52 protein-coding genes and 2 pseudogenes (1 of these 54 cut by a window edge) are annotated in these 56328 nt (G+C 65.5%); 16 read left to right on the forward strand and 38 right to left on the reverse strand.

Translation table 11 applies throughout. The annotated features are described in order from the left end of the window. Positions 1-34 precede the first annotated feature (34 nt). Positions 35-859, reverse strand: a complete 825-nt coding sequence (locus CBM2594_RS12815; protein ID WP_116357148.1) for an META and DUF4377 domain-containing protein — start codon at positions 857-859, stop codon at positions 35-37. Between the two features lie 352 nt (positions 860-1211). On the opposite strand from CBM2594_RS12815, the gene CBM2594_RS12820 reads away from it, so the two are divergent. Then, positions 1212-2501, forward strand: a complete 1290-nt coding sequence (locus CBM2594_RS12820) for an O-antigen ligase family protein (protein ID WP_116357149.1) — start codon at positions 1212-1214, stop codon at positions 2499-2501. Between the two features lie 50 nt (positions 2502-2551). Then, positions 2552-3589 carry a glycosyltransferase family 4 protein gene (locus tag CBM2594_RS12825; RefSeq protein ID WP_373457590.1) on the forward strand — a complete coding sequence of 346 codons (1038 nt, stop codon included), beginning with the start codon at positions 2552-2554 and terminating at the stop codon, positions 3587-3589. A 5-nt stretch (positions 3590-3594) separates the two neighbouring features. Here CBM2594_RS12825 and waaA read toward each other — a convergent pair whose 3' ends face one another. Genes waaA through CBM2594_RS12840 form a run of 3 tightly spaced genes read right to left on the reverse strand, consistent with a single transcriptional unit; the run spans position 3595 to position 7356 of the window. Further along, a complete protein-coding gene (waaA, locus tag CBM2594_RS12830; RefSeq protein WP_116357151.1) occupies positions 3595-4884 on the reverse strand; it encodes a lipid IV(A) 3-deoxy-D-manno-octulosonic acid transferase in 1290 nt (429 codons plus the stop codon). Continuing rightward, positions 4884-5990, reverse strand: coding sequence for a lipopolysaccharide heptosyltransferase I (gene waaC, locus CBM2594_RS12835; RefSeq protein ID WP_116357152.1), 1107 nt, complete (start codon positions 5988-5990; stop codon positions 4884-4886). The genes waaA and waaC overlap by 1 nt, the downstream gene beginning before the upstream one ends. Continuing rightward, positions 5971-7356: a phosphomannomutase/phosphoglucomutase gene (locus tag CBM2594_RS12840; protein WP_116357153.1), complete on the reverse strand. Its 1386-nt coding sequence runs from the start codon at positions 7354-7356 to the stop codon at positions 5971-5973. The genes waaC and CBM2594_RS12840 overlap by 20 nt, the downstream gene beginning before the upstream one ends. A gap of 244 nt (positions 7357-7600) precedes the next feature. Between CBM2594_RS12840 and CBM2594_RS12845 the strand changes: the two genes are divergently transcribed. The 4 genes from CBM2594_RS12845 to CBM2594_RS12860 are packed head-to-tail and all read left to right on the forward strand — an operon-like array spanning position 7601 to position 12448. Beyond that, positions 7601-8743 (forward strand): glycosyltransferase family 4 protein, encoded by a 1143-nt coding sequence (locus CBM2594_RS12845; protein WP_116357154.1) that lies wholly within the window; start codon positions 7601-7603, stop codon positions 8741-8743. Then, positions 8740-10059: a sugar transferase gene (locus CBM2594_RS12850; RefSeq protein ID WP_116357155.1), complete on the forward strand. Its 1320-nt coding sequence runs from the start codon at positions 8740-8742 to the stop codon at positions 10057-10059. The genes CBM2594_RS12845 and CBM2594_RS12850 overlap by 4 nt, the downstream gene beginning before the upstream one ends. Continuing rightward, positions 10059-11192 carry a glycosyltransferase gene (locus CBM2594_RS12855; protein WP_116357156.1) on the forward strand — a complete coding sequence of 378 codons (1134 nt, stop codon included), beginning with the start codon at positions 10059-10061 and terminating at the stop codon, positions 11190-11192. Before CBM2594_RS12850 ends, CBM2594_RS12855 begins: the two co-directional genes overlap by 1 nt. Then, positions 11192-12448: a lipopolysaccharide biosynthesis protein gene (locus tag CBM2594_RS12860; RefSeq protein ID WP_116357157.1), complete on the forward strand. Its 1257-nt coding sequence runs from the start codon at positions 11192-11194 to the stop codon at positions 12446-12448. The genes CBM2594_RS12855 and CBM2594_RS12860 overlap by 1 nt, the downstream gene beginning before the upstream one ends. Positions 12449-12475: 27 nt before the next feature. Here the strand turns inward: CBM2594_RS12860 and CBM2594_RS12865 are convergent, their stop codons facing one another. The 13 genes from CBM2594_RS12865 to rfbB are packed head-to-tail and all read right to left on the reverse strand — an operon-like array spanning position 12476 to position 25968. After that, a complete protein-coding gene (locus CBM2594_RS12865; protein ID WP_116357158.1) occupies positions 12476-13579 on the reverse strand; it encodes an MraY family glycosyltransferase in 1104 nt (367 codons plus the stop codon). A 19-nt stretch (positions 13580-13598) separates the two neighbouring features. Then, on the reverse strand, positions 13599-14381 hold the full coding sequence (locus tag CBM2594_RS12870; RefSeq protein WP_232346611.1) for a glycosyltransferase: 783 nt from the start codon (positions 14379-14381) through the stop codon (positions 13599-13601). Beyond that, entirely contained in the window at positions 14365-15357 is a 993-nt protein-coding gene (locus CBM2594_RS12875; RefSeq protein ID WP_198048125.1) for a rhamnosyltransferase, read from the reverse strand. Before CBM2594_RS12875 ends, CBM2594_RS12870 begins: the two co-directional genes overlap by 17 nt. Beyond that, a complete protein-coding gene (locus CBM2594_RS12880; RefSeq protein ID WP_116357160.1) occupies positions 15354-16646 on the reverse strand; it encodes a glycosyltransferase in 1293 nt (430 codons plus the stop codon). The genes CBM2594_RS12875 and CBM2594_RS12880 overlap by 4 nt, the downstream gene beginning before the upstream one ends. Then, positions 16640-19279, reverse strand: coding sequence for a glycosyltransferase family 4 protein (locus CBM2594_RS12885; RefSeq protein WP_116357161.1), 2640 nt, complete (start codon positions 19277-19279; stop codon positions 16640-16642). The genes CBM2594_RS12880 and CBM2594_RS12885 overlap by 7 nt, the downstream gene beginning before the upstream one ends. 34 nt (positions 19280-19313) lie before the next feature. After that, positions 19314-20048: an ABC transporter ATP-binding protein gene (locus tag CBM2594_RS12890; RefSeq protein WP_198048126.1), complete on the reverse strand. Its 735-nt coding sequence runs from the start codon at positions 20046-20048 to the stop codon at positions 19314-19316. A gap of 8 nt (positions 20049-20056) precedes the next feature. After that, positions 20057-20866 (reverse strand): ABC transporter permease, encoded by an 810-nt coding sequence (locus CBM2594_RS12895; RefSeq protein ID WP_116357163.1) that lies wholly within the window; start codon positions 20864-20866, stop codon positions 20057-20059. After that, positions 20853-21362: a GNAT family N-acetyltransferase gene (locus tag CBM2594_RS12900; protein ID WP_174077022.1), complete on the reverse strand. Its 510-nt coding sequence runs from the start codon at positions 21360-21362 to the stop codon at positions 20853-20855. Before CBM2594_RS12900 ends, CBM2594_RS12895 begins: the two co-directional genes overlap by 14 nt. Then, a complete protein-coding gene (locus CBM2594_RS12905) occupies positions 21359-22486 on the reverse strand; it encodes a DegT/DnrJ/EryC1/StrS family aminotransferase (RefSeq protein WP_115704352.1) in 1128 nt (375 codons plus the stop codon). The genes CBM2594_RS12900 and CBM2594_RS12905 overlap by 4 nt, the downstream gene beginning before the upstream one ends. Before the next feature lie 33 nt (positions 22487-22519). After that, positions 22520-23071: a dTDP-4-dehydrorhamnose 3,5-epimerase gene (gene rfbC, locus CBM2594_RS12910; RefSeq protein ID WP_116357165.1), complete on the reverse strand. Its 552-nt coding sequence runs from the start codon at positions 23069-23071 to the stop codon at positions 22520-22522. After that, positions 23068-23949, reverse strand: coding sequence for a glucose-1-phosphate thymidylyltransferase RfbA (gene rfbA / locus CBM2594_RS12915; RefSeq protein ID WP_116357166.1), 882 nt, complete (start codon positions 23947-23949; stop codon positions 23068-23070). The genes rfbC and rfbA overlap by 4 nt, the downstream gene beginning before the upstream one ends. Positions 23950-23951: 2 nt before the next feature. Then, positions 23952-24914, reverse strand: a complete 963-nt coding sequence (gene rfbD / locus CBM2594_RS12920) for a dTDP-4-dehydrorhamnose reductase (protein ID WP_116357167.1) — start codon at positions 24912-24914, stop codon at positions 23952-23954. Next, positions 24904-25968 carry a dTDP-glucose 4,6-dehydratase gene (rfbB, locus tag CBM2594_RS12925; RefSeq protein WP_116357168.1) on the reverse strand — a complete coding sequence of 355 codons (1065 nt, stop codon included), beginning with the start codon at positions 25966-25968 and terminating at the stop codon, positions 24904-24906. Before rfbB ends, rfbD begins: the two co-directional genes overlap by 11 nt. 231 nt (positions 25969-26199) lie before the next feature. On the opposite strand from rfbB, the gene CBM2594_RS12930 reads away from it, so the two are divergent. Beyond that, the gene (locus CBM2594_RS12930) at positions 26200-27048 is read left to right on the forward strand and encodes a symmetrical bis(5'-nucleosyl)-tetraphosphatase (protein ID WP_116357169.1); all 849 of its coding nucleotides are present in this window, start codon (positions 26200-26202) and stop codon (positions 27046-27048) included. A 35-nt stretch (positions 27049-27083) separates the two neighbouring features. On the opposite strand, the gene CBM2594_RS12935 is transcribed toward CBM2594_RS12930, so the two are convergent. The 10 genes from CBM2594_RS12935 to hemC form a co-directional block, all read right to left on the reverse strand. Further along, positions 27084-27917 (reverse strand): lysophospholipid acyltransferase family protein, encoded by an 834-nt coding sequence (locus tag CBM2594_RS12935; RefSeq protein WP_116357170.1) that lies wholly within the window; start codon positions 27915-27917, stop codon positions 27084-27086. Further along, positions 27914-29197 (reverse strand): dihydroorotase, encoded by a 1284-nt coding sequence (locus CBM2594_RS12940; protein ID WP_116357171.1) that lies wholly within the window; start codon positions 29195-29197, stop codon positions 27914-27916. The genes CBM2594_RS12935 and CBM2594_RS12940 overlap by 4 nt, the downstream gene beginning before the upstream one ends. Before the next feature lie 71 nt (positions 29198-29268). Further along, positions 29269-30240 carry an aspartate carbamoyltransferase catalytic subunit gene (locus CBM2594_RS12945; protein WP_092306784.1) on the reverse strand — a complete coding sequence of 324 codons (972 nt, stop codon included), beginning with the start codon at positions 30238-30240 and terminating at the stop codon, positions 29269-29271. A 101-nt stretch (positions 30241-30341) separates the two neighbouring features. After that, complete coding sequence (pyrR, locus tag CBM2594_RS12950) at positions 30342-30878, reverse strand: bifunctional pyr operon transcriptional regulator/uracil phosphoribosyltransferase PyrR (RefSeq protein ID WP_116357172.1); 537 nt, start codon at positions 30876-30878, stop codon at positions 30342-30344. Next, the gene (gene ruvX / locus CBM2594_RS12955) at positions 30875-31300 is read right to left on the reverse strand and encodes a Holliday junction resolvase RuvX (protein WP_010813827.1); all 426 of its coding nucleotides are present in this window, start codon (positions 31298-31300) and stop codon (positions 30875-30877) included. Before ruvX ends, pyrR begins: the two co-directional genes overlap by 4 nt. After that, entirely contained in the window at positions 31293-31865 is a 573-nt protein-coding gene (locus tag CBM2594_RS12960; RefSeq protein WP_010813828.1) for a YqgE/AlgH family protein, read from the reverse strand. The genes ruvX and CBM2594_RS12960 overlap by 8 nt, the downstream gene beginning before the upstream one ends. A gap of 104 nt (positions 31866-31969) precedes the next feature. Further along, positions 31970-32677: a pseudouridine synthase gene (locus CBM2594_RS12965; protein ID WP_116357173.1), complete on the reverse strand. Its 708-nt coding sequence runs from the start codon at positions 32675-32677 to the stop codon at positions 31970-31972. A gap of 246 nt (positions 32678-32923) precedes the next feature. Continuing rightward, positions 32924-34114, reverse strand: a complete 1191-nt coding sequence (locus tag CBM2594_RS12970) for a heme biosynthesis protein HemY (RefSeq protein WP_116357174.1) — start codon at positions 34112-34114, stop codon at positions 32924-32926. A 4-nt stretch (positions 34115-34118) separates the two neighbouring features. Further along, positions 34119-36296 carry a fused uroporphyrinogen-III synthase HemD/membrane protein HemX gene (hemDX, locus tag CBM2594_RS12975; protein ID WP_116357175.1) on the reverse strand — a complete coding sequence of 726 codons (2178 nt, stop codon included), beginning with the start codon at positions 36294-36296 and terminating at the stop codon, positions 34119-34121. 9 nt (positions 36297-36305) lie between these two features. Then, a complete protein-coding gene (gene hemC / locus CBM2594_RS12980) occupies positions 36306-37319 on the reverse strand; it encodes a hydroxymethylbilane synthase (RefSeq protein WP_116357176.1) in 1014 nt (337 codons plus the stop codon). 74 nt (positions 37320-37393) lie between these two features. On the opposite strand from hemC, the gene ppc reads away from it, so the two are divergent. Continuing rightward, positions 37394-40429 (forward strand): phosphoenolpyruvate carboxylase, encoded by a 3036-nt coding sequence (gene ppc, locus CBM2594_RS12985; RefSeq protein WP_116357177.1) that lies wholly within the window; start codon positions 37394-37396, stop codon positions 40427-40429. Between the two features lie 260 nt (positions 40430-40689). On the opposite strand, the gene CBM2594_RS12990 is transcribed toward ppc, so the two are convergent. Then, the gene (locus CBM2594_RS12990; RefSeq protein ID WP_116357178.1) at positions 40690-41301 is read right to left on the reverse strand and encodes a ferritin-like domain-containing protein; all 612 of its coding nucleotides are present in this window, start codon (positions 41299-41301) and stop codon (positions 40690-40692) included. Positions 41302-41445: 144 nt separating this feature from the next. Between CBM2594_RS12990 and CBM2594_RS12995 the strand changes: the two genes are divergently transcribed. From CBM2594_RS12995 to CBM2594_RS13015, 5 genes are all read left to right on the forward strand, one after another. Beyond that, positions 41446-42045 (forward strand): sigma-70 family RNA polymerase sigma factor, encoded by a 600-nt coding sequence (locus tag CBM2594_RS12995; RefSeq protein ID WP_116357179.1) that lies wholly within the window; start codon positions 41446-41448, stop codon positions 42043-42045. Beyond that, on the forward strand, positions 42042-42797 hold the full coding sequence (locus CBM2594_RS13000) for an anti-sigma factor (protein ID WP_116357180.1): 756 nt from the start codon (positions 42042-42044) through the stop codon (positions 42795-42797). The genes CBM2594_RS12995 and CBM2594_RS13000 overlap by 4 nt, the downstream gene beginning before the upstream one ends. Positions 42798-42929: 132 nt before the next feature. Further along, positions 42930-44348, forward strand: coding sequence for an argininosuccinate lyase (argH, locus tag CBM2594_RS13005; protein ID WP_116357181.1), 1419 nt, complete (start codon positions 42930-42932; stop codon positions 44346-44348). 294 nt (positions 44349-44642) lie between these two features. After that, positions 44643-45242 (forward strand): TRAP transporter small permease subunit, encoded by a 600-nt coding sequence (locus CBM2594_RS13010; RefSeq protein ID WP_116357182.1) that lies wholly within the window; start codon positions 44643-44645, stop codon positions 45240-45242. Between the two features lie 12 nt (positions 45243-45254). Beyond that, positions 45255-46970 (forward strand): TRAP transporter large permease, encoded by a 1716-nt coding sequence (locus CBM2594_RS13015; RefSeq protein ID WP_116357183.1) that lies wholly within the window; start codon positions 45255-45257, stop codon positions 46968-46970. Between the two features lie 50 nt (positions 46971-47020). Here the strand turns inward: CBM2594_RS13015 and CBM2594_RS13020 are convergent, their stop codons facing one another. Then, on the reverse strand, positions 47021-47935 hold the full coding sequence (locus tag CBM2594_RS13020) for a LysR substrate-binding domain-containing protein (protein ID WP_116357184.1): 915 nt from the start codon (positions 47933-47935) through the stop codon (positions 47021-47023). Positions 47936-48061: 126 nt separating this feature from the next. Between CBM2594_RS13020 and CBM2594_RS13025 the strand changes: the two genes are divergently transcribed. The 3 genes and pseudogenes from CBM2594_RS13025 to CBM2594_RS13035 all read left to right on the forward strand — a co-directional run. Next, on the forward strand, positions 48062-48757 hold the full coding sequence (locus tag CBM2594_RS13025; RefSeq protein ID WP_116357185.1) for a glutathione S-transferase family protein: 696 nt from the start codon (positions 48062-48064) through the stop codon (positions 48755-48757). A 240-nt stretch (positions 48758-48997) separates the two neighbouring features. Then, positions 48998-49234 (forward strand): FitA-like ribbon-helix-helix domain-containing protein, encoded by a 237-nt coding sequence (locus CBM2594_RS13030; protein WP_116357186.1) that lies wholly within the window; start codon positions 48998-49000, stop codon positions 49232-49234. Next, positions 49221-49526, forward strand: a pseudogene (locus CBM2594_RS13035) (PIN domain-containing protein); the annotation flags it as partial. The gene CBM2594_RS13030 and the pseudogene CBM2594_RS13035, both read left to right, overlap by 14 nt. On the opposite strand, the pseudogene CBM2594_RS27105 reads toward CBM2594_RS13035, so the two are convergent. From CBM2594_RS27105 to CBM2594_RS13075, 9 genes and pseudogenes are all read right to left on the reverse strand, one after another. Further along, positions 49449-49721 (reverse strand): annotated as a pseudogene (locus CBM2594_RS27105) (hypothetical protein); the annotation flags it as partial. The pseudogenes CBM2594_RS13035 and CBM2594_RS27105 sit on opposite strands and share 78 nt — an antisense overlap. Further along, positions 49700-51970, reverse strand: a complete 2271-nt coding sequence (locus CBM2594_RS13040) for an arginine/lysine/ornithine decarboxylase (protein WP_116357188.1) — start codon at positions 51968-51970, stop codon at positions 49700-49702. The gene CBM2594_RS13040 and the pseudogene CBM2594_RS27105, both read right to left, overlap by 22 nt. A 147-nt stretch (positions 51971-52117) precedes the next feature. Continuing rightward, positions 52118-52684 (reverse strand): dCTP deaminase, encoded by a 567-nt coding sequence (gene dcd, locus CBM2594_RS13045; protein ID WP_018008077.1) that lies wholly within the window; start codon positions 52682-52684, stop codon positions 52118-52120. A gap of 92 nt (positions 52685-52776) precedes the next feature. Then, positions 52777-53607 (reverse strand): formate dehydrogenase accessory sulfurtransferase FdhD, encoded by an 831-nt coding sequence (locus CBM2594_RS13050; protein ID WP_116357189.1) that lies wholly within the window; start codon positions 53605-53607, stop codon positions 52777-52779. A 55-nt stretch (positions 53608-53662) separates the two neighbouring features. Next, positions 53663-54028, reverse strand: a complete 366-nt coding sequence (locus CBM2594_RS13055; RefSeq protein WP_116357190.1) for a hypothetical protein — start codon at positions 54026-54028, stop codon at positions 53663-53665. Between the two features lie 33 nt (positions 54029-54061). Continuing rightward, positions 54062-55282 carry a formate dehydrogenase subunit gamma gene (locus CBM2594_RS13060; protein WP_116357191.1) on the reverse strand — a complete coding sequence of 407 codons (1221 nt, stop codon included), beginning with the start codon at positions 55280-55282 and terminating at the stop codon, positions 54062-54064. Positions 55283-55331: 49 nt separating this feature from the next. Next, entirely contained in the window at positions 55332-55568 is a 237-nt protein-coding gene (locus CBM2594_RS13065) for a hypothetical protein (protein ID WP_116357192.1), read from the reverse strand. Continuing rightward, a complete protein-coding gene (fdh3B, locus tag CBM2594_RS13070) occupies positions 55565-56251 on the reverse strand; it encodes a formate dehydrogenase FDH3 subunit beta (RefSeq protein ID WP_116357193.1) in 687 nt (228 codons plus the stop codon). The genes CBM2594_RS13065 and fdh3B overlap by 4 nt, the downstream gene beginning before the upstream one ends. A 15-nt stretch (positions 56252-56266) precedes the next feature. Beyond that, positions 56267-56328: the 3' portion of a molybdopterin-dependent oxidoreductase gene (locus CBM2594_RS13075; protein ID WP_116357194.1), read on the reverse strand. The gene runs 2965 nt beyond the window's last position; 62 of the gene's 3027 nt are visible here — the last part of the coding sequence; its start codon lies beyond the right edge, outside the window; its stop codon occupies positions 56267-56269.

Genomic DNA, 56328 nt, shown 5'->3' on the forward strand with positions numbered 1-56328 from the left:
TCCCATAAATGGGAGAGGGGCGCAAAACCCACAACTACTTCGCCCGCGTACGCGACTCCACGTTCAGCAACTGCCAGCGGATCGCCGACGCATCCGCCGGCGGGTTCGGCACCTGGTACTCCCGCACGCGCAGCTTGTACGAGACTCCCGGCTCGAAATCCAGCCCCTCGATCGGCCCATACCAGAGCTGCCACGGCGCGTCCGGCGACTCGCGCCAGCGGTAGCAGGTCATCTTGCCGACGCCCGTGCACTCTACGCGCTGCGAGTCGATATAGACGGTCTTCTCCACGCCCGCGGCCTCCACGCGCGCGCCGCGCTTGCCCACGCCCTCGCGCTCGACGAACTGCAGCAGGTCGCCGTCCGCGGTCTTCCAGATGATCTGCCGGCCGGTGCTGCCCGCCGACGGCTGCGTGCCGACGGTGGCAAACGGCGTCTGCATCGCCTTCAGCAGTGCCGACTCCAGCGCCATGCGCGGCGGCGGGCAAGCCATGCGCGTGCCGGCGATGCGGTCGAAGCGGATGCCGGTTTCGGTCTTGCCATAGCTGCCGGTAAAGCGATTGCAGCCGCTGGTGCCGCTGACCGTGCCCTGCGCCGCATCGATGCCCTCGTTGAACTCGAAAATGATCGGCTGGCCATTGTCGCCGTGCGGGATCTCGCGCAGCGATCCATCCGGCTGCTGCCAGCGCACCAGTTCCCAGCGGCTCGGGCCGGACGGCTGGGTCTGGTTCAGGTTGGTGCCGGCAGAGGGCAGATCGGGCGCGGTTGCGGTAGTGCAGGCGCCAAGCAAGGCGGCGACGAGCAAGGCGGCCGCGCCGCGCGCAGCTGGCGCGAAAGGAATCAGGCGGTGACGGCTGTGCATGAGAACTCCTGTTGGGGGCGGCCCGAGGCGCCCGTATCGATGTCATCGACGGATGTGACAAGCAGCATGCCGGGAAGTGCACCCGGCCATAGACCTTCAGTTTAGCAAGCCACTCCGGCAGGCACCCTGAAGCGCCCTGCCCCGCACATACATCCTGTAACGGGTCCACACGTTCACCCGGCTAGGATGCGGAACTCCTGGAAATGCCACCGTTGCCATCCGATATAATCGCTTCGCCCCGAGCCGCAATGCCGGCGCCGGGCACCGCTCCTCAGGAGACGGCGACAATAATAAGACGGACGGAACGGCACGCATCTCCCATGCACCAACCTTCCTCCGGAAACCTTTCTCCATGCTCTTGATGACGAGATTGCAAGGGCCCCTACCGTTGGGGATCGACAAAGCTCTGTACCTGAGCGCCTGTGTTGTCCTGGCTGCGTTTCCCGCGCTGATGTTCGTCAAGCCGTCGCTCAGCAACACCTGCTACGGGCTGTTGCTGGGCTGGGGCGCCATCGCCCTGGCTGCCGGCGGCCGCGCCGGCCTCGCCGAATATGGCGCGATCCTGCGCCGCTACTGGTTCTTCATGCTGGCCATGGCGGCGCTGCCGCTGGCAGTGCTGACCCAGCAACTGCTGAGCGGGGCCGAAGACCCGCATGTGCCCTATCTTTACCTGCGTTTCGCGCTGTTCATCGTTCTGGTCCCTGGCCTGCTGCGCCTGGGCCGGCGCGGCATGCAGAACATCCAATGGGGCTTCGTGGCCTGTGCGCTGATATCCGCCTTGTGGCTGCATGAAGTCGCCGCGGCGGGACGTCCCAGCCATGTCGGATTTTCCAACGTCATTCCCTTCGGCAACCTCGCCCTGCTGACCGGCATGCTCGCGGTGATCTCGATCGGCTGGAACCGCCCGGGCGATCACTGGCTGGCCGGCCTGAAACTGCTGGCCGGCTTCGCGGGCCTTTACGCTTCATATATGAGCGGCACCCGCGGCGGCTGGCTGGCGATTCCGGTGCTGGCGCTGATCGCGCTGGCGGCCTCGCGCAGGTTGACGCGGCTGCACAAGGCCGGAGTGCTGGTGGGACTGGCCGGGCTGATGGCGCTGGGGTGGTTCAGCAGTGCGATCGTGCAGCAGAGGACCGCTGCGGTTGTATCGGAACTGTCTCAGTTTGTTCAGCATGTAACGTCGGATACCTCGATCGGAGTCCGCCTTCAGCTCTGGCGCGCGTCGCTGGAACTGATCCAGGCCCACCCCTGGACCGGCGTCGGGCCGGAACACTTCGAAACGACGCTGCAAACCCTTGCCGCCCAGCACGTGATCACGCCGCTGGCCGCGACCATGCCGCATTCTCACAATGAACTGCTGCATGCCGCGGCGACGCTCGGCATTCCTGGAGTGCTGGCAATCCTTGCGCTGTACCTCGTGCCCGCCGTCTTCTTCTTGCGCCATCTGCGCGGAACCGACCGGGGCACCCGTGTCGCCAGCGCCATGGGCCTGGCGCTGTGCTGCGGCTTCATGGTGTTCGGGCTGACCGAGGTCATGTTCGCCACGACGCTGGTCAATGCCTTCTATAGCCTGGTCATGGCGCTTTGCTTCGCCTACGTTATCGCGCGCCAAAGCAAGCTGCCGGCGCCCGCGACGCCTTGAACACGGGCCCGCGGCGCCGGATCTGCTTCCTGACCGGCACCCTGAATGCGATGGCCGGCGCGGAACGGATGACCGCCACCCTCGCCAACGCGCTGGCGGCGCTCGGACACCACGTCACCGTCCTGAGCCTGTGGGACGCATCGAGCCAGTTTCCGTTGCACCCCGAGGTGCGCCATGAAGCGGTGTTCGCGCAACGCCCGTCTTTCAAGCGCGCCTATTTCGCCACGATGGCCGGCATCCGCCGCCACTGCATCGCGCATCGCATCGATGTGCTGGTGCAGGTCGACCCCATGCTGGAGCTGTTCGTGCTGCCTGCCACGCTCGGCCTGGGTCTGCACCATATCGCGTGGGAGCACTGTCATTTCGACGAGGACCTGGGCAAGCCGGCACGCAAGCTGGCGCGCAGGCTGGCGGCGCGCTTCTGCCGCCAGGTGGTGGTACTGACCGAGCGCGACCGCAGCCGCTGGCTTGAAGCCCTGCGGCCGCGCAGCGAGGTCGTCTGCCTGCCAAACCCGCTGCCGTTCCCCCTGCCGGATGCGCCGGCACCGCGCGCGCAAAGGACTGTGCTGGCGATGGGACGGCTGGTTCCCGCCAAGGGCTTCGATGTGCTGCTGCGCGCCTGGAAAACCGTGGCGGGGCAGGCGCCGCAATGGCAACTGGTGATCCATGGCGAAGGCGACGAGCGCCCCGCCCTGTCGGCATTGATCCGGGAACTGCAGCTGGAAGACAGCGTCAGCCTGCCTGGCATCTGCCACGACCCCGTGCAAACCTATGGCAACGCCTCGGTGTTCTGCCTGAGCTCGCGCTATGAAGGCTTCGGGCTGGTGCTGATCGAAGCGATGGCGTTCGGGCTGCCGATCGTATCGACCGATTGCGAGACCGGCCCGCGCGAATTGCTGGAGCCGGGCCAGGACGCGCTGGTGGTCGCCACCGGCGACGCCAATGCGTTGGCCCGGGCGCTGCTCGACGTGATCCGACAACCGGAACTGGCGGCAAGGCTGGGCGCCAGCGGCCGCCAGAAGGCCAGCCACTTCGCCGTGGAACGCATTGCGCAGCAGTGGGATGCGCTGGTCAGGGCGCCGGGATAACTAAGTCAGCCTTCCAGCGCCGGAGCCACCGCCGCGAGCGTGCGCACCGTGGCGCCGCGATGCAGCCCCGAGAAGGTCTGCGCATGCGCGCGCATCTCCGCCAGACGTGCCGGGTCGGCCAGCAAGCCTGCCGCAGTGCGCATCAGCGCATCGGCATTGTCGACACGCAGGCATGCACCCGCGGCGATGGCATCCTCCGTCGCCTGCGCAAAGTTGAAGGTATGCGGCCCGATCAGCACGGGGGTGCCGACAGCGCAGGCTTCGATCAGGTTCTGCCCGCCCAGCGGCAGCAAGCTGCCGCCGATAAACGCCAGGTCCGACGCGGCGAAATACATTGCCATCTCGCCCATCGAATCGCCGAGCACGACATCGGCCGTCAGCGGCGAGCGCACGGCATCAAGATCCAGGCCGCTGCGGCGTTCGACTGAAAAACCGGTACGTGCCACCATCGCGGCCACCTCATCGAAACGCTGGGGATGGCGCGGAACCAGCAGCAGCGCTGGCCGCGGCACGCCGGGCGCCAGGGATTCCCAGCGCGAGAAAGCGTCGAGCAGCATCGCCTCTTCGCCCTCGCGGGTACTGGCCGCCGCCAGCACCGCGCGCGCGACTAACGCCTTGCGCAGCTGCGCGCCCAGTGCCACGCCGGCCGGCGCGGGCTGCATGTCGAACTTGAGATTGCCGGTGATCTGCACCGCCGGCACGCCCAATGCGCGAAAGCGCTCGGCATCGCCGGCCGTCTGTGCCAGCACGCCGGCAAAGTCGCGGTACATCGCCGCCGCGGCACGGCCGAAGCGTGCCGTGCGCCGGTAGCTGCGCGGCGACAGGCGGGCGTTGACCAGGTACAGCGGCACGCCTGCCTTGCGCGCGCCATGCACAAGGTTCGGCCAGACCTCGGTCTCCATCAGCATGCCCACCTGCGGCCTGAAATACCGCATGAAGCGCCGCACCAGCCAAGGCAGGTCATACGGCAGGTAGCACTGGACGACGCGCGCCTCCTTGCCGAACAACTGCGCGCCGGTCTGGCGGCCGGTTGGCGTCATATGCGTCAGCAGCAGGCGGTGATGCGGATGCGCGGCCAGCAGCGCCTCGATCAGCGGCTGGGCGGCACGGGTCTCGCCCACCGACACGGCGTGGACCCATAACCATGGCCCCGGCTGCGGCAGGCCGCCATAGGCGCCGAGGCGTTCGCCGACATGCTGCACGTAGCCCGGCTCCTTGCGCGCGCGCCACGCCAGGCGCAGCAGCGCCACCGGCAGCACCACCACCCACAACAAGCTGTACAGGACGCGCAGCATCAGGCCGCCACTCCACGCACGCGGCAAGCCGCCTCGTAGACTTCATCGACCGAGGGCACCACGCCGTCGTCGCCGACATTGGCAATGCGCTCCGACCAGTAGCCTTCGGTCTTCCAGCGCCAGGTGGCGGTATAGATTTCAACGGTGGGCCGGCACAGCGCCGCGGCGATATGGACCAGGCCGGTATCCACGCCGATCACGACTTCGGCGCGGTTGATCAGCCCAAAGCCCTGCATCACCGAGAAACGCGGCAACACTTGTGCCCGCGGCACGCCGGCAGCAATGGCTTCGGCAGCCTGGCGCTCCTTGTCATTGCCCCACGGCAGCAACATCACCAGGCCTTCCTCATCGAGGCGCTTGCCCAGCGCGTGCCAGTTCTGCACCGCCCACTTCTTGCGCGCGCCCGCGGTCGCATGGAAACACACGGCATAGCGCGCAGGCAATGCAGCCCACAGCGGATCGTCGATTGCCAGCGTCTGCGCGGCGTCTCCAAAAAACCGCGGCGGCTCCGCCGGCGCGGTTCCGGTCAGCGCCGCGCCCAGCAAGCGCGAGCGGCGCACCGAATGGGTCTGGCGCGGCACGGCCACCGGGTCGGTATAGAGCAGCCGCGCCGCGGGCTCATAGCCCGAGCCCTGCGTGGCGTTGCCAAGCCCGATGATGGGCGCGCCCGGCGCACGCGCGGCAACGCGCGCGACCACCGCGGTCTTGAGCAAGCCCTGGCTTTCGATCACGGCGTCATAGCGCTGCTGGCGCAGGGCGTCACGCACCGCGCCGATCTCGCGCCAGGTACCGCCTTGCAGCAGGCGCTTGCGCCAGCGCCGCAGCGCGAATGGGATGACCCGGCGCACCTCGGGCAGCAGGCGGACCAGGTCAACGTAACCTTCTTCCACGACCCAGTCGATCTCGGCACCCGGCCACTGCGCGCGCAGGTCGTGCACCAGCGGCATGTTGTGCACCACATCGCCGAGCGACGATACCTTGACCAGCAGAATGCGCGGCCGCTCCGGCAGCGCAAAAGGCACCGCGGCCGGCATGGGCTGTGCCACACCGGCCGCGTCAGACGATGCCGCAGGCACCGTCGCGCGCTCAGAACGGGAGCTGAGCATCCGGCTTCTCGGCGAGGATCACGCGCTTGAACTCCGCCTGGATGCGCGCCAGCGCGGCGTCGTTGTCCGCTTCGAAGCGCATCACCACCACCGGCGTGGTGTTGGACGGACGTGCCAGACCGAAGCCGTCGGCATATTCCACGCGCACGCCGTCGATGGTGATCACTTCGCGCGCGCCGTCGAACCTGGCGTTGGCGCGGATCTTGTCGAGCAGCGTGAAGGGCTCGCCCTCGGCGCACTTGAGCTGCAGTTCAGGGGTGTTGTTGGCGTTCGGCAGCGCGTTCAGCACCGCGCTGGGATCCGCATGGCGCGACAGGATTTCCAGCAGGCGCGCGCCGGTGTACAGGCCGTCGTCGAAGCCGTACCAGCGGTCTTTGAAAAACACATGGCCGCTCATTTCGCCGGCGATCGGCGCGCCGGTTTCCTTCAGCTTGGCCTTCACCAGCGAATGGCCGGTCTTCCACATCAGCGGCTCGCCGCCGTGCTGGCGGATCCAGGGAGCCAGCTTGCCGGTGCATTTGACGTCGTAGATCACCTGCGCACCCGGGTTGCGCGACAGGATTTCTTCGGCGAACAACATCAGCTGCCGGTCCGGGAAGATCACCTGCCCGTCCTTGGTCACCACGCCCAGGCGGTCGCCGTCGCCGTCGAAGGCCAGGCCCAGTTCGCAGTCGGTCTCGCGCAGGGTCTGCATCAGGTCCTGCAGGTTTTCGATATGCGCGGGATCGGGATGGTGGTTGGGGAAGTTGCCGTCGACCTCGCAGAACAGCTCGACCACTTCACAGCCCAGGCCGCGGAACAGGTCGCCGACGAAGGCGCCGGCCACGCCGTTGCCGGCATCGAGCGCGATCTTCATCGGGCGGGACAGCTTGACGTCGCCAAGGATCCGATCGAGATACTTCTCGCGCACATCGACTTCCTTGTACGCGCCGGCGCCGCTGGTAAACGTGCCGGCCTCGATGCGCTTGCGCAAGTCCTGGATCTGCTCGCCATAGATTGCACGGCCCGCCAGCACCATCTTGAAGCCGTTGTAGTCGGGCGGGTTATGGCTGCCGGTGACCATGATGCCCGAGGTGGGCCGGACACCGTCGATCTCGATATTGGTGGCGAAATAAACCATCGGGGTGGCCACCATGCCAAGGTCGAGCACGTCCAGCCCGGTGGCGCGCAGGCCCTCGACCAGGCCACCGATCAGGTCCGGACCGGAAAGCCGGCCGTCACGGCCGACGGCAATGGCAGTCTCGCCAAGCTCCACCGCGGCGGAGCCGAACGACAAGCCGATCTGGCGCGCGACGTCGCGGGTGAGCGTTTTGCCCACGATGCCGCGAATGTCATAGGCTTTGAAGATGGAAGGATCGATTTGCATGTAGGGTCCTGAGTTGCTTGTCGTCCGCGCCGCACCTTGCCAGACTGGTCGATGGGGCGCCCCAAAGGCAGCTATTTTGCCGGATTGCGGCAGGCTCGGGCGGTATAATCGCCGCATTATCACGGATGGACACAATTTTCGGAGTCTGTCCTACATCCGGCGGTGGCCTGCCCCGCGCTCAGGGGTATTTTGTGCTGCCGCGGGGCCCGCGGCGGACCCGATCCGTCACGCAACGTACAGAGCCTTGAATCCATCCGCGCAACCGTCGCCCCGACCTCGCATTGCCTACCTGATCACGAATGCGGAGATCGGCGGCGCGCAGTCGCATGTCGCCGACCTGCTGCGCTCGACGGCCGGCAAGGCCGACACCGTCCTGCTGGCGGGCGGCGAAGGCCCGCTCTTCGAGATCGCGCAGCGCGCCGGCGCGCAGGCGATCCGGTTGACGCGGCTGGACAATGCCTTGTCGCCCTGGCGCGCCATCCGTGCGCTGCGTGAACTGCTCGGCGCACTGAAACAGGCCGCACCGGACCTGATCCATGCGCACAGCGCCAAGGCGGGGGCCTTGGGCCGCATCGCCGGATTCGCGCTCGGCATCCCCGTGATCTACACCGTCCATGGCTTTGCGTTCAAGCCCGAAGCCCCACCGCGCCAGCGCATGGCCGCTCGCGTGGCGGAATGGCTGCTGGCACCACTGGCGGCGCGCGTGATCTGCGTCGCGCAAGCGGAACGACAGCTGGCCCGCTCGCTTCCGCTTCCCGCCGAACGCATCTTGGTCATTCCAAACGGCATCCCCGATACACCCCATCGCGCCGACCCGCAAGCCCCCCTGCGGAGGATTGTGATGGTGGCGCGCTTTGCCGCGCCCAAGCGCCAGGACGCGGCGATTCGCGCGTTCGCGCGGGCAGGGCTGGAATCATGCGTGCTGACCCTGGTGGGAGATGGCCCGCAACGCCACGCCATGCAGCAGCTGGCGCAACAACTGGCGCCGGGTCGCGTGGAGTTTCCCGGCAACGTCACGGAAGTGCCGGCGCTGCTGGCTTCGGCCCAGGCCTTTGTGCTGGCGTCGGACCACGAAGGCTTCCCGCTGTCCGTGCTCGAGGCGATGCGAGCCGGACTGCCGGTCGTCGCCTCGGACCTGCCTGGCATTCGCGAGCAACTCGACGGCGACCGCGTCGGGCTGCTGGTCAATCACGATGACGAGATCGCATTCTCCGAAGCGCTGCGCCGCCTTGCCGACGACAGCGCCCTGCGCGCGACGCTTGGCCGCGGTGCGCGCCAGCGCTGGGAACAATGCTATGGACTCGAGCGCATGACCGAAGCCACCTGGTCCGTCTACCGCGACGCCCTCGCCCGAACGCCACGCGCCGCGCGGGTGCCGACGTCATGACCATCAAGACCGACAGCATGCGGCACCGCGCCCTGCGCATGCGCACCGGTGGCTCCGAGACCGTGCGCCGCGTCAGCAGGATGGTGGCCTGGGCAGTGCTTGGCCTGGCGCTGTTCGCGCTGAGCGCGGTCGGCGCAGAAATGGCGCACCGCGCCGGTATCGTGACCTACGTGTTCACCCGCACGTTGCTTTGGTCGGTCATCCCGTACCTGGTCGCGTTCATGCTGCTGCATCGCTCGCTGCACCTGCCGGCGATGGAGGGCAACAGCCTGGCCGGGCTTGCCGCGACGCTGCCGTTCTGCGGCCTGCTCTTCGTGTTTGCCGCCTTCCATATCGAATATTCCCGCGGCGCCCTGCTGCTGTCCTACCTGATCACGCTGGCGTGGCTCTGGACCGGCTATCGACGTTTCGTGCAGAACTACGTGCCGCTGTTCGGCTATACCGATCCGGGCACGCTGGCCCAGCTCGAGGCCATCCTCGCCATGCCGGGCGCAGCGGCACCGGCCCGCATCCGCTTCGAACCGGTCGGATCGCTCGAGGACGCCAGGCACTTCGACGGCCTGATGGTCGAGCGCAGCGCCACCGGCGACCCCGAACGCACGCGGCTGCTCGCGCATTACAAGATGAGCCATGTCCGCATGTATTCGGTGGAGCGCGTCGGCGAAATGCTGACCGGCCGCGTCGGGCTGGCGCATATCGACGAGAACTTCCTGGACGACTACGCCTCGCACTACCTCTACGGCTACCTGAAGCGCGCCATCGATATCGTGGCCGTCGCCTGCCTGGCGCCGCTTGCCGTGCCGCTGGGACTGGCGGTGGCGCTGGCTATCCGGCTGGAAACCCCCGGTGGCGCCGTCTTCCGGCAGGAACGCGTGGGCCTGTTCGGCAAGCCCTTCGTCATGCTCAAGTTCCGCAGCATGGGCGTCGACGCCGGCGCGCCGGCCCTGTTCGCCGCACAGCGCGATCCGCGCGTGACCCGTGTCGGACGCATTATCCGCAAGTACCGCCTGGACGAGATCCCGCAGCTGTGGAACGTGCTGCTCGGGCACATGAGCCTGATCGGCCCGCGGCCGGAGCAGGCGCCGATGGTCGACCGGTTTTCCGAGACCATTCCCTATTACCCGTACCGCCACCTGGTGCGGCCGGGCCTGTCCGGCTGGGCGCAGGTCCAGCAGGGTTATGCCGGCAGCCATGAAGAGACCGTGACCAAGCTCAGCTATGACCTGTATTACGTCAAGCACTGTGCGCTGGCACTGGATCTGCTGATCGGGGTGAAGACGCTGAGGACGCTCGCGACCGGCTACGGAGCCCGCTGATGGGCAGCGTCGACGAGACAGCCGCGCCGGCGCCATTGCGCATCCTTGTCATCACCACAGGCCTCAAGCTGGGCGGCGCCGAGCAGCAAATCGCGGCGCTGGCGCGCGCCTTCCTGGCACTGGGCAACGAGGTCGCCATCCTCAGCCTGACTCAGGGGCAGGAGATCGACTTGCCTGCCGCCATCCACGTCACCGAACTGGACATGCGCAAGACTCCGGTATCGATGTTGGCGGCGCTGCGCAAGGCCCGCCTGCTCGTGCAGCAATCGCGCCCGGACGTCATCCACGCCCATATGGTCCACGCCAACCTTTTCGCCCGGGTGCTGGCCCGGACCGGACGCATGCCGCCAGTCATCTGCTCGGCGCACAGCGCACGCGAAGGCGGCCGCCTGCGCGCCCTCGCCTACCGCGTCACGGACCGCTGGTGCGCCCTGACGACCCACGTCAGCGACGCCGGCCGTATGGCGATGGTAGCCAGCGGCGCCGTGCCAGACGGGCGCGTGATCGTGATGCCGAACGGCATCGATACCAGCCGCTTTCGCCCGGACCAGGCTTCGCGCGAACAGACGCGGCGCAACCTCGAGCTGGGGCCCGACGACCGGCTGGTCCTCAATGTCGGCAGGCTGGTACCGGAGAAAGACCAGGCCATGCTGATCGAGGCCTTCGCCGAGGTCAGCCACGACTTGCCCAAGGCGCGACTCATGATTGCCGGAGATGGCCCGCTGCGCGATGCGCTGGCGCATCAGGTCGCCCGGCACGGGCTGGATCATGCCGTACTGTTGGCCGGCGCCCGCAACGACATCCCGGAGCTGCTGCGCGCCGCCGATGTCTTCGTGCTGTCGTCGCGCATCGAAGGCATGCCGCTGGCGGTAGGCGAAGCGCTCGCCAGCGGTCTACCGGTCGTGGCGACCGCCGCGGCAGGGGTATCCGAACTGGCGGGAGACACCGCCACGCTGACGCCCACGGGCAATCCGCAGGCCTTGGCGAGCGCCTTGCGCAACGCCATCGCGTGCCTGCCCGGCACCGAAACCGAACGCGACCGTCGCCGCCAGCGGATCGTCGGCCATTTCGACGTGAACGGTGTGGCGCGGCAATGGCTGGCGCAATACCGCAGCCTGAGGAAACAGTCCTGATGCGCCGCAGAGTCGCAAGCAACCTGCTGTGGATGCTGGCCGACCGTGGCCTGCAGGTGGTCGTGGGGATCGGCGTCGTCGCCATGCTGGCACGGGCGCTGGGGACGGAGGGGTTCGCGCATTTCCAGTATGCGCAGTCGCTGGTGTTTATTGCGGCGTCGATACCGTTGATTTGTTCGGCGGAGGTGGTGGTGCCAAGGTTGGTGGCGATGGGGACGCCAGAAGCCAGGCATATTCTGGTCGCACACGTCTTCGCCATTCGGCTGAGCGCCGGCATCGCTGGCTATGTGTTGATGTGCCTTTGGCTGGCCGTCACGCAGCAGCCCGCCGATACCTGGATTCCCGCAGCAATCCTCGGGACGGCGGTCATGATGCGAGAGCCGTTCGGCGTGGCCATCGCATGGATGCAGGCACGCACCCACAATCGTCCCAATGTCGTGTTCAACCTGATTGCCCTTGCCGCCAAGGCCGGCCTGATCGCAACCCTGTATTTCGCCGGCATCGAGCTTGTCTCGGCGTACGCAGGCGCGTTCGCGATCGAGCCATTGATCGCTGCGGTGCTGCTGACGTGGTACTACCTCTCTCGGGCGCCGAAAACGATCCCAACGCATGACCCAACCATGACTCGTGAGTTAGTGTACGACGGCGCGTTGTTCTGGATCAGCTTCATGTTGATGGTTGCCGCCCGCCGGGCCGATCAGTTGATCCTGAAACCGGCTGTACCGCTGGCCGAACTGGGTACTTACGCGGCCACCATGCAAATACTCGACAACTTCACAACCCTCGCCACCATCCTGGCTGCGGGCGTCGCGCCGCTCTACGTATTTGCGCAGCGGTCCGGCATTGCGGCGCGCCGCAATGTGCTTCGCGTTGCCGCAGGCATGACCGTCATGGGTGCGGCCGGCGCCATCATGCTGGCACTTTGCGCGGAGCCAATCGTGAACCTGCTTTACGGCAAGGCCTTCGGCGAAACCGCGGATCTGTTGCAGCTGGCTGCCCTGGCGTCAATCCTGGTGTTTGCCGACGTGGGACTGAGTCTGTTGCCCATATATCTGCGCAAGCCGCGCTGGGTGGCCATCAAGTGGGGACTGGTACTTGCCACCACGGTCGTGGTCGACCTGGTTGCAATTCCTCATCTTGGCGCGCGCGGCGCCGTGGCCGGTTATGCGGCAGCCAATGCCGTCGCCGTTGTGTTTGGCCTGGTCCTGGTCTTTCGCTTCCGCGCCACCGCTATCAACGCGGCAATTTCCGCCTGACCAGAACCAAGTACCTGGAGCTGGCCCTTACTCGCCGTTATTGCCAGAGTTGAGACTGCGTTTGCCGCGCAGCACGATGCGGCGGCCAACGCGCAGGCAACGCCATGCGTTTCGCATCAGCAACAAATGAAGCCCAGTGACACCAAGGAACGAAAGAAACAGCAGTTGCTCCGAGACCCCATGCTTCCAGCCGTAAACACCGGCGAAGCCCAGCAAGGCGTTGCTGATCAGGATGACCCAGACAATGGCATCCGGGCTCAGGCCAAGGCGAAGCAGTACGTGATGCAAATGGGTCCGGTCAGCGGACAGCGGATTGCGGCGCTTTAATGCGCGCCGAATGACAACCACCAGCAAGTCGATCAGCACAAAGCCCAGCACCCAGAGCATCACGACCGGCGGCACATGAAGCCCGTTGTTGTAGGTCGGCTGCGACAACTCCACCGCAAACCAGACGATGCCATATCCAAGCATCAGACTGCCTGCGTCGCCGAGAAACACGCGCAACTTGCCCCGGAAAGGGTTGCGCATATTGAAGATCAAGAAGCCGAGGATAGCCCCGCAGAAAATCACGCATACACGCTGCGCAGCCAGATTTCCAAGCTCTCCGGCCAGGTACGCATACCAGCCAAAGACAATGAGCGAAAGTCCGCCGGCCAGGCCATCGAGCCCGTCACTCATGTTCATGGCATTGATGACGGCGACCACAGCGAAAAGCGTGAGCGGGATGGCCCAGTTCGCCAGCTCGATCTCGCGCCGGCCGAAGATATCGCCCAGCGACGTCAGATAGACGCCGCCCCATGATGTCATCAGGATCGCCGCAAAGATTTGTGCGCCCAGTTTGGCCACCGGTGACATGCCTTGCATGTCGTCGATCAGGCCAACAAAGGCGAGCAAGGTCAGGCCACCCAGCAGGGCGACGTAATACCCCTGGTTGCGCATGAACAGCAGGCAACCCGCCCAGACCGCCAGCGTGACGGCAATGCCGCCGACCAGGGGCACGGCTCCGTGGTGCCGCTTGCGGTTGTCGGGGCGATCCAGCAGCCCGCCGACCATAGCCACTGGCCGCAGCAGCAAAACGCTCAGCGCAGAAACCAGGAAGGCAAAAGCTGGAACCCAGAAGAAATCGAACATGGAATCGTTCTAATAATGTTCAATTGCCGGCGGCGACATGGCGCAAGCGGAACCGCCAGTAGGCGGAGGACGTAAACAGCCTCATCATGCTCGCCAGATGCCAGCGGAGATAGCGCAGCCGGCGGTGGCTATCACGGCGGGCATCATGCATCACGATGACATCATTGGCCAGATGGACGCTCCCTCCATTCAGCCATGTGCGCAGGCAAACGTCCACATCTTCGCAATAGAGGTGGTACCGGTCGTCAAAGCCTCCCAGCCGCTGGAATACACCGGCGTCAAAGAGAAGAAACATGCCGGCAGCCCAGTCAACCGGAACAGTGCCGTCGCCGGTGTAATCTGGAGGCATCCGCCTATTGGCCAATCGGGTCAGCGCCCGTCGCAGCAAAACCAGTGGTCGCGGCACTTTTCGCGCACTGTCCTCGACGCTGCCGTCGTTGGCTACCACACGCGGCGCGACAACCCCTGGCCGCGCCCGGGCTTGCGCCAATAGCGCAGGAAAGGGATTCTCGATCAACCGGACATCGGGATTGACCACGCAGAAATATGGCGTGTCGCAAAAAGCGAAGGCTGCGTTGTGGTTTGCCCCGAAACCCTTCGGCTCGGCATTTTGGATATACCGGATGTCGAGATCACCGAACCTCCCGTCGGAAGTGCGGCCTTCGGGCAAGTTCTCGGTAACCACCACTTTGAGGGGCAGCTCATGGGCGATCGCCGACAATTGCTGGATCAGCGGACGCATCAGTTCTGCCTGGCCGTGGCTGACCAGGGAAACCGTCAACAGCTTAGCGGTTGCTTCCACGGCCCGGCCTCGCTTCCACCAACACACCCCCGCGGCCCTTTATGCCGTCGATGATGCCTCGGGTCATCAATCGGATCCGCTGCAGGCGTGGCGACATGCCGAGCCCGAAGAACACCGCAAACTGCGACAAACGGAACACATGGGTAATACGCCATGCAAAGCTCATCGGGGTCGTCAGCAGCATGCGCACGGTATTTCGGAACATGTAGTAGTCGCGCGCCGGAGAATGCACAGGCACCTCGCGCCAGCGGCCCAGCCATACACGCACGACGTGATCCCCCAGCGCATGCTCCAGCCGCGCTCCCGGAATCGCAAAGAGCCGCATGCCCCGGGCCTTGACGCGCAGGCACCATTCCGTATCGACGTGGTCGATAAAGTAGCCCTCGTCCATCATGCCGTAGCGCTCCAGCACCGAGATGGCAATCATGGTGCCGGAAGCAATCAGGAAATCGGCCTCGATATACGGCTCTGAGGTCTGGCTGGCAAGCCGCTGCACGCGACCGCGCACCATGCGCACCACCTTGGATGTCGTGCCGGTGCGGCGGTCATGGGCCACCGCACCCACGGCGCCGACCTCGACACCGGCGTCGCGCAGTTGCCGGTCGGCTTGCCGCAGCGCGGCAACCATGTTGTCGGCCGGCACACTGTCGTGGTCCAGCAAGAGCACGTATTCGGCTCCGGCGGCTCTTGCGGCTTCGATACCGCGGTTTTGGGCTGCAGCGATGCCGAGGTTGGTACCCAGCGGCACGTAGCGAACACGTCCAGCCCCGGCATCTTCTGAGCAGCACATGGCGGCGACATCGACTCGCACGGATCCGTTGTCGACGACCACAACTGTTTCGACCTGCCGCAAGGTGGCCTGCAGCAGCCGCCGGAAAACAGGCTCGTCCGGGTTGAAAGTAACGACGACGGCAGCGGTGCTGCAAGCTTCAACAGGCGCGACGCCGGGTGGCATGATAAATTGCGCTTCGCTCATGCCGCCCCCTTCATCCGACCTTGAATAGTGCGGACCATTCGGGCTAGCAAGGACCTGGCACGAACATAGCGCAGGTGTACCCTCAGCTTCTGCCGCGCCAGCCAGCCAGCTCCGCGAATCCAGCATGTATCGGCGCTTATTGCCGCACGACTCAGGCGCGGCATCCGTACTGAGCGCTGGAATTCTTCCAACAAGGCCCGCCACTGCATGGCGACCACATCCTGTGCATAGTGCTTTCGGACGTCCTCGTATGCCGCCGCCGCCATCGCCGCACGCTGCTGCGGGTTGTCCACCAACCCGACGATTGCCCGGTACCAGGCCTCGGCATCCTGCCGCACGATCAGGCCAGTAACACCGTTCTTCACTGAGTCCCGGTAAGGCGGGCTGTCCGCATAGACGCCCGCGATGCCCAGTGCGCCATATTCACGGTACTTGTTATTGGTCTTGTATCGGTTCGACTCCGTATCCGCCATGGGAGCCAGCCCGATATCCAGGGCGCTGGCATGCTTGAACCGGATGAAGTCTTCATAACTTCCCATATGGGGGTGATAGACGACGCGGTCCTTGCCGTGAAGCAGCGGAGGACAGTAACCAAAGAAATGCATTGTCACCTGAGGCCTTTCAGCAAGCACTCGCTCCAGCGCCGGAAGAACAGCGATGAAGTCTTTTTCACGTGTAGCGCTCCCCGCAAATCCGATGCGCACCTCATGTTCATGCGCAGGCGGCGGCTCCAGCCTTGACAAGAGGCTGAAGTCGAAAGGCGCAGGCAAGACGATGACCGACGCGGCAAAATGATCTCGCAAGTATTTCCCGAGGTGGGGTGAGTTGACGATAACCGTATGGGCATTGCGAACTACAAGTTCGAGGGTCTCCCGCACTTCCTTAGCCTGGTAATAGGCAATCAGCGGCCCTTCGCCCTGCAGCTCCCAGAAGTTGTCATCGATGTAGTAAAGATATGGGATCTTGCGACGCAGCATCCATTTCACCATCGGCGCGGCGGAGGGATCGCCGACGCGAATAAGCAATGGAATAGCATTACTCTGCATCCGACCAGGCAGGAAGTTCGATACGAGCAACTTGCAAACCCCCTCCGCATTACCGGCCGCTTCGCCAATCAGTCGGCCGATGATATGAGTTGTCGGAATCTCGCCCTCGATAACAAGGCGGGCCTGTAGCATTGGCGCAGCTTCGGCAGCACCCTGGTCAGCGCCGAGGCTACCGTCATCACTCATACAGATCTTGCCCGGCATTGGCGTAAAGGGGCGCGCCGACATACGCCGATTCAGCATTCATCAGATAACTCAAGGCCGATAGCCGGCACTATACGGCGGCGGATGCCGCTAAGACGGGCCGCTCCAGCCAGTGAAATACGGCTAGTTGCACCACGCGTAAATATGCGTATCTCGACATTGTCGGTGCCCTCGACCTCGATGCGTTTCCCAAAACTGAGTCGGAGGAACGATCTGTTTTTGACGTGATTGAGCGGAATAACGGATTGGGCTGCAATCTCATTATTGACAACGATTTCCGCACCGATCACGCCGTCGCCATCCGCGAAATCCATCATGGGAATGGTCGACACACCTGCCACCATACCTGCCAAGCCACTAAACGCAGCAGCCACGAAATCCTTGCCATCCAGATCCAGGCTCGAGCGAAGGCTGAGCGGCGTTGGAACACTCCAAACCGTTTTCTGGCTCATGGAGCGGATATCAGCACGCGCCCGCCGCTCATTGACAAGCTGGTAGATCAATCCCTTCTTGTTTATGCAATGGTCCTCGAAGGAGAAGCTGCGCGCAATGTCGTCATAGGCAGCGCACACGATGCGCTTCGCAAGATCTTCGTTGTAGAGGACCGTCCGGATGGCGCGATACCAGCCCTCCTCATCGTTGGGAGCCAGGCAGCCAGTCACCTCATGTTTGACATAGTTGCGATAGGTTTCAACATCCGAGTAAACGCCCGGAAATCCCGCCGCGGCGTATTCACGATATTTATTATTTGTCTTACTACGATTGAACTCCGTATCGGCTAGCGGTGCCAGTGCCACGGCCCACTGCCTCGAACGGAAAAACGAGATGAACTGATCGTAGTCCGGATTAAAAGGATGCGACACAACGCGCTCATTTCGCTCGAATTCAGCCGGCACGAAGCCGAAGAACTCGAGCGAAACATTGGGATCTTCTGCCAAGATCCTCTGCAGTGCCGGGATCACAAACTCGAAATCCACATCCTTCTTCAGGCTACCCATGAAGCCAATTACCGAGGTTGCCTTGTACCTCGGCTTTTCCGCCGGTAGCAGCTGATAGGGCCGGAAGACCTCTACCCGATCGCAGTGCTCCACGGCGGCATCGCGCATCGCCGCCGAGTACACTGCCGTGCGGTCGGCCAGAGAGATCAGATCTGCGAGATCCTGGTTCTCAAACTGGCCATGGCTCGGTTCGCCGTTGTGGAACTGAAGCGCGAAATAATTGTCATCGGTCTCAAATGCCACGGGGATACCAAGAGCTTTGGCACCGCGAACAATCTCGATGACCGGCGCGGTATAGATGCGCAACACGTACACCAGCTCAACTTCTTCGAGCTTGATCTTATGAAGCTCGGAAAGGTCATATACAGTGTATTCAAAGCCCTTGTCTTCACGCCTGAACTGGTCGAATGGCTTTTCCACCAGCAACGCAAAAGACGTCTGCGAACGGTCAGGGACAATTACCGCAACCCTTACCCGCTCGCGACGGGACGGAACACGGAAGAAGACTTCCCTCATCCATCGATCGTCCGGTTGCTGGCTTTGCGTGGCGGCCCGTTCCAAAACCTTCTCGAACTCATCCACATATACTCGGCTAGAAAAGCGTGCTTCAATGTTGGCCCTGGCGCGCTTCCCCATATCTTCAACCTTGGGGCGGTCCGACATCAACTCGCAGAGTTTCGCCGCCATTTCGCTAGCACTCGCTACGAGATATCCATCTTCTCCATCGCGGATGATCTCCCGCGCACCGATGGTCGGCGTTGCTACCACCGGCAGGCCGCAAGCCTGTGCCTCAAGCAACGAGACCGGAAAAGTCTCGGTCGTCGAGGTATTTACATAGATGTCTGACGAGCCAAGACAATCCAGCGGATCATCCACCTGCTTACGCAAATCAAAATACTTGGCAAGATCGTTCCGCATGATCTTCTCATGCAGAGCATCGTAATACTGCGGTTCGCTCGGTCCGACCAAAGCGAACTGAAAGCCTGCACAACCCCGACGTAGCATGTCCATGGCCACATCTGGCAGCATCATTTGATTCTTGTTGTCGTTAAAATGCCCCAACTGCAAAATGCGGAATATTCCGTCCGCACTACGACGGGCAACTGAAGGCGAGAACCGCTTGATATCGACGCCATTATGCACCACTGATACGCTGCCCCCCAAACCCAACTCACTCAGCGATTCACGTAATGACTGCGCTGGAACGACAATGTGGCCGCCACCGCTCGCCAGCAAGCGATAGATCGATTCCTTGAACTCGCCGGACATCGTGGTATAGATGTTGTCGACGAACAAGGCGTGAATATGACCAATGTGAGGACGACCGGTAATTCGCGACGCAAAATAGCCATCCAGAAACACGCTGGTGTTGCTCACAATCACGTCAGGGTTGGTGCGCCTGATCAACCGCACCAGAAAATCGATACTCTCGCGCGAGCGGTCCAGACAGTAACCAATATTGTCGTCTGAAAAACCTGGATTAAACCACCATTTCAAATAACTGGAACGTGTGACCTGAACACCACCAAAATTAAGCTGGGGGGCAATTTTTGCCTCGGGAGGCAGCACCGCGACCACGTGATGTCCCTTCTCCGCGAGACCGAGACAAAGGGCTCGAAACGTTTGATCGATACCCGCCAAGCCGGCTGTCGGGCTGATTGCCAAAACACGCATCTTAATTTCCGCTTATATGAACCTCAGTTGAAGACTACTGCCCGCCGCGCCGTGTGTATTCAGCAAGTACTTCAGCAGTAGGCCCATCCATTGCTACCTCTCCTTTGCGCAACCAGATAACGCGTTCACAGAAGTCCTCAACCAGTGGCAGGCTATGACTTGAAAAAACCAGAATCTTACCTTGCTCCATGAATTCGTACATTCGGCGCTTTGCCTTGTCAGCAAATACCAAGTCCCCCGCCCCCATGACTTCATCCAGCAATAATATCTCGGGATTAATGGCAGTAGATACGGAGAATGCCAACCGGATGAACATGCCTGCCGAGTATGTTTTTACAGGATAATCCAGGAAATGACCCAGCTCCGAAAATTCAGCAATGCTGTGAATGCGCGCCTCCACTTCGTCGGGAGCGAGTCCCAGCAGCATCGCGCGAATTCGGATGTTATCCCAGCCAGTTTGGGTCATCTCAAAACCCGTCGCCAATTCAAACATCGGCGAAACATGCCCAACTATCTCTGTTTCACCTGAGGTTGGCGGGTAAATGCCAGCCATCACCTTGAGGATAGTACTTTTACCGGCGCCATTCAGACCAACCAACCCCACACGTTCCCCGTGCGCGATTTCAAGGTTAATTCCCTTCAATGCATCCACGAATTCAATCCGTTCCTTGGCCTTGGGACGGAAAGCATTCAGCAGCGCACCCTTCAGGCTATCCTGCCGCATGGATACATCAAAGCGAACGCGTACATCGCGCAAACTGATCTTCAACTCGGGGATCATAGAACGTAGACGATGCGATGAGACATGCGCTTCATCACTGCAAACGCGACGACGCCAATCAGAATGGCATAGCCAATGGCAACCATCCACACCTCATCGGGCGGAGAAGCGTTATTGAGCAGCGGATACCTGACGATTTCGATCAGGTAGTAAAGCGGATTGTATTGATAGATAAAACCGAGCCCACGGTCCTTCAACATAGTGACGGTGTACATCACCGGCGTCACGTAGAAGCCGATCTGAATCAACCCACTCAACAGGTGCGGCAAATCGCGGTACCTGGCACCGAGGTGCGAAACGATAACCAGATGGAGGAAATTGATGACAATAAACAGCAAAAAGCCTGGGAAGAACCACAACGCACCGGCTTCGAATCTCCGACCATAGGCAAGAGCAACAGCTAGAAACACCAGCATACCCACACCGAATACTACGATGTAGGGCACCATAGCCCGATACAGGTAAGTAACTTTCGGGAAGGAAAATTGCTTAATATAACCCTCGGCATTGACAAAGGCGGAGCCCCCTTCTGTCAACGCGGAAGTCATGAAACCCCAAATGGCGAGGCCCAGCGTCAGGAACGGCAGGAACTCTTCCATCGGCTGATGAAAAAGCCTTCCGAAAATAATCCCGACCGCCGCCATAGTGGCCGAAAGATTAATAAGAATCCAAAGCGGGCCCAAAATCGAATTCCGAAACCGCCCCTTGACGTCCTGTACCCCCATATGGAGCCACACACGCCACAGTTTGGCTGCAGCAGCATATTCCGTCAGCGGATGCTTGCGGCTGCTGTTATAGACTGTCATCTAGTACACGCTCCATTGCGACCCGCCCATCCCGGCGGCCTGTTTCCACGAAGCCCAGCTTCTCGTAAATGCGAGCAGCATGGAAATTCGATTCCAGTACCTCAAGGTAAGCCTTAGACAAACCAAGCTTGTCGCGTCCGAACACCAACAACGCCTCGATCGCACGGCGCATCTTCCCTTGCCCGGCGGCCTCAGGCGCCACGACGAAGCGCCCAATTTCGGCGCGCCCAGTCGACCCGTTCACGTCGTAGATCGCAACTTGGCCGACCAGCGCGCCGGTCTCCGGGTCCTGCACTACGAACACGAAGTCGTCTGGTTTCTCGGAGTACTTTCGAAACCAGCCCTGGTGGCTTTCGAGAGTCAGAACCTGGGAGAAGATGAACTGCTGCCTGACGCCCTCGCGGTTGCGCCATGCCAGCGTCAATGGAAGGTCTTCCGTCGCAAGGGGGCGCAGACGCACCCCCTTGGCTTCGAATGGCTCGAAGATCGGCTTCATGCAGCGTACTTGCGAACCAGTTCGCAGACGAATTCGACGTCGTTGCGGCTGATACCCATGTGCATGGGCAGCGACAGCACTTCGTTGCTGGCTGCATGTGCGCGCGGGCATTTGCCCTTGCCGCTGGCGTACATCCGGTATTCGGTATTGTCGCGGTAGTGGACGCCTGGATAGACCTCATGCTCGTGCAGCGCCAGCATGAGTTCGTCGCGGTTCTTTACACGAATCTGGAACAGGTGACGCGACGAATCACAGCCTTCGGTAATCGTCGTCAGGCGGATATTGTCATGGCCCGACAGCAGTTCCTCATACCAGTTTGCCAGTTGGCGGCGGTACGCGTTGTCGTTGTCCAGGTACTTCAGTTGCACCAGGCCGATCGCTGCCATGATCGAGTTGCCGTGGTACTTGTAGCCAACCTCTTCCACGTCGTACATCCACTTGTATGCCCCCTGCGTCGTGGTACGCGCGAACGTGTCCTTGTTGATGCCCAGCCACGTCATTTTGCGAACGCGTTCGTCATCTTCAGCTTCCTGGAAGCAGATCATGCCCGAGTCGGCGGTCGGCAGGTTTTTCACGGCCTGGAAGCTGAACACAGTCACATCGGCATCGTGGCCTACGTGGCGCCCGTGATAGCGAGTGCCGGACATGTGGGCCGCGTCGAGCACCAGCTTGATGCCCTTTTCCTTGCACAGTGCGACCACCTTGTCATACTGGCCGACATTGCCACCCAGGCCGACAAAGATTACAGCGCGGGTGCGATCGGTGATGCGCTCGGCAATGCTGTCCGGATCCAGGCACAGCGAGTCGTCGACATCGGCGAAGACCGGCGTCAGCCCGGAATACAAGATGGCATGGTTGGTAGAAACAAAAGTCAGCGGCGTGGTGATGACCTCATCGCCGTCCGCCCAGCCATACTTGGTCTTGAACAGTTCGAAGGCGAGGTGCAGGCCAACGGTATTCGAACCGAGGAAATGCGCGTACGGCAGCCCGGTGTAGGACTTCCAGGCTTCTTCCATGGCGTTGGTCTTGAAGCCGAGCCCGGTCCAGCCTTTCTCCAGGCATTCCTGGATCTCTTTCAGGCATTCTTGGACACGGAAATTGGGTACGAACAATTGGATTGCCATTTTTTTCTCCCAGGAATTCAGATATCTATTTGATCATTCAAACAATTCGGCAACTGCGAAAGCCGGCGCGTTTTCATCTTTCTTCGAAAGCACTGGGGCCCCGTCGATTGGCCACTCGATGGCGAGTGCCGGATCGTCCCAGCGCAGCGATCGCTCGAACTGCGGGGCATAGTAGTCGGTGGTCTTGTAGAGGAACTCCGCGCTTTCCGACAGCACCACAAAGCCGTGTGCGAAGCCTTCGGGCACCCACAGCTGGCGCTTGTTCTCAGCCGAGAGTTCGACACCCACCCACTTGCCGAAATTCGGCGAACTCCGGCGGATATCAACTGCCACGTCGTACACCGTACCGGCCACCACGCGCACCAGCTTCCCTTGGGGCTGCTGGATCTGGTAGTGCAAGCCACGGAGGACATTTTTCGCGGAGCGCGAATGGTTGTCCTGTACAAAATCCCGCTTCAGCCCCGTGGCCTCCTCGAACTGGCGCGCATTGAAGCTCTCAAAGAAAAAGCCCCTGTCGTCACCGAAAACCTTGGGCTCGAGGATAAGCACCTCGGGCAAAGCCGTCTTGACAATATTCATGCTCATGCAATCGACTCCTTCAATACCTGCTGCAGGTATTGGCCATAACCGTTCTTTGCCAATTCCGCCGCAATCTTCTGCATCGTCTCTGCCGAAATCCATTGGTTGCGGAAGGCAATCTCTTCCGGACACGCCACCATCAGCCCCTGCCGCTTCTGCAGTGTTGCAATGAATGTGGCGGCCTCCTGCAGCGAATCATGGGTACCGGTGTCCAGCCAGGCGTAGCCGCGCCCCATAATCTCGACTTCCAGCTGGGCGGCTTCGAGGTAGCGCTTGTTCACGTCCGTGATTTCCAGTTCACCACGCGCCGAAGGCTTGATATCCGCCGCGATATCGCAGACCTGATTGTCGTAGAAGTACAGGCCAGTCACCGCATAATTGGAGCGAGGCTGCGCCGGCTTTTCTTCCAGAGACAAGGCACGGAAATTCGCATCGAACTCGACAACGCCATAACGCTCCGGATCATGCACATGATAGGCAAAAACGGTAGCGCCCGCTTCGCGCGACGCGGCGCGCTGCAATTGCTTGGCCAGATCGTGGCCGTGAAAAATGTTATCGCCAAGAATCAGCGCTGAGGGATCCGATCCGACGAAAGACTTCCCGATAACAAAAGCCTGGGCCAACCCATCCGGGGACGGTTGCACCGCGTATTCGAGGTTCAGGCCCCACTGGCTGCCATCACCCAGCATTTCGGTAAAGCGCGGTGTATCTTGCGGCGTCGAAATCACCAGGATGTCTCGAATACCTGCGAGCATCAGCGTGCTCAGCGGGTAATAAATCATCGGCTTGTCGTAAACGGGAAGCAGCTGCTTAGACACCGATCGCGTGATGGGATACAGACGGGTGCCGGAGCCACCAGCCAGAATTATGCCTTTACGTTTCATGTCTACTCTTTAGAGGTCTTGCAGGCATCCGTCACCAGTGCGAATTCCGCAATATCGATGAATTCGCGTAGGGTACGCTCCACGTCGCGGTGCCACTCGGGGATCGCAATGCCAAACCCGTCCCTCAGCTTTGAGGTATCGAGACGCGAGTTTGCCGGCCTTAGTGCGGGGCTGCCGTATTCCTTTGCAGTGATCGCACGGATGTTGTCCGCGCTAAGCGACAGAGGCACACCATTGTCCGCCAGATACCGGACGACCAGTTTTGCATAGTCGCACCAGTTGGTCTCGCCTAGCGCAGCCAGGTGATAAACACCGGGAACGAAATCCTGCTCCGTTCGATTCAGGTACCGGCCCACGGCAACAGCCGTGATGTCAGCAACCAGCGAGGCCGGGGTCGGGGCACCCCACTGATCAGACACCACGCTCAGGGATTCGCGAATCGTAGCGGCACGGACGATGCTCTTCAGAAAATTGCCGCCATGCAAGCCGTATACCCAGCTCGTACGGAAGATCAGGTGGTTTGCTGTCGCAGCCTGGACCATGCGCTCGCCGCCCAGCTTCGACTTGCCATAAGCGGACAACGGATTCGGCACGTCGGTCTCGACATATGCACCGGCCTTCTCGCCGTCGAATACGTAATCAGTCGAATAGTGAACGACCAGCGCGCCGAGTTGCGCGGCTTCCTCAGCCAGGATTCCCGGGGCGACCACATTTACAGCATTGGCCAGGTCGGTCTCCCGTTCCGCAAGGTCGACAGCCGTATAGGCGGCGGCATTGACGATGATGTCCGGGCGCGCTGCCTTGACTGCGCCGCGCACGCTCTCGGCATCGGTCAGATCGCATTGGCGGCGGTCCACCGCCACCACGGTTCCGTGCAAGGCCAAGCTGCGCGTCAGCTCGAATCCTAGTTGACCATTGGCACCAATGAGCAGGATCCTCGGAAACATGCCGGACTCAAGCGGCATATTGCTTCGCCACCCAATTCCGATACTCCCCCGACATCACGTCCTGCACCCATGCCTGGTTATCCAGGTACCACTGGACCGTCTTGCGCAGCCCGCTTTCAAACGTCTCGGCCGGCTTCCAGCCCAGTTCGCGTTCCAGCTTGCGTGCATCGATCGCATAGCGGCGATCATGCCCGGGGCGATCCTTGACGAAGGTGACCTGGTCACGGTACGAGCCGGTGGTCTTGGGCGACAGTTCGTCGAGCAGGTCGCACAGCGTGTGGACGACGTCCAGGTTCGTCTTCTCGTTCCAGCCGCCAACGTTATAGGTTTCGCCCAGGCGGCCGCGTGCCAGCACCTCGCGGATGGCCGAGCAGTGGTCGCGCACGTACAGCCAGTCACGCACGTTTTTCCCGTCGCCATAAATAGGCAGCGGTTTGCCGGCGAGGGCGTTGGCGATCACCAGCGGAATCAGCTTTTCCGGGAAATGATACGGGCCGTAGTTGTTCGAGCAGTTCGTCGTCAGAACCGGCAAGCCGTAGGTATGGTGATACGCGCGCACCAGGTGGTCCGATGCGGCCTTGGATGCCGAATACGGGCTGTTGGGCGCGTAGGGGGTCGTTTCCGAGAACTGCGGATCGGTTTCGCTCAACGAGCCGAACACCTCGTCGGTCGACACATGGAGGAAGCGGAATTCGGACTTGGCCGGTTCCTGCAAGCCGCTCCAGTAGGCGCGCGCGGCCTCCAGCAGCGTAAACGTTCCGACGATATTGGTCTGGATGAACTCACCGGGCCCATGGATCGATCGGTCAACATGGCTCTCGGCGGCAAAGTGCACTACGGCGCGCGGCTTGTAGGTGGCAAAGAGCTGGTCCAGTGCGGCACGGTCGCAAATATCGGTTTGCGAAAACACGTGGCGGGGGTCGTCCTCGACAGACGCGAGGGTCTTTCGATTCCCCGCGTAGGTGAGCTTGTCGACGTTGACCACACCATCCGCCGACTTGTCGCTCAACCAGGCGAGAACGAAATTGGCACCGATGAATCCGGCGCCCCCTGTGACCAGAATATGGGACAAAACTTGCTCCTTGCCTCGATATGTTTCGATAACCCGGCAAAAGCCGAGCGCCCACCTTGTCCTCTTTTTGGACGGCGGGGCCGTAAGTGCCTGCAGAAGTGGCGGTATTCTATCCGACGGAATGCCCTAGCCTACGTGGCTGCGGCGCCTTTTTGTAGCCTCATGTAACCGCGCCACGGTATATCGGTCACAAAACTACAAATAGAAGCGAATTTGTTCTGACAGGACCAGATGCCCAACAATAACGTTACCCATTCATCACTTTACGCCATCGGTGACCTGCAGGGTTGCGCGCCCTCCCTGGACGCCCTGCTGGTTCACCTGCCGGCGCAGCCAGCGGTGCGCCTGGTCGGCGATCTCGTCAACCGGGGCCCCGGTTCCCTGCAGACCCTGCGCACTATCCGCGCCATGGGTGAGCGCGCGGAAACCGTCCTCGGCAACCACGACATTCACCTGCTCGCCGTAGCCTCCGGCGTCCGCAAGAAAGGCCGCCACGACACCCTCGACGACATCCTCACTGCCCCCGACCGTGACGACTTGCTTACCTGGCTCCGCCACCGCCCCTTGGCCCTGCTGGAAAACAACTTTCTCCTGGTCCACGCCGGCGTCCTCCCCCAATGGACCGCCGCACAGGTAATCGAGCTCTCCCACGAAATCGAAGAACAACTACAGGGCCCCAACTGGCAAGGCTTCCTCGCCGACATCTTCGGCAACACTCCCGACCGCTGGCACGACGGCCTACGCGGCATCGACCGTCACCGCGTGGTCGTCAATGCCCTCACCCGGCTGCGCTACTGCACGCCCAACGGGGTGATGGACTTCAAGACCAAGGATGGCCCGGGCAAGGCGCCGGAAGGGTTCATGCCCTGGTTCGACGTGCCGGGGCGGCGCACCGAGGACGTGACGGTGGTCTGCGGCCACTGGTCGACGCTGGGCCTGGTCATGCGGCCGAACCTGATGGCGCTGGATACGGGGTGCGTCTGGGGTGGCAAACTGACGGCGGCGCGACTGGCGCAGAACCCTGCCGAGCGCACTGTCATCCAGGTGGATTGCCCGCAATATTGCGATCCCCTGGCCTGAATCGCTATCCCGCGTTGGCGGGGACGACAGGACGGCTAACCGATGGCAGCGGACGCTGGCTGCGGCGCGCTGGCGGGCTCTTGGGGTTGGTTCAGCCGCTGGGCTACCGTGGCGGCGTGCTCCGCCGCGCCCTGGCTGAGATAAGCGACGACTTCTCTCGCCGAAGCCGCCAGATCGCGGCGGTCTCCCGAGGCCGGCATCAGCGCCGGCCCGATCACCAGCCGCGCCTTGATCGGCGGCGCACGCAAGACCGCTTCGAGCGACTGCAGCAGCGTGGTGTCGCCGATATAGGCGGCGGCCAGCGTGGGCTGGCCAGTGGCCGCGTCGAGGTAGTTCAAGCCCAGCGGCTGTACCGGCAGCCCGCCCGAAATCGGCGCCTGCAACAGGTTGGCATGGAACGGCAGCACCGAGGTTCCGTCGGTGGTCGTTCCTTCAGGAAACACCCCCACCAAATCCCCCTGCAGCATCACATCCGTAATGTCATGCAGCACCCGATGCGCATCCCGCTTGCGCCCACGTTCGATAAAGATGGTGCCGGTCTTGTCGCACAGCCAGCCGATCAGCGGCCAGCTACGGATCTCGGACTTGGCGACGAAGCGCACCGGCTGCCAGCTGTGGATGACGTAGATGTCCAGCCAGGAGATATGGTTGGACACCACCATCGCCCCCTGCCGCGCCGCGCCGGTGTGCGCAACCCCGGTGGCGTCGACCACTTCCACTTCCACCCCGCAGATGCGCAACAACCGCCGCGACCAGCGGCGGATATGCCACTCGCGCGAGCGCACGCCCAGCCATGGGAACAGCAAGGCGCAGGTCAGCAACCCGCGCAGCAGGTGCAGGACCAGTGCGGTCTTGCGCAGCCAGATCATGCCTGGGCGTGGTTGCCGTAGACGACTTGTCCGCCGACCAGGGTCATGCGGACCTTGCCTTCCATTTCGTAGCCGAGCCACGGCGAGTTCTTGCCCTGGCTCTTGAGCGAGCGGCGCTCGACCTTCCACACTTGCTTCGGATCGAATACGCATACATCGGCGGCGCTGCCGACGGCCAGGGTGCCGGCCTTGAGGCCGATCACGCGGGCGGGCTCGGCGGTGATGCGGGCCAGCGCCTGCGCCAGCGGGACCTTGTGCTCGCTGGCCCAGCGCAGGGTCAGCGGCAGCAGCAGTTCCAGGCCGGTTGCGCCGGGCGAGGCCTCGGCGAAGGGCAGCAGCTTCTCGTCGTCGTCGACCGGCGTATGGTCCGAGCACAGCGCGTCGATGGTGCCGTCGGCCAGTGCGGTAACGATGGCGTCGCGGTCGCGCGGGCTGCGCAGCGGCGGCGAAAAGCGCATCTGCGAATTGAAGTAGCCGATATCCATGTCGGTCAGCGAGACGTGGTGGATATTGACGTCGCAGGTCACTTTCAGGCCTTCGCGCTTGGCCTGGCGCACCAGCTCCAGCCCGGCGGCGGACGACAGCCGGCACAGGTGGACGCGGGCGCCGGTGCTGCGCATCAGTTCGAAGATGGTGTGCAGGCGCACGGTCTCGGCGATGACCGACACGCCGGACAGGCCCAGCCGCGATGCCACCGCGCCGCTGGCGGCGACGCCGCCGCCGAGGAACGGGTCTTCCGGGCGCAGCCACACGGTGAAGCCGAAGGTCTGCGCGTATTGCAGCGCGCGCAGCAGCACCTGGGTGTTGCGCACCGGCGCCTCGGCCTGGCTGAAGCCGACGCAGCCGGCCTCGGTCAGCTGGCCCATCTCGGTCAGGGTCTCGCCCTTCAGGCCCAGCGTCAGCGCGCCGAGCGGATAGACGTGGGTCTGGTTCAGGGTGCGGGCGCGGAACTTCAGCATCTCGACCAGGCCGGGCTCGTCGAGCACCGGGTCGGTGTCGGGCGGGCACACCAGGCTGGTCACGCCGCCGGCGGTGGCGGCGGCCACTTCGGATTCGAGCGTGGCCTTGTATTCGTAGCCGGGCTCGCGCAGCCGCGCGGACAGGTCGACCAGGCCAGGGCACACGATCAGGCCGCTGGCGTCGATGACCTTGTTGGCGGTGAAGTCGGCCGGGGCGCTGCCCACGCCGACGACCTTGCCGGCGGCGATGTAAAGGTCCTGCGCGGCGTCGGTGTTGCTGGCGGGGTCGATCAGGCGGCCGCCCTTGATGTGGATCTTCATAGCTTGGCTTGTCGTGTCGCTTGGCGGGTTCGGTATGTTCTGGCTTGCGTGCGGGGTCAAGCTGGCCGGCATCAGTCGTTGTTCCCGGCAACGATGCCCATCACCGCCATGCGCACGGCGATGCCGAAGGTCACCTGGTTCAGGATCACCGACTGCGGGCCGTCGGCCACGGCGGAGTCGATCTCGACGCCGCGGTTCATCGGTCCCGGGTGCATCACGATGGCGTCGGGCCTGGCCAGCGCCAGGCGCTCGGGCGTCAGGCCGTAGGCCTTGAAGTATTCCTGCGCCGAGGGCAGCAGCGCGCCGCTCATGCGTTCGTTCTGCAGCCGCAGCATGATCACCACGTCGACACCCTTGAGGCCCTCTTCCATGCTGTGGAACACGCGCACGCCCATCTGCTCCAGCCCGGACGGCAGCAGCGTGCGCGGACCGATGGCGCGCACTTCGGGCACGCCCAGCGTGGTCAGCGCGTGGATGTCGGAGCGCGCCACGCGCGAGTGCAGGATGTCGCCGACGATGGCCACCGTCAGGTTGGTGAAGTCCTTCTTGAAATGCCGGATGGTGTACATGTCCAGCAGGCCCTGCGTCGGGTGGGCATGGCGGCCGTCGCCCGCGTTGATCACGTGCACGTGCGGGGCCACATGTTCTGCGATCAGGTAGGGCGCGCCCGAGCTGGCATGGCGCACCACGAACATGTCGGCGGACATTGCCGACAGGTTGTTGATGGTGTCCAGCAGCGACTCGCCCTTGCTGGTCGACGAGGCGTTGATGTTCAGGTTCAGCACGTCCGCCGACAGCCGCTTGGCGGCGATCTCGAAGGTGGTGCGGGTGCGGGTGGAGTTCTCGAAGAACAGGTTGAACACGCTCTTGCCGCGCAGCAGCGGCACCTTCTTGACATCGCGGTCGGAGTCGGACAGCGAGACGAACTGGCTGGCGGTGTCGAGGATGTGCGTGATCATGTCACGCGACAACCCCTCGATCGACAGCAGGTGCTTCAGTTCGCCGTTCTTGGTGAGCTGCGGGTTGCGGAACGTCTTGGTCATGGCTGGTCGGGCGCGGGCAAAAAACGGGAGGTGGGCTGGTCTCGGGGCAGGCTTTCGGGCTGTCGGGCATTCGGGCGCGCGGGGCGCCCCCGGGTGCCGGTTCAGCCGGTGGCGGAATCGGTGGGCTCGGTGGCGAAGGCGAACTGCGCGGCGGCGCCTTCGCCCTGGCGCGACAGCACCAGGGTCGTGCCGGGCGGCAGCGCCATTTCAGTGGCGCACAGGTCGGCGGCGATCGGCAGCTGGCGCCCGCCGCGGTCGACCAGCACGCCCAGCGCCACGCGCGCGGGGCGGCCGTAGTCGAACAGTTCGTTGACGGCGGCGCGGATGGTGCGGCCGGTGGCCAGCACATCGTCGATCAGCAGGATGTTGCGGTCATCCACCGAAAACGGCAGCGTGGTCGGCTGGGCCTGGCTGTGCAGGCCCTTCTTGGCGTAGTCGTCGCGATGGAAGGCGACGTTGATCACGCCATGATCGGGCAGTTGCAGGTCCGCCGCCAGCCGCGCGGCAAGCCAGGCGCCGCCGGAATAGATGCCGGCCACCGACCAGCGCGCGCGCTCGGACTCGGGGATCAGTGCCTGCGCCTGTTCCAGCAGCTTGCGGTACAGCGACTCGGCGTCGGGAACGGAAATCTGCGTCATAGCGGGAATTGGTCGAAATACTGTTGCAGGATGATGCGGGCGGCCTCGGCATCGAGCTCGCCGCGGCGGGCGCCGGCCATCGACGCGGCGCGCGAGGTATAGCGCTCGTCCACCCATTCCACCGGCAGCCCGAAGCGGCCATTGAGCTGGTTGCCGAAGCGCCGCGCCAGCTTCATCGACGGTTGCTCGCCCCCTTCCGGGTTGACCGGCATGCCGACGATCAGCTGCACCGGGTTCCATTCCTGGATCAGCGCCGCCACGGCCTCGAAGCGGCCTTCGACGGTGATATTGGGGAGGATGGTCAGGGCACGCGCCTCGCGCGTGATGAAGTTGCCCAGCGCGACGCCGATCTTTTTTTCGCCGTAGTCGAATGCCAGGACCGTGCCGTCGCGGGGCAGTTCACGCCCCACGGCATCAGGCATGCCCGGCCTCGCCGGACAGCATGGTGAAGTCGATGCCCAGCAGCCGGATGGCGGCGGCAAAGCGATCGTCGGGCGGGACGCTGAAGATGATCTCGGGGTCGGCCTGGACGGTGAGCCAGCCGTTGCGGCTGAGTTCTTCCTCAAGCTGGCCGGCGCCCCAGCCGGAATAGCCCAGCGTCAGCAGGAAGCGGTGCGGGCCGCTGCCGTTGGCCACGGCCTCGAGCACGTCCTTGGAGGTGGTCATCTCCAGCCCGCCGGGCACGGCCAGCGACGAGACATAGACGCCCACCGGGTCGTGCAGCACGAAACCGCGCTCGGTCTGCACCGGGCCGCCGAAGTAGACCGGCTGGTGCGCCACCGGCTGGATCTCGAGCTTGAGGTCGATCTTGTCGAACAGCGTGGCCATGTCGATGTCGATGGGCCGGTTGATCACCAGCCCGAGCGCGCCACGCTCGTTGTGTTCGCAGATATAGACGACGGAACCCGAAAAGGTCGGATCGGCCATGCCGGGCATGGCAATCAGGAACTGATTGGTCAGATTGATGGGTGCTTCGGGCTTCGCCATGCCTTGCATTTTATCAAATCGCCGGGGGTCTTCCGGAAAAGATTGGCGGGCCTTGCAGTGCAGCAACGGGCGCTTCGCGACACGCCGCCAGCGGCGGGGCTGGCTCATGCCTTGCCAGACAGCGCGGCCAGTTCCTGCGCCGTCAGCCAGCGCCACTCGCCCTCGGCCAGCGCCGGATCCAGCTGCACGGCGCCGATGGCGCTGCGATGCAGTGCGTCGACGTGGTTGCCCGCGGCCGCGACCATGCGCTTGACCTGGTGGTACTTGCCTTGCACCAGCGTCAGCCGCAGGCTGCGTTCGCCGGTGATCTCGCAGTCTTCCGCCGCGATCGGCGCCGGTTCGTCCAGCAGTTGCACCCCGCTGCGCAGCGCTTCGGCCTGCTCGGCCGTGACCGGCTCGGCGGTGGTGACTTCATAGATCTTGGGCACCTTGCGCTTGGGCGAGGTCTGCGCGTGGATGAACTGGCCATCGTCGGTCAGCAGCAGCAGGCCGGTGGTGTCGTGGTCCAGCCGCCCCACCGCCTGCACCTCGCGCTGGCGCAGCGGCACCGGCAGCAGGTTGTAGACGCTGGGGTGATGGCGCGGGCGCTGCGAGCATTCATAGCCGGCGGGCTTGTTCAGCATCAGGTAGGCCTTGGTGCAGGCCACCCATTCCTCGCCATCGACGGTCAGGCGCAGGCCGTCCACGTCGAACTGCGCGCGCGGGTCTTCGCAGAGTTCGCCGTTGACCTCGACCAGCCCGGCGGCGATCAGGTCGCCGCAGTACCGGCGCGTGCCAAAGCCTTGGGATTGGAGGATGCGGTCGAGTGTCATGGAATGGATAGTGGGTAGAAATGGATGGTGGCGCGACTGCTGCGCGAGAGTCCGGATTGCTGCCACGGCTTGCCTGCTGCCGGTTTGCTCCCCTCTCCCGCGTGCGGGAGAGGGGCCGGGGGTGAGGGCAGGCGGTGGCAGACCGCAGGCCTGGACTCTGTAGATAAGCCCGCCCTCACCCCAACCCTCTCCCGCAAGCGGGAGAGGGAGCACACATTCGGTTACTTTACGCGCAGCCTGAAACCCTCACGCCGCCAGCATCGCGCTCTCGCGATAGTGCCGCTGCGCGTCTTCGAAGCGCTCGGTTTCCTCGAACAGCCGCGCCAGCGCCAGGTGCGTGCGCACGCGCAGGCGGCGCTGCTGGTCGGGGTCGGCATACTTCAGCGCGCGCTCGAAGCTGGATTGCGCCTTGCCCCACAGCTTCTCGCCCAGGCACAGCACGCCCAGCGTGTAGTAGAGGTCGGCGTCGGCGGGATGCGCGGCCAGCCATTTCTCGGCCTGCTGGATCTGCGGCAGCGCGTGGCCGGGCACGGCGCAATCGGCATAGCGCAGCACCAGGCGGCTGTCCCAGTTGACCTTGAGCGCGTCTTCGATGATGCGGCGGGCTTCGTTCTGCCGGCCCAGTGCCGCAAAGTAGCGCGCCGCCGGTTCGGCGATGCGGGTGGCGCGACGCTCGTCGGCGGACAATGAGCGCCAGAACTCGGACAGCGCGTCGGCGTCGTGGCGGCGCTCGTCCAGCATGGCTTCGATCGCCATCTGCTTGAGCCGCAGCGCCAGCACCGGATGCAGCGCGTTGCGCTTTTCCAGCGAGCGCGCCAGGCGCAGCACCTCGGACCAGTTCTTCAGGTGCTGGTGCGCGCGCAGCGCAATGCGCTGCACGTGGATCTGGCGCGCGCCCTGCGACTGCAGCTGGGCGATGGTTTCCAGCGCGCCGTCGGCGTCGCGCGCGTCGACCAGCAGTTCGGCCATCGACACCAGCCGCGCCTGCTCGCGCTCGGGATCGGTCACCTGCGCCATCCAGGCGTCGCGCCGCTCGGTTTCCTGCATGCGGTGCGCGGCGCGCGCGCCGATCAGCGCGGCGGTCTGGGCCTGGTCGTCCCACGACTGGGCGTCGCGCGCGGCGCGCTCGGCGCGGGCGAAGCGGCCGGCGAACAGGTTTTCGATCGACTCGCGCAGCGCCGCCTGCGCCTTGCTCATGCGGCTGCGCTCGCGGTAGGCGGCGGCGCGGCGCGGCATCTCGGCCAGATGGCGGATGGTGGACATCACCGTCCACACCACGAAGAAGATCAGCAGCAGCAACGCCAGCGCCAGGTTCAGCGACAGCTCGACGCGGTACGGCGGATAGAACAGCACCACATTGCTGTGGTTGAACTGCGTGAACAGGGCCAGCCCGACGGCGCCGCCAAACAGGACCGCAACCCAGAACAGAAGGCGCATGGGCTTACTCCTTCTTCAGCGCGTGCAGCGCGCCCAGGCTCTCGGCCATGGTCGGCAGCTGCACCGTGACCGCACCGGCCTGCGCCTGCCGCAGCAGCGTCAGCACGCCCTGCACGCGGCGCGACTTGGTATCGAAATAGCGGCCGATCATTGCCTGCGCCGCGGCCAGGTCGTTGCGGAACACGGGCTCGTTGCGCGACAGCAGCGCCAGGCGCGCATTGAGCAGGCGCAGCTTGACGTTCTCGCGCAGGAACCAGCCCTGGTCGCCCGACAGCAGCAGGGCTTCGGCGTCGTCGACCTTGCGGATGCGGATCACCTGCGCCAGTTCCTCGCGCAGGTAGTCCCAGAAGCGGGTGAACCAGCCCGGCCCGGTGCCGTTGGACGCGGCCGGCGCGCTGGCGCCATTGGCACCATTCACGGCGGCGCCCTTGCGCGCATCGGCCTCGCTGCGCTCGAGCATGCGTTCGCTGGACAGCAGCGGCAGCGCGTCGACCTGGTTGATGGCTTCGTCCAGCTTGATCGCGGCGCCGGTCAGGTCGGTGTCGGGCACCGCCTTCATGCGCGCCACGTCGCGGGCGATGGCGCGGCGCAGCAGGTTGTATTGCGGCTTGTCGGCGCGCGCCAGGCGCGCGTCGGCGCTTTGCAGCGCGGCCAGCGCGACCTGCACGTTGCCGGTCAGCTGCAGCTGCTGGCCGGCGCTGGTCAGCAACTGCTGGATCTCTGCGATTTCCCAGTCGTCGCGGTTGCGCATCAGATCCTGGTAAACCTGTTCCAGCGCCGCCTGCTTGTCGCGGGTTTCGCCGACCTGGTTCTCCAGCACGCCGACCTTGGCCTGCAGTTCCTTGACGGTGTCCTGCGCGTTGCGCGTCAGCACGCGCGATTCCTGCACCAGCGCGTCGTTGCTTTGCTGGCGGCGCGCCAGCTCGCCGGTCAGGTGGTCGACGCGCTGCTGCAGCCACCAGAAGCCGCCGGCGGTTGCCACCACCAGCACGGCAACCAGCGCCCACAGCGCGGCGGAGCGGCGCGCGGGGCGAGCCGCGGCAGGCGGGGCCGCGTGCGCGGACTGCGCCGGGTGGACAGAGGCCGCGCCGGGCGGCGGGGTAGCGGAGGAGGACGTGGTTTCTTGCGTCACGCGTTCGACCTTCGTTGACGTTGCAGGGACTGCGGCAGGCGCGCTGACGGCCGGCGGCGTTGCGGCTTCGGCTGGCTTCGCTGCCGCCGGGCCGGATGGCGCTGGCAGGCTGGACGGCGCGGGGCCGGCATGCGCATCGGCCCACTGCAGGCACGCCGCCAGCAGGCCGGCATCGCCGGGCGCGGCGCGCTGGATATGGGAAAAGCCCAGCGCCAGCGCCTGTTCGGCGATTCTCGCATGGGGCGCGATGCACTGCACCTGCCGCAGCGAAGCGTCTTCCTGGGGCGACAGATGCTGCCGTGCCAGCACGTCGAGGTTGCGCACCGCCTCGGAACTGGTTAGCAGCCATGCGTGCGGCGCGGCGCCGGGACGCAGGTTGTCGCGCACGGCCTGCCATTGCATCGCGCTCGGTTCGGGCAGCGTGCGCTGGTAGGCCTCGACGGCCTCGACCTTGGCGCCGGCCTCGCGCAGGCGGTCGCCCAGCCAGTCGCGTCCGCCGTTGCCGCGGATGATCAGCACCGGCTTGCCGGCCAGTGCGGCGGGATCGAGCTGGGCCCACAGCGCTTCGGAATCGAAGCGCAGCGCCTCGGCATCGGGCGCGGTCTCGTCATGGCCCGGCTCGTTGGCGTTGGCGTTGGCGTTGGCGTTGGCGTTGGCGTTGGCGTTGGCGTTGGCGTTGGCGTTGGCATTGGCGCCCGCCGGTGCGATCACGCGATACGCCGGCGCGGCGATGCCCCGCTCGGCCAGCGCCGCGACGCTGGCCGGCCCCACCACTGCCACCGCGACCTGCGCCGGCCAGCGCGCCACGGCCGTGCCTTGCACGCCGGCCAGCGCGTCCAGCGCATAGGCAATCGCATTGGGACTGACGAAGACCGCCAGCGCAAAGGTGTCCAGCCGCGCCAGCGCCGCGCGCAGCGGCGCGTCGTCAGCGGCCGGGCCGATCGCCAGCAGCGGGAAGCTGAGCACATCCAGACCGGCGCCCTGCAGGGCTTCGGTCAGTTGCCGGGACTGCCCGGCGGGTCGTGTGACAACGACGGTCGGGCGGGGCATCGGGCAGCCTCAGGCAGGAGATGGGGAAGCGGCGGGATTGCCTGGATCGGCCAGCGCCGCGAGGATGGACTCGGCGCCCTGCGCCAGCAGATCGCTCGCGCAAGCCTGGCCGAGCGCTTCGGCGGCAGCCAGGTCGGCCGCCGGCCCGGCCGCAGCGGCGCGGATGGCGCGGGTGCCGTCGGGCAGGGCGACAAAGGCCTCCAGCCGCAGCTGGTCGCCGTCCCAGCGCGCGTGCGCGGCCAGCGGCACCTGGCAGGAGCCGCCCAGCCGGCGCGACACGGCGCGCTCGGCGCTCACGGCCAGCGCGGTCGGCAGGTGGTTCAGCGGCGCCAGCCATTCGGCCATTTCCGGGCGGGTGGAAAGCGTCTCGATGCCCAGCGCGCCCTGCCCCGCGGCCGGCAGCGACGCCTCGAGCGGGATCAGCGCGCGGATGCGCTCGCCCAGGCCCAGCCGCTTCAGGCCGGCGGCGGCCAGGATGATGGCGCCATATTCGCCGCGGTCGAGCTTGCCCAGGCGCGTGTCCAGGTTGCCGCGCAGCGGCTTGACCACCAGGTGCGGGTAGCGGCTGCGCAGCGCGGCTTCGCGGCGCAGGCTGGAGGTGCCGACCACGGTGCCGGCCGGCATCTCGTCCAGCGACGAATAAGCCGACGACACCAGCGCGTCGCGCGGGTCCTCGCGCTCCATCACCGCGGCCAGGGTGAAGCCGGGCGGCAGCTCCATCGGCACATCCTTGAGCGAATGCACCGCGAGGTCGGCCCGGCCTTCGTCCATCGCGAACTCCAGTTCTTTGACAAACAAACCCTTGCCGCCGACTTTGGACAGCGTACGGTCTAGAATCTGGTCTCCGCGCGTGGTCATGCCAAGAATGGACACGTCGCACGCGGGATAGTATTGTTGCAATGCAGCACGCACATGTTCTGCCTGCCACAGCGCCAGACGGCTCTCTCGGGAGGCAATGACGAGCTTTTGCGGAAGGTTGCGAGACACGACAGCGGTAGCGGAAGACGGGGTGGCAGACGACATGCGTCAATGGTAGCACGCGCCCCAATCGCCCCTCCGCGCCATTAGATAAGCTTAGAGAAGCAAGAGGAGATTGCATGACGCAGCATGCTGCGCGGCCCAATGGTCGGAAGACCGCCGCGGCCGCCAAGGATTCGTCCGCCGCCAAAGGTGACGCAATCGGCGCAACCGGCGCCAAACCGCCCCGCCCCGCTCCCCGCGCAGCCAAGCGCTCCACCAAGCCCACGCTTTCGATCGTGTCGAGCAACGGAACCACCATCGCCGCCGCCCCCGCCCGCCGCACTGCCGACAAAGACGTGCCGCTGCGCGAGGACATCCGCTTCCTGGGCCGCCTGCTGGGCGACTGCCTGCGCGAGCAGGAAGGCGACGCCGCCTTCGAGGTGGTCGAGACCATCCGCCAGACCGCGGTGCGCTTCCGCCGCGAGAACGACCGTGCCGCCGGCGCCGAGCTGGACCGCCTGCTCAAGCGCCTGTCGCGCGACCAGACCAACCAGGTGGTGCGCGCCTTCAGCTATTTCTCGCACCTGGCCAATATCGCCGAGGACCAGCACCACAACCGGCGCCGCCGCGTGCATGCGCTGGCGGGCTCGCCGCCGCAGGACGGCAGCCTGCAGCACGCGCTGGAAAAGATCGACGCCGTCGGCGTCACCGGCAAGCAGCTGCGCAAGTTCCTGGACGAGGCGCTGATCGTGCCGGTGCTGACCGCGCACCCGACCGAAGTCCAGCGCAAGAGCATCCTGGACGCCGAACGCGAGATCGCCCGCCTGCTGGCCGAGCGCGACCTGCCGATGACCGCGCGCGAACGCGAGCACAACACCGCGCAGCTGCGCGCCAAGGTCACCACGCTGTGGCAGACCCGCATGCTGCGCGACGCGCGCCTGACGGTGGCCGACGAGATCGAGAACGCGCTGTCGTACTACCGCACCACTTTCCTGCGTGGCATCCCGCAGCTGATGAGCGAGCTGGAAGAAGACATCGCCGCGGTGTTCCCGGCCACGCGCAAGCGCAAGGGCGCTGCCGGCGCGTCGGGCACGCAGCCCGCGCCGCTGGCGCCGTTCCTGCAGATGGGTTCCTGGATCGGCGGCGACCGCGACGGCAATCCCAACGTGACCGCCGAAACCCTGGAGCACGCCGCCAGCCAGCAGGCGCAGCTGATCCTGGACTGGTACCTGGACGAAGTCCACGCGCTCGGCGCCGAGCTGTCGATGTCGATGCTGATGGTCGATGCCAGCCCGGAACTGCTGGCGCTGGCCGAGCGCTCGCCCGACCATTCCGAGCACCGCGCCGACGAGCCCTACCGGCGCGCGCTGATCGGCATCTACGCGCGCCTGGCCGCCACGTGCAAGACGCTGACCGGCCACGCCGCGACGCGCCGCCCGGTGGCGCCGGCCGAGCCCTATGACAGCGCCGAGGCATTCGGCGCCGACATCCAGGTGGTGATCGACTCCCTGCGCGCGCACCACGGCCAGGCGCTGGCCAGCCACCGCATCGACGCGCTGGCCCGCGCCATCGCCGTGTTCGGCTTCCATCTGGCGTCGGTCGACATGCGCCAGGTCTCGGACGTGCACGAGGCGGTGATCGCCGAGCTGTTCGCCGCCGCCGGCGTCGCCCCCGACTACGCCGCGCTGCCCGAGGCGCGCAAGCTGGAACTGCTGCTGGCCGAACTGCGCCAGCCGCGCCTGCTGACGCTGCCGTGGCACGCGTACTCGGAACAGACCTGCAAGGAGCTGGCGATCTTCGCCGCCGCGCGCGAGCTGCGCGCGCGCTTTGGCAAGCGCGTGGCGCGCAACTACATCATCTCGCACACCGAGACGCTGTCGGACCTGGTCGAGGTGATGCTGCTGCAGAAGGAATCCGGCATGCTGCAGGGCACGCTGGGCAGCAAGACCGACCCGGCGCGCATGGAGCTGATGGTGATCCCGCTGTTCGAGACCATCGAAGACTTGCGCAACGCCGCCGGCATCATGCAGTCGCTGCTGGACCTGCCGGGCTTCGATGCGGTGCTCGCGCACCACGGGGTCGAGCAGGAAGTGATGCTCGGCTACTCGGATTCGAACAAGGACGGCGGCTTCCTGACCTCGACCTGGGAGCTGTACAAGGCCGAGCTGGCGCTGGTGCAGCTGTTCGAGCAGCGCAACGTCAAGCTGCGCCTGTTCCACGGCCGCGGCGGCACCGTCGGCCGCGGCGGCGGCCCGACCTACCAGGCCATCCTGTCGCAGCCGCCGGGCACGGTCAACGGCCAGATCCGCCTGACCGAGCAGGGCGAGATCATCAACAGCAAGTTCGCCAATGCCGAGATCGGCCGGCGCAACCTGGAAACGGTGGTCGCCGCCACGCTGGAGGCGTCGCTGCTGCCGCAGCAGAACGCCCCCAGGGACCTCGACATGTTCGAGGCCGTGATGCAGCAGCTGTCGGACCGCGCCTTCACGGCGTATCGCGACCTGGTCTACGAGACCCCGGGCTTCAAGGACTACTTCTTCGCCACCACGCCGATCACCGAGATCGCCGACCTGAACCTGGGTTCGCGCCCGGCCTCGCGCAAGCTGATGGACAAGAAGAATCGCCGCATCGAAGACCTGCGCGCGATCCCGTGGGGCTTCTCGTGGGGGCAGTGCCGCCTGCTGCTGCCGGGCTGGTACGGCTTCGGCAGCGCGGTGCGCGCGCTGCTGGACAGCGCACCGGACGACAAGGCGCGCAAGCAGGCCGTCACCACGCTGCGGCGCATGGTCAAGACCTGGCCGTTCTTCTCGACGCTGCTGTCGAACATGGACATGGTGCTGGCCAAGACCGACCTGGCCGTGGCCTCGCGCTACGCCCAGCTGTGCGACGACGCCGCGCTGCGCCGCAACGTGTTCAACCGCATCAGCAAGGAATGGCACCTGACCTGCGACATGCTGGCGCTGATCACCGGCCACCAGGAGCGGCTGGCGGACAACCCGCTGCTGGCGCGGTCGATCAAGAACCGCTTCGCGTATCTCGATCCGTTGAACCACTTGCAGGTGGAGTTGCTCAAGCGCTTCCGCTCGGGCAAGGATGGCGATGATATCCGCGTACGGCGCGGGATTCATCTGACCATCAATGGGGTGGCGGCGGGGTTGCGCAATACGGGCTGACAGCCCGCAAACCTCGGAAAAGGTGAGCGGTTTTGGGTGCGCCCAAGCCGCCCGAGCTGGCCCAGGCAAGGTGTTCTCCCTCTCCCCTCACGGGGAGAGGGACGGGGTGAGGGGCGGTTTGATTAGGAACCACATCAAGCAAGGCCAACGGTGAACGGTGTTAACCCACTGGCCTCGGCTTTTGATGCGCCGGCCCTCACCCCCGGCCCCTCTCCCGCACGCGGGAGAGGGGAGCAACCACTCGGCAAGCTTCAACCGCCTCACCCCACGAACGCCCCCGGTACCGGATCCTCGCCCAGCGCGTGCAGCAGCACCGCCCAGTGCATCGCCTCGTCGCCCAGGATGCTGCCGGCCGCGCGCGTCAGTTCGCGGTTGTGGAAGTTCGGCAGCACGCCAAGGTAAGCCGAGGTGGCGCCCTTCTCCAGCCCGGCGGCAAAGCGCAGCACGTCGGCCTGGGTCTTCAGCTTGTCGGTCGGGAACTCGTACGCCGACGCCTTCTTCGCCGTTACCGGCGTGCCGCCCAGCTTCGATACCGTGCCCGCCAGCACCTGCGCATGGGCCTTGTGGTGGTCCTGGAACTTGACCGCAGTGGCCAGCACCGGCTTTTGCAGCAACCCGCTTTCGGCGCCCACCTGGTAGGCCGCGATCGCCTGGTATTCCAGCCCCAGCGCGGTGTTGAGGATATCGATGTCGCCCTTGGTGCTGCCCGATTGCGTCTGCGCCCACGCCGGCATCGACTCGCCGAGCGTGATGACGGCCAGCGAGCCCAGCGCGAACAGGCCGGGCACCTTGAGCAGGCCGCGCCGGCGTGCATCCGGCAGCGTGACGATGGTTCCGGGCTCGCGCGCGGGCGTCTTTGACATGCGGTCCATGGTGTTCTCCTGTGAGGGATGACAACGTGGCGCCCCGGGGACGGGGTGCCTGGCTTGCGCCTGTCGATATCTACGCAGGCGCCGCGCGCCTGGATGCAGCGCTACCTATAATCCGGCAAAGCCCCCTTGCAAGGACCCGTCCCGGTGCCGTCTTCCCCGCAGCCGTCCTATGCCGCGCCCGCCAGCCCCGACCGGCTGGAGGGGCTGCTGCAGGCCGTGGCCGTGGGCGAGCGCCAGGCGCTGCGCGGCCTCTACGACCTCACCGCGACGAAACTGTTTGGCCTCGCGCTGCGTATTACTGGCAGGCGCGATTGGGCGGAGGATGTCGTGCAGGAGAGCTTTGTCAGCATCTGGCACCACGCGGCCGACTACCGGCCGCAACTGGCCGCGCCGATGACGTGGATGACCGCGATCGTGCGCAACCGCGCGCTGGACTGCCTGCGCCGCGCCGCAGCGGCGCGCGTCGGGCAGACGGTCGAGCTTGACGAAGACCTGGGCGACTGGCTGGCCGACGACACCGCCGGCCCTGCGGAACTGGCCGAGGCCAGCCAGCAGGCGCGCGCGCTCAGCCGCTGCCTGCAGCGGCTGGAGCAAGCCCAGCGCCAGGCCATCATGCTGGCCTACCTGCAGGACCTGAGCCACGCCGAACTGGCCGAGCGCCTGCGCGCGCCGCTGGGGACGGTCAAGTCCTGGATCCGGCGCGGGCTGGAGCGGCTGCGCAGCTGCATGGAGGGCGCGGCATGAAGCTGGCCAGCCATCCCGACCTGCTCGACCGCATCGCCGCCCAGTACGCGCTGGGCGTGCTGCGCGGCGGTGCGCGCCGGCGCCTGGAGCGGCTGGCACATGACGAACCCGCGGTGCGCGCGGCGATCCAGCGCTGGCAGGCGCGCCTTGCCGGCGTGGCCGAACTGCAGGCGGCGGCCGTGCCGGTCGACAAGGTCTGGTGCGGGATCGAGGAGCGGCTTGGCTGGAAGGCGGCCGGGGAGCGTGGTCCGGCCGCCGCAGCCGGCACCCCTGGCCTGCGCCGTGACGCCCCCTGGTGGCAGCGCCTGTGGTCGGCGCCGGTATTCTGGCGCGGCGCCGCGGCGGCCATGGCGCTGATTGCGGTGCTGGCCGTCGGCATCGGCATGCACCTGGCGCAGCAGCGCGAGGCGGCCCCTGCCGAAGTCATCGCCGTGCTGAACGACGAGCGCGGCCAGCCGGCCATGCTGGTGTCGTGGGACACCGGCGCAGGCGAACTTATCGTGCGCCGGCTGGATCACCTCAGGCTGAGCGGCCAGCAGGTATTGCAGTTGTGGGCGCTGCCGGACGGCGGCAAGCCGCAGTCGCTGGGGCTGGTCGGCCGCGTGCCGCAGGTGCGGCTGGCATTGGCGCAGCGGCCTGCGGCGGTGCCCGCGCTGGCGGTCAGCATCGAGCCGGCCGGCGGCTCGCCCAACGCCGACGGGCCGAGCGGCCCGGTGGTGTTCAAGGGACCCTTGATCCACAGCCGGCCCTGAGCCCCGCGCCGCCGACGCGGCCGGCACCGCCAGCCCGCCGCCGGGCGATATAATCGCCGTTTCCCAATTTTTCGCGCCCGCCGCCGTCCGCACGCCGGCCGCCTGCCGCGCGAGCCACTGCAGCCGACGTCCATGTCCAACTCCCAACTTGCCAAGAAAGGCGAAGCCTGGTCCGCCCGCTTCTCCGAACCGATGTCCGACCTGGTGAAGCGCTACACCGCCTCGGTGTTCTTCGACAAGCGCCTGGCCCTGTTCGACATCCAGGGCTCGCTGGCCCACGCGGCCATGCTGGCAAAGCAGGGCATCATCGCCGAGGCCGACCGCGCCGAGATCGAGCGCGGCATGGCGCAGATCCGCGGCGAGATCGAGGCCGGCAGCTTCGAATGGAAGCTGGACCTGGAAGACGTCCACCTGAATATCGAGGCGCGCCTGACCGCGCTGGTGGGCGATGCCGGCAAGCGGCTGCACACCGGCCGCTCGCGCAACGACCAGGTCGCGACCGATATCCGCCTGTGGCTGCGCAGCGAGATCGACAACATCATCGCCCTGCTGGGCGCGCTGCGTACCTCGCTGCTCGACCTGGCCGAGCAGAACGCCGCCACCATCCTGCCCGGCTTCACCCACCTGCAGGTGGCGCAGCCGGTCACCTTCGGCCACCACCTGCTGGCGTACAACGAGATGTTCACGCGCGATGCCGAGCGCATGGCCGACTGCCGCAAGCGCGTCAACCGCCTGCCGCTGGGCGCCGCCGCGCTGGCCGGCACCAGCTACCCGATCGACCGCGAGTTCGTGGCGCAGCAGCTGGGCTTCGACGGCGTCTGCCGCAACTCGCTCGACGCGGTCTCGGACCGCGACTTCGCCATCGAATTCTGCGCCGCCGCCGCGCTGGTGATGACCCACGTGTCGCGCTTCTCGGAAGAGCTGGTGCTGTGGATGAGCCCGCGCGTGGGCTTTATCGACATCGCCGACCGCTTCTGCACCGGCAGCTCGATCATGCCGCAGAAGAAGAACCCGGACGTTCCCGAACTGGCGCGCGGCAAGACCGGCCGCGTCAACGGCCACCTGATCGGCCTGCTGACGCTGATGAAGGGCCAGCCGCTGGCGTACAACAAGGACAACCAGGAAGACAAGGAGCCGCTGTTCGACACGGTCGATACCGTGGTCGATACGCTGCGCATCTTCGCCGACATGGTGCCGGGCATCAGCGTCAAGCCCGAAGCAATGCGTGCCGCGGCGCTGCAGGGCTACGCCACCGCGACCGACCTGGCCGATTACCTGGTGAAGAAGGGCCTGCCCTTCCGCGACGCCCATGAAGCCGTGGCCCACGCCGTGCGCGCCTGCGACGGCCGCCAGTGCGACCTGGCCGACCTGAGCGTGGCCGAGCTGCGCGAGGTCTCCGGCCTGGGCGACAAGGCCGCGCTGATCGGCGACGACGTGCACGCGGTGCTGACGCTGGAAGGCTCGGTCGCGGCGCGCAACCATATCGGCGGCACCGCGCCGGACCAGGTGCGCGCGGCCATCGCTGCAGCCCGCGCGGAGCTGAACAGCTGACCGAGCAGCGGCGATTGCCTGGCAAGCCGGCAACGGGAGCGCAAGCTCCCGTTTTTGTTTTCTGCCCGCCGCGCAGCGAAAACTGTTGTGTATTGCATGAAGCCGCCGCGGCCGGGCGCCCCTACCCGGCCCGGGAAATATCGAATCCGCGTGGCATGGCGCGCGATTGACGCAGGATAGGTGCGAAATCGCGGAAAAATGTGATGCACTGGGGATTCACCCTAAAGATACAGGGGCGCCTACGCCGTAGACTAACGCGCCACCCCTGTATCCCCCAATCCCTAGGACGATCACATGTCTTCCCTTATGAGGATCTCGCGGCTTATCGACGCCGTGAATGCTTTCATCGGGCAGTGGGCGAAATGGCTGGTCCTGCTGGCCGTACTGGTCTGCGCAGGCAACGCCATCATTCGCTACACCTTCAGCATCAGTTCCAACGCCTGGCTGGAACTGCAGTGGTATATGTTCGCCGGCGTGTTCCTGCTGGGCGCTCCCTATACCCTGCGCCGCGACGAGCACGTGCGCATCGACGTCGTCGCCGGCCGCTTCTCGGAGCGCACCCAGGTCTGGATCGATGTGTTCGGCATCCTGTTCTTCCTGCTGCCGATCTCCGCGATCATCCTCTGGCTGTCGATCCCCTACTTCTGGCTGTCCTACGCCGGCCACGAAATGTCCGGCAATGCCGGCGGCCTGATCCGCTGGCCGGCCAAGTTCCTGATCGTGGCGGGCTTTGCCCTGATGATCCTGCAGGGCCTGTCCGAGCTGATCAAGCGCTTTGCCTACCTGAAGGGGGAACTGCCGTTCTCTGCCTTCCGCAAGCACGCGGTCGACCCGGCGCTGGAGATCGCCGCGATCGCGCAGGCCAACCAGGCCGCCCCGTCTGAAAAACAATAAGAGGCGCGCACGATGACGCAATTCCTGATTGCGAACATGGCACCGATCATGTTCGCCTCGCTGGTCGTATTCCTGCTGTCGGGCTTCCCGATCGCCTTTGCGCTGGCCGCCAACGGGCTGCTGTTCGCCTTCATCGGCATCGAGCTGGGGATGCTGCCGCCCGAGCTGCTGCAGGCGCTGCCGAGCCGGCTGTTCGGCATCATCGAGAACGACACGCTGCTGGCGATCCCGTTCTTCACCTTCATGGGCCTGATCCTGGAACGCTCCGGGATGGCCGAGGACCTGCTCGACACCATCGGCCAGCTGTTCGGCCCGATCCGCGGCGGCCTGGCCTACGCGGTGATCTTCGTCGGCGCGCTGCTGGCGGCGACCACCGGCGTGGTGGCGGCCTCGGTGATCTCGATGGGGCTGATCTCGCTGCCGCTGATGCTCAAGTACAAGTACGACAAGCGGCTGGCGTCGGGCGTGATCGCGGCATCGGGCACGCTGGCGCAGATCATCCCGCCGTCGCTGGTGCTGATCGTGCTGGCCGACCAGCTCGGCCGCTCGGTGGGCGACATGTACAAGGGCGCGTTCGTGCCGGGCCTGGTGCTGACCGGCCTGTACATGCTCTACGTGCTGCTGGTCACGCTGATCAAGCCGGCCGCCGCGCCGGCGCTGCCGATCGAGGCGCGCACCTTCCGCGAGCCCAGCGGCAAGAGCGGCGCCGCTTCGGTGCTGGTGCTGACCGCGCTGGCGGTGGCGGTGGGCGTGGCGGTGGACATGCTGTACAAGCCCGAGGCCCCGCTGGACGAGCGCCTGGTGATCTCGGTGGGCGCGGCGATCCTGTTCGCCTTCGTGCTGGCGGTGATCAACAAGACGCTGAAGCTCGGGCTGCTGTCGCAGATGGCGGAGAAGGTCACGTTCGTGCTGATCCCACCGCTGGCGCTGATCTTCCTGGTGCTCGGCACCATCTTCATCGGCGTGGCCACGCCGACCGAGGGCGGCGGCATGGGCGCGCTCGGCGCCCTGATCCTGGCCATGGCCAAGCGCCGCCTCGACCTGGGCCTGACCCGGCAGGCCATGGAGGCCACGCTCAAGCTGTCGGCCTTCGTGATCTTCATCCTGATCGGCGCGCGCGTGTTCTCGCTGACGTTCTACGGCGTCGACGGCCATATCTGGGTCGAGCACCTGCTGACCGCGCTGCCTGGCGGGCAGACCGGCTTCCTGGTGGCGGTGAACGTGCTGTTCTTCCTGCTCGCGTTCTTCCTGGACTTCTTCGAACTGGCCTTTATCCTGGTGCCGCTGGTGGGGCCGGTGGCGGACAAGCTCGGCATCGACCTGATCTGGTTCGGCGTGCTGCTGGCGGTGAACATGCAGACCTCGTTCATGCACCCGCCGTTCGGCTTCTCGCTGTTCTATCTGCGCTCGGTCGCGCCGCGCGAGGTGAAGACCTCAGAGATCTACTGGGGCGCGGTGCCGTTCGTGGTGATCCAGCTGGTGATGGTGGCGCTGATCATCATCTTCCCCGGCCTGGTCAGCACCGGCACGCAGAAGGTCCAGGACCGCAGCATCACGCGCGACCTGAACATCGACCTGGAAGGCGGCAGTCCCAAGCCCGCCGCGCCCAGCCTGTCGGTGCCGGGCCCGGGTGCCGCGCCGGCCGAGTCCGGCTCGCTCCAGTTGCCGACCCAGCCTCCGGCGGAGAGCGAATCGGCCGCGCCGCAGTTCGAGTTCGAAAAGAAGTAGGACGCAGCCGGATCGCAGAGCTCCAGGCCCCGCAGCAATGCGGGGCTTTTTCATTGCGGCATGGCATGGCCCGCGCCGCCGGCAGCCAGGCATTGCACCAGGAAGTCGACGGTCGCCCGCACCGCCGGCAACTGCCCGCGCCGCGCCGGCAGCAGCAGCGTGGTGGTCACGCTGCCGGCGGTCCAGTGCGGCAGCACGCGCACCAGTTGCCCGGCCGCCAGCGCCGCGCGGCACAGCTCGTACGGCAGCGGCACGATACCCAGGCCCGCCTCGGCGGCGCCGAGCAGCACGGTCGATTCGTTCACGGTCATGCGGGGCGCCGGCGTGGCTTCGGCACGCGCACCCTGCGGCCCCCACAGCCGCCACGTGCCTGCGCTGGCCGCGGTCAGCAGCCCGTCGTGGCCGCACAGCTGCGCGGGCGATTCCGGCGTGCCGCGCCCAGCCAGGTAGCCGGGCGACGCCACCAGCACGATGTCCTCGACGGCAAGCTGCCGCTGCACCAGCCCGGAGTCCGGCAGCGGCGCGAAATGGCTGCGCACGGCGATATCGAAGCCTTCCTGCACCAGGTCGACCATCCGGTCCGATACCTCCAGCTGCACGTGCAGGCGCGGATAGGCGCGCGCCAGCGCCGGCAGGTGCGGCGCCAGGTAGCGCTGCGCGGTGGGCACCGCGGCCGTGATCCGCACCGTGCCGCTGGGCTCGGCCACGCGCCGCTGCACCGCCTCTTGCGCGGCCTCGGCTTCGATCAGCGCGGCGTGCGCGTGGTCGTAGAAGTCGCGGCCGGCATCGGTCAGCGTAAAGCTGCGTGAGCTGCGGTACAGCAGCCGCGCCTGCAGCGCCTGCTCCAGTTCGGCCACGCGCTTGCTGACCGTGGACTTGGGCACGCCCAGCGCCCGCCCCGCGGCGGCAAAGCCGCCATGTGTCACGGCGACGACGAAGAAGCGCAGGTCGTTGAGGTTGATCATGGCTGGCAAAGTCTATGTATGTGGACGATAGGTCGGATTTTTGCCTACTACTCACGCAAAGTCCATACATCTACAGTTCACCTGTGCCCGATCGGCGGGCCCTGACCGAATCCAGGAGAACTACCCATGTCTACCCCCACCCTCTTTTACGGCGTTCCCTCCGGCTGCTCGTTCGGCTCGATCGTGGCGCTGGAATGGCTTGGCCAGCCCTATCGCCTGAGCCGCATCGACATGCCCGAAGTGGTGACCAGCGCTGCCTACCGCCAGATCAACCCGGTCGGCGAAACCCCGACGCTGATGGACGCCCAGGGCAATTTCGTCAGCGAAAGCATGGCGATCCTGAACCACATCGGCGCGCGCGGCATCGAGCGAAAAATTGGCTTTGCCCAGGGCACGCGCGATTTCGACCGGCTCAACCAGCAACTGGCCTACCTCAACACCAGCTACTTCGGCGCCTTTGCCCCGCTCTGGCACGCGCTGGAGGGCGTGGACGAGGCCGACCGCCCGGCGCTGGTCCGCTACGGCACGGAGCAAGTCCGCCATGTGCACCAGGAACTCGAAGCCATGCTGGGCGCGCAGCCGTGGCTGCTGGGTGACCACCGCACCGTGGCCGACGCCTACTTCAGCGGCATCGCGCGCTGGTCGAAGTACCACAAGGTGCTGAACCTCGAGGACTTCCCGAACCTGCAGCGCCTTTACAACCAGCTCGAAGCCGATCCGGCGGTGCGCTTTGCCCACGCCATCGAGCGGCAAGCGCCGGCGCAAAGCTCGGGCGGCTTCCAGGGGCACGTTGCGCTGGCAGACGTGCTGGCGCTGCGCTGACGCGCCAGCGCAGCGGCGTCGCGGCGAGGCAACCTGCGCAATTGCGAATCGGCTCATCGACCAGCGGGCCGGCACGGCCCAGACTGTTTCCTGCATTCAGCCCATGAACAGGAGAACGTCATGCCGAACACCCATTGCGCGGGGCGCCCCGCGACCCCGATCTACTGCCTGCCATCGATACGTGACTGCCGTAGTGATAACAATGCTATCATCACTCCATCCAACGGTGAGGAGTTCAAGATGGCAACCCTACTGGTTCGTGGCATCGATGAAGCACTGGTCCAGCGCCTGCGCGAGCAGGCCGCCGCCAACGGCCGCAGCGCCGAGGCCGAACACCGCGCCATCCTGGCGCAGGCGCTGGGCGGCACGGCCCGGCGCAGCTTTGCCGAAGTCCTGGCCGGCATGCCGGACGTCGGCCAGGACGCCGACTTCGAACGCATCCAGGATACGGGCGAGGCGCCGCGTGTATTTGATTGATACCAACGTCATCAGCGAGACCCGCAAGCGGGAGCGCGCCAACCCCGGCGTCCGTGCATTCTTCCGGGAGGCGGCGCGCGAAGGGGCCGCGCTCTACCTGTCGGCGCTGACCGTGGGCGAACTCCAGCGCGGCGTGGCACTGATCCGCCATCGCGGCGACGCGGTGCAGGCGGCGCTGCTGGAGCGCTGGCTGGCCAATGTGCTGGAGGATTTCGGCCGGCAGGTGCTGCCGGTCGATGCCGAGGTCGCGCAGGTGTGGGGCCAGCTGCGCGCCGGACGGCCGGAGCACGCGCTGGACAAGTTCATCGCCGCCACCGCGCTGATCCACCGCCTCACCGTTGTCACCCGCAATGTCGCAGACTTCCGCGGCACGGGTGCGATGGTGATGAATCCGTTCAGCTAGGACAAAAAGAAAGGGCCCCGCCGTGGCGGGGCCCCTTATGCATCGGCAAAGCCGGCCGGCGCTCAGGCGCCCTGCTTCACGCAGTCGACGAAGTACGCCTTCTTGCCGTCGACCTCGTCCTCGACCAGCCCGTGGATATCGGTCTCGAAGCCGGGGAACAGCTTGTTGAACTCGCGCGCGAACTTCAGGTATTGCACGATGGTGCGGTTGAAGCGCTCGCCCGGGATCAGCAGCGGGATGCCCGGCGGGTACGGCGTCAGCAGGATGGCGGTGACACGGCCTTCCAGGTCGTCGACCGGCACGCGCTCGATCTCGCGGTGCGCCATCATGGCCCACGCGTCCGACGGCTTCATCGCCGGTTCCATGTCCGACAGGTACATCTCGGTGGTTACGCGCGCCACGTCGTTGGCCTTGTACACGCTGTGGATCGCATCGCACAGGTCACGCAGGCCCATGCGTTCGTACTGCGGATACTTGGCGACGAATTCCGGCAGCACGCGCCACAGCGGCTGGTTCTGGTCGTAGTCGTCCTTGAACTGCTGCAGCTCGGTCACCAGCGAGTTCCAGCGGCCCTTGGTGATGCCGATGGTGAACATGATGAAGAACGAGTACAGCCCGGTCTTCTCGATGATGATGCCGTGCTCGGCCAGGTACTTGGTGACGATGGCCGCGGGGATGCCGCGCTCGCTGAACTCGCCGTCGACGTCCAGGCCCGGGGTGATGATGGTGGCCTTGATCGGGTCGAGCAGGTTGAAGCCGTCGGCGAGGTCGCCGAAGCCGTGCCAGCGCTCGTTGGCCTTCAGCATCCATTCTTCGCGGTCGCCGATGCCGTCTTCGATCAGCGCGTCCGGGCCCCACACCTTGAACCACCAGTCGCCGTTGTTGCCGGCCTCGTAGTCGCCCTCGACCTTGCGCATGGCGCGGCGGAAGTCCAGCGCTTCCTGGATGCTCTCTTCCACCAGCGCGGTCCCGCCCGGCGCTTCCATCATCGCCGCGGCCACGTCGCACGAGGCGATGATCGAGTACTGCGGGCTGGTCGAGGTGTGCATCAGGTACGCTTCATTGAAGCGGTAGCGGTCCAGCTTGCGCGTCTCGGAATCCTGCACCAGGATCTGCGACGCCTGCGATAGCCCGGCCAGCAGCTTGTGCGTCGACTGCGTGGCGAACACCAGCGCGTCCTTGCTGCGCGGGCGGTCCTTGCCGATCGCGTGCATGTTGCGATAGAAGTCGTGGAACGCCGCGTGCGGCAGCCAGGCTTCGTCGAAGTGCAGCGTGTCGATCTCGGCCGCCAGCATTTCCTTGATCTGCTCGGCGTTGTACAGCACGCCGTCGTAGGTGCCCTGGGTGATGGTCAGGATGCGCGGCTTCTGGTTCTTGGCCTTGCTGGCGAACGGGTGGTTGGCGATCTTCCTCTTGATCGTCTGCGGATCGAACTCGCTCTTCGGGATCGGGCCGATGATGCCGTAGTGGTTGCGCGTCGGCATCAGGAACACCGGGATCGCGCCCGTCATCATGATCGCGTGCAGGATCGACTTGTGGCAGTTGCGGTCCACCACCACGATATCGCCCGGCGCCACGTTGGCATGCCACACCATCTTGTTCGAGGTGGAGGTGCCGTTGGTGACGAAATACATGTGGTCGGAGTTGAAGATGCGCGCGGCATTGCGCTCCGACGCGGCCACCGGCCCGGTATGGTCCAGCAGCTGGCCCAGTTCGTCGACGGCATTGCAGACGTCGGCGCGCAGCATGTTCTCGCCGAAGAACTGGTGGAACACCTGGCCGACCGGGCTCTTCAGGAACGCCACCCCGCCCGAGTGCCCCGGGCAGTGCCACGAATACGAGCTGTCCTGCGCGTAGTCGATCAGCGCCTTGAAGAACGGCGGCGCCAGCGTGTCCAGGTAGACCTTGGCTTCGCGGATGATGTGGCGCGCCACGAACTCGGGCGTGTCCTCGAACATATGGATGAAGCCGTGCAGCTCGCGCAGGATATCGTTGGGGATATGGCGCGAGGTGCGGGTCTCGCCGTACAGGAAGATCGGCAGGTCGGAGTTGCGGCGGCGCACCTCGGTGACGAAGGCGCGCAGCTTCTCGATCGCGGCGGCCTCGAGCTCCTCGCTGTCGCTGGCGAACTCGTCGTCGTCGATCGACACGATAAAGGTCGATGCCCGGCTGGACTGCTGGGCGAACGAGGTCAGGTCGCCATAGCTGGTCAGCCCCATGACTTCCATGCCCTCTTTCTCGATCGCCTCGGCCAGCGCGCGGATGCCGGAGCCGGAGATGTTCTCGGAGCGGAAGTCTTCGTCAATGATGATGACGGGGAAGCGGAATTTCATCGGGCATCCTTGATGGAAAGCAGGACATAAAGGACTTGAGCCACATGGCCCGCAGGGGTTCCCTGCGACGGCGGCATGTGGCTCTCACGTCAGGTTTGGCGGCCCTGGCAGGCTCGCCGTGCCGGCAAACGCCGGATTGTAATGCGCTCAGGTCTTCGGCAGTGTGACACCGTGCTGGCCCTGGTACTTGCCGCCCCGGTCGGCGTACGAGGTCTCGCAGATCTCGTCGCTTTCGAAAAACAATACCTGGGCGCAGCCCTCGCCGGCGTAGATCTTGGCCGGCAGCGGCGTGGTGTTCGAAAACTCCAGCGTCACATAGCCTTCCCATTCCGGCTCGAATGGCGTCACGTTGACGATGATGCCGCAGCGGGCGTAGGTGCTCTTGCCCAGGCAGATGGTCAGCACGCTGCGCGGGATGCGGAAGTATTCCATCGTGCGCGCCAGCGCGAACGAATTGGGCGGGATGATGCAGACCTCGCCCTTGAAGTCGACGAATGACTTCTCGTCGAAGTTCTTCGGGTCGACGATGGTGCTGTTGATATTGGTGAAGATCTTGAATTCGTCGGCGCAGCGGATGTCGTAGCCGTAGCTCGAGGTGCCGTACGACACGATCTTGCGGCCGTCGGCCTCCCGGACCTGGCCTGGCTCGAACGGCTCGATCATGCCGTGCTGCTCCGCCATGCGGCGGATCCATTTGTCAGATTTGATGCTCATAAGGTTGGGAGGATAGACGGCTCGGAGTGCGCCGCATTGTACAACCAATCGACGCGCGCCCCTCAAGCGCGGAACGGCCACTCAAGTGGCCGCTACGCCACTACATCTTCGGGCAGTCGGTGGCGGAAGCGCTCGCGCCCGGTATAGAGCAGGAAATGCTTGCCGGTGCAGCGCGCAAACAGCGTCAGGTTGACGCGCCGCGCCATCTGGTAGCCCATCTGCGTCACGCCCGAGCGCGACAGCAGGAACGGGATGCCCATCTGCGCGCCCTTGATCACCATTTCGGAAGTCAGGCGCCCGGTGGTGTAGAAAATCTTGTCGCCGCCGCCCATCCCTTCCAGCCACATGCGCCCGGCAATGGCATCGACGGCATTGTGGCGGCCGACGTCCTCGACGAACATCAGCAGCTCGGTGCCCTGGAACAGCGCGCAGCCATGCACCGACCCGGCCTGCTTGTACACCGACTGCTGCAGCCGGATGGTGTCGATGATGCCGTACAGGGTGTCCTGATCGAGCGTGGCGCCGGCCGGCAGCCGGATGCTGTCGACCTCGTCCAGCAGCGAGCCGAACACCGTGCCCTGGCCGCAGCCCGTGGTGACCACGCGGCGCGCGGTGCGCTCTTCGATGCGGTCGACGCCGGTGCGGGTGGTCACGGCGGCCGATTCGGTTTCCCAGTCGACCTGCACCGCGGCGATGTCCTCGATCGATTCGACCAGGCGCTGGTTGCGCAGGTAGCCCAGCACCAGGTGCTCGGGCGCGCCGCCCAGCGTCATCAGCGTGACCAGTTCGCGCTTGTCGAGATAGACCGTCAGCGGCCGCTCGCCCGGCAGGTAGGCCGCGCGCACGCGGCCTTGCTCGTCGACGACTTCAACCTCTTCGATCAGGGGAACGGCTGCCTGGGTAAGCTCGGGACGCAAGGTCATGTCGAGGGACTCGGGGCTGCGGGTGAAGCCCCGAGCGGCATGCAGGGGGCAGGAGTTACGGCGCCTTTGCGGACGATTGTACCGCGCCCGCTGCCGGCGCACCGGCGGTGCCGGCGATGGCCGGGGCCGCGGCAGTGGCCGCGAACGGTCCCGGATCGGCGCAGGCGGCGGTCTGCACCGGCTCGCGCGCCGCTTGCCCGTGGGCCTTGCGGTCGGCAAGGTAACGCGTGGCAACCTTGTCCTGGGCGCGGCACAGCTGGTAGGCCGCGACCTTGTCGGACCAGGCGGCGCGCGCCTTCGTTTCGGCGGCCCTGGCCTGCTGGGCTTCGGTCGGCGCGGGCAGCTTGGCCAGCGCGCCCGGGGCGAAGGCCGCGCCGGCAGCAGCGGCGGCTACGGCGATCAGCGTCAGGATGCGTGTCATCGTCAGACCTTCTTATTTGTCGTGGGGCCCGCTTCAGGCTTCACCGGGACTATGGCGCGCCGGCCGAGTCGCGGCGGCATCGGGGCTGGCCGAACGCTGGGCCGGGATCTTGCCGGACTTGATGTCGTCGTACCAGAGCTCGTGGTGCTCCCTGGCCCAGGCCTCGTCGACCCAGCCATCGCGCATGGCGCGATACGCGCCTTCCATGCCGATGGTGCCCATATAGATATGGCCGCACGCCATCGCAATCATCAGCACCGCCGAGATCCCGTGGATCACGTTGGCGATCTGCATGGTGGCGCGGTAGTAGTCCATGCCGGGCACGATCATGTCGAGCACCCAGCCCGATGCCGACAGCACCAGCCCGAACACGAACACGCCCACCCAGAACCACATCTTCTCGCCGGCGTTGAAGCGCCCGCTCGGCACGTGCTTGCCGGAGGCCAGCCCGCCCAGGCTGGTGACCCAGCGCACGTCGTCGCGGCTGGGCAGGTTGTCGCGCAGGAACACCACGAAGGCGACGATCACCGACAGCGTGAAGATCGGCCCGACCACGTTGTGCAGGTTCTTCAGGATGTAGCTGAGCCAGCCGAACAGCATATGGCCCATCAGCGGCAGCAGGAAATGCTTGCCCAGCAGCATCACGATGCCCGACACCGCCAGCACCACGAAGGAAATCGCCATGGTCCAGTGCACGATGCGCTCGAGCGGCGTAAAGCGCTCGATCATGCGGCCGGTCTTGGGCGTGCGCAGCGGGATGGTGCCGCGCCACAGGAAGAAGCCGAGGATCGCCACCGGCACGATCAGCAGCAGCCAGCCGCCCCAGACCGTGATGACGCCGTTGCGGAACAGCCGCCACGACTGGCCGGTGCGCTGGATCAGCACGCCGGCTTCCTTGTCGGGCAGGCTGCTGTAGTGGCGCTGGTCGGAATTGACCTCGCGCCACATCGGCGCATTGTTGCCCGGCTGCGTCACGCTGCGCTGCTGCTGCGACCTGGCCTCGGCGGCGATATCGCGCGGCGGGATGTTGAAGATGTTCTCGGACGCAATGCCGGCCAGCGGCTGCGCCGGATGCGTGGCCGGGTTGTTGGCGTCGGCGCTGGCCGAGGCGGTCGCCGGTCCCGTCGACGGTCCTGGCGCCGGGGCCGGCGCCTGCGCGGCGGCATGGCCGGCCACGGCCATCAGCGCCAGCGCTCCAGCGGCGAGCCAGCCACGCCAGCCTGCGGCGCGGCATCGATTGTGCGACGGCGTCATAGCCCCTCCTTCAGTTCCCGGATACCGGGAAGTCCCCACGGCGGCGCGCTCATTGCACCCGGGTGTACTCGTTCTGCAACTGGTTGCGCTGGCGGATCTGGTTGTCCCAGCTGGTGCGGTCGCCCGCGGTCCAGCCCTTGGCCACGAACGGATCGTCCGGCGCCCCCTGGAAGGCCTGGGCGTCGGCCTTGCGGTGCGACGGGCCGATGGTCTGCGGCTTTTCGCCGCACGCCGCCAGCAGCACGCCGCACAGCGACATCAGTGCAACGACGCGGATGCGATTCATGACGCTTTCCCTCCCGCAGGTGCTGTGGCTGCCGGCGGGGCCGGCGTCGGCGCGGCCGGCTGCGGCGCTGGCGCGGGCTTCGCGCCGGCCTGCTGGGCGTTGCCATAGGCCGTGCCCCAGCCGAACACGTCGCCGCCGGTGCCGCGCTTGATCACGCGGTTGCGCAGGATGTCGGCAATCACGTCGCCGTCGCCGCCCAGCAGCGCCTTGGTCGAGCACATCTCGGCGCACAGCGGCAGCTTGCCTTCGGCGAGCCGGTTGCGGCCGTACTTCTCGAACTCGGCTTCCGAGCCGTTCTTTTCCGGCCCGCCGGCGCAGAAGGTGCACTTGTCCATCTTGCCGCGCACGCCGAAGGTGCCGGTCGACGGAAACTGCGGCGCGCCGAACGGGCAGGCATAGGAGCAGTAGCCGCAGCCGATGCAGACGTCCTTGTCGTGCAGCACCACGCCGTCCTCGGTGCGGTAGAAGCAGTCGACCGGGCAGACCGCCATGCAGGGCGCGTCCGAGCAGTGCATGCAGGCCACCGAGATCGATTTCTCGGCGCCGACCATGCCGTCGTTGACCGTGACCACGCGGCGCCGGTTCACCCCCCAGGGCACCTCGTGCTCGTTCTTGCAGGCGGTGACGCAGCTGTTGCACTCGATGCAGCGCTCGGCGTCACAGATAAATTTCATGCGTGCCATGGTGTCCCTCTGCGCTTAGGCAAACCGCTCGATCTGGCAAATGGTGGTCTTGGTTTCCTGCATCATCGTCACCGAGT

Source organism: Cupriavidus taiwanensis, from assembly GCF_900249755.1.
GTDB lineage: Bacteria > Pseudomonadota > Gammaproteobacteria > Burkholderiales > Burkholderiaceae > Cupriavidus > Cupriavidus taiwanensis_D.

What these genes read in the sequence shown, in the direction of transcription:
- CBM2594_RS12815 (WP_116357148.1), bottom strand. Translation starts at nt 859, where the DNA reads ATGCACAGCCGTCACCGCCTGATTCCTTTCGCGCCAGCTGCGCGCGGC.
- CBM2594_RS12820 (WP_116357149.1), top strand. Translation starts at nt 1,212, where the DNA reads ATGCTCTTGATGACGAGATTGCAAGGGCCCCTACCGTTGGGGATCGAC.
- CBM2594_RS12825 (WP_373457590.1), top strand. Translation starts at nt 2,552, where the DNA reads ATGGCCGGCGCGGAACGGATGACCGCCACCCTCGCCAACGCGCTGGCG.
- waaA (WP_116357151.1), bottom strand. Translation starts at nt 4,884, where the DNA reads ATGCTGCGCGTCCTGTACAGCTTGTTGTGGGTGGTGGTGCTGCCGGTG.
- waaC (WP_116357152.1), bottom strand. Translation starts at nt 5,990, where the DNA reads ATGCTCAGCTCCCGTTCTGAGCGCGCGACGGTGCCTGCGGCATCGTCT.
- CBM2594_RS12840 (WP_116357153.1), bottom strand. Translation starts at nt 7,356, where the DNA reads ATGCAAATCGATCCTTCCATCTTCAAAGCCTATGACATTCGCGGCATC.
- CBM2594_RS12850 (WP_116357155.1), top strand. Translation starts at nt 8,740, where the DNA reads ATGACCATCAAGACCGACAGCATGCGGCACCGCGCCCTGCGCATGCGC.
- CBM2594_RS12855 (WP_116357156.1), top strand. Translation starts at nt 10,059, where the DNA reads ATGGGCAGCGTCGACGAGACAGCCGCGCCGGCGCCATTGCGCATCCTT.
- CBM2594_RS12860 (WP_116357157.1), top strand. Translation starts at nt 11,192, where the DNA reads ATGCGCCGCAGAGTCGCAAGCAACCTGCTGTGGATGCTGGCCGACCGT.
- CBM2594_RS12865 (WP_116357158.1), bottom strand. Translation starts at nt 13,579, where the DNA reads ATGTTCGATTTCTTCTGGGTTCCAGCTTTTGCCTTCCTGGTTTCTGCG.
- CBM2594_RS12875 (WP_198048125.1), bottom strand. Translation starts at nt 15,357, where the DNA reads ATGAGCGAAGCGCAATTTATCATGCCACCCGGCGTCGCGCCTGTTGAA.
- CBM2594_RS12880 (WP_116357160.1), bottom strand. Translation starts at nt 16,646, where the DNA reads ATGCTGAATCGGCGTATGTCGGCGCGCCCCTTTACGCCAATGCCGGGC.
- CBM2594_RS12885 (WP_116357161.1), bottom strand. Translation starts at nt 19,279, where the DNA reads ATGCGTGTTTTGGCAATCAGCCCGACAGCCGGCTTGGCGGGTATCGAT.
- CBM2594_RS12895 (WP_116357163.1), bottom strand. Translation starts at nt 20,866, where the DNA reads ATGACAGTCTATAACAGCAGCCGCAAGCATCCGCTGACGGAATATGCT.
- CBM2594_RS12900 (WP_174077022.1), bottom strand. Translation starts at nt 21,362, where the DNA reads ATGAAGCCGATCTTCGAGCCATTCGAAGCCAAGGGGGTGCGTCTGCGC.
- CBM2594_RS12905 (WP_115704352.1), bottom strand. Translation starts at nt 22,486, where the DNA reads ATGGCAATCCAATTGTTCGTACCCAATTTCCGTGTCCAAGAATGCCTG.
- rfbC (WP_116357165.1), bottom strand. Translation starts at nt 23,071, where the DNA reads ATGAGCATGAATATTGTCAAGACGGCTTTGCCCGAGGTGCTTATCCTC.
- rfbA (WP_116357166.1), bottom strand. Translation starts at nt 23,949, where the DNA reads ATGAAACGTAAAGGCATAATTCTGGCTGGTGGCTCCGGCACCCGTCTG.
- rfbD (WP_116357167.1), bottom strand. Translation starts at nt 24,914, where the DNA reads ATGCCGCTTGAGTCCGGCATGTTTCCGAGGATCCTGCTCATTGGTGCC.
- CBM2594_RS12930 (WP_116357169.1), top strand. Translation starts at nt 26,200, where the DNA reads ATGCCCAACAATAACGTTACCCATTCATCACTTTACGCCATCGGTGAC.
- CBM2594_RS12935 (WP_116357170.1), bottom strand. Translation starts at nt 27,917, where the DNA reads ATGATCTGGCTGCGCAAGACCGCACTGGTCCTGCACCTGCTGCGCGGG.
- CBM2594_RS12940 (WP_116357171.1), bottom strand. Translation starts at nt 29,197, where the DNA reads ATGAAGATCCACATCAAGGGCGGCCGCCTGATCGACCCCGCCAGCAAC.
- CBM2594_RS12945 (WP_092306784.1), bottom strand. Translation starts at nt 30,240, where the DNA reads ATGACCAAGACGTTCCGCAACCCGCAGCTCACCAAGAACGGCGAACTG.
- pyrR (WP_116357172.1), bottom strand. Translation starts at nt 30,878, where the DNA reads ATGACGCAGATTTCCGTTCCCGACGCCGAGTCGCTGTACCGCAAGCTG.
- ruvX (WP_010813827.1), bottom strand. Translation starts at nt 31,300, where the DNA reads ATGCCTGATGCCGTGGGGCGTGAACTGCCCCGCGACGGCACGGTCCTG.
- CBM2594_RS12960 (WP_010813828.1), bottom strand. Translation starts at nt 31,865, where the DNA reads ATGGCGAAGCCCGAAGCACCCATCAATCTGACCAATCAGTTCCTGATT.
- CBM2594_RS12965 (WP_116357173.1), bottom strand. Translation starts at nt 32,677, where the DNA reads ATGACACTCGACCGCATCCTCCAATCCCAAGGCTTTGGCACGCGCCGG.
- CBM2594_RS12970 (WP_116357174.1), bottom strand. Translation starts at nt 34,114, where the DNA reads ATGCGCCTTCTGTTCTGGGTTGCGGTCCTGTTTGGCGGCGCCGTCGGG.
- hemDX (WP_116357175.1), bottom strand. Translation starts at nt 36,296, where the DNA reads ATGCCCCGCCCGACCGTCGTTGTCACACGACCCGCCGGGCAGTCCCGG.
- hemC (WP_116357176.1), bottom strand. Translation starts at nt 37,319, where the DNA reads ATGTCGTCTGCCACCCCGTCTTCCGCTACCGCTGTCGTGTCTCGCAAC.
- ppc (WP_116357177.1), top strand. Translation starts at nt 37,394, where the DNA reads ATGACGCAGCATGCTGCGCGGCCCAATGGTCGGAAGACCGCCGCGGCC.
- CBM2594_RS12990 (WP_116357178.1), bottom strand. Translation starts at nt 41,301, where the DNA reads ATGGACCGCATGTCAAAGACGCCCGCGCGCGAGCCCGGAACCATCGTC.
- CBM2594_RS13000 (WP_116357180.1), top strand. Translation starts at nt 42,042, where the DNA reads ATGAAGCTGGCCAGCCATCCCGACCTGCTCGACCGCATCGCCGCCCAG.
- argH (WP_116357181.1), top strand. Translation starts at nt 42,930, where the DNA reads ATGTCCAACTCCCAACTTGCCAAGAAAGGCGAAGCCTGGTCCGCCCGC.
- CBM2594_RS13010 (WP_116357182.1), top strand. Translation starts at nt 44,643, where the DNA reads ATGTCTTCCCTTATGAGGATCTCGCGGCTTATCGACGCCGTGAATGCT.
- CBM2594_RS13015 (WP_116357183.1), top strand. Translation starts at nt 45,255, where the DNA reads ATGACGCAATTCCTGATTGCGAACATGGCACCGATCATGTTCGCCTCG.
- CBM2594_RS13020 (WP_116357184.1), bottom strand. Translation starts at nt 47,935, where the DNA reads ATGATCAACCTCAACGACCTGCGCTTCTTCGTCGTCGCCGTGACACAT.
- CBM2594_RS13025 (WP_116357185.1), top strand. Translation starts at nt 48,062, where the DNA reads ATGTCTACCCCCACCCTCTTTTACGGCGTTCCCTCCGGCTGCTCGTTC.
- CBM2594_RS13030 (WP_116357186.1), top strand. Translation starts at nt 48,998, where the DNA reads ATGGCAACCCTACTGGTTCGTGGCATCGATGAAGCACTGGTCCAGCGC.
- CBM2594_RS13040 (WP_116357188.1), bottom strand. Translation starts at nt 51,970, where the DNA reads ATGAAATTCCGCTTCCCCGTCATCATCATTGACGAAGACTTCCGCTCC.
- dcd (WP_018008077.1), bottom strand. Translation starts at nt 52,684, where the DNA reads ATGAGCATCAAATCTGACAAATGGATCCGCCGCATGGCGGAGCAGCAC.
- CBM2594_RS13050 (WP_116357189.1), bottom strand. Translation starts at nt 53,607, where the DNA reads ATGACCTTGCGTCCCGAGCTTACCCAGGCAGCCGTTCCCCTGATCGAA.
- CBM2594_RS13055 (WP_116357190.1), bottom strand. Translation starts at nt 54,028, where the DNA reads ATGACACGCATCCTGACGCTGATCGCCGTAGCCGCCGCTGCTGCCGGC.
- CBM2594_RS13060 (WP_116357191.1), bottom strand. Translation starts at nt 55,282, where the DNA reads ATGACGCCGTCGCACAATCGATGCCGCGCCGCAGGCTGGCGTGGCTGG.
- CBM2594_RS13065 (WP_116357192.1), bottom strand. Translation starts at nt 55,568, where the DNA reads ATGAATCGCATCCGCGTCGTTGCACTGATGTCGCTGTGCGGCGTGCTG.
- fdh3B (WP_116357193.1), bottom strand. Translation starts at nt 56,251, where the DNA reads ATGGCACGCATGAAATTTATCTGTGACGCCGAGCGCTGCATCGAGTGC.